The 54331-nt window shown below is 72.3% G+C and carries 54 protein-coding genes and 2 pseudogenes (1 of these 56 running past the window's edge); 21 read left to right on the plus strand and 35 right to left on the minus strand.

What is annotated here, in order from left to right:
• Positions 1 to 11 precede the first annotated feature (11 nt).
• The 8 genes from fxsT to EES42_RS02460 form a co-directional block, all read right to left on the minus strand.
• A complete protein-coding gene (gene fxsT, locus EES42_RS02425; protein WP_124716429.1) occupies positions 12 to 3005 on the minus strand; it encodes an FxSxx-COOH system tetratricopeptide repeat protein in 2994 nt (997 codons plus the stop codon).
• Between the two features lie 90 nt (positions 3006 to 3095).
• Entirely contained in the window at positions 3096 to 4499 is a 1404-nt protein-coding gene (locus EES42_RS02430; protein ID WP_124716430.1) for an aKG-HExxH-type peptide beta-hydroxylase, read from the minus strand.
• Positions 4496 to 5641, minus strand: a complete 1146-nt coding sequence (locus EES42_RS02435; protein WP_124717364.1) for an FxsB family cyclophane-forming radical SAM/SPASM peptide maturase — start codon at positions 5639 to 5641, stop codon at positions 4496 to 4498. Before EES42_RS02435 ends, EES42_RS02430 begins: the two co-directional genes overlap by 4 nt.
• A 249-nt stretch (positions 5642 to 5890) precedes the next feature.
• Positions 5891 to 6100 carry an FxSxx-COOH cyclophane-containing RiPP peptide gene (fxsA, locus tag EES42_RS02440; protein WP_124716431.1) on the minus strand — a complete coding sequence of 70 codons (210 nt, stop codon included), beginning with the start codon at positions 6098 to 6100 and terminating at the stop codon, positions 5891 to 5893.
• Between the two features lie 253 nt (positions 6101 to 6353).
• Positions 6354 to 9833 carry an SAV_2336 N-terminal domain-related protein gene (locus EES42_RS02445; RefSeq protein WP_164495149.1) on the minus strand — a complete coding sequence of 1160 codons (3480 nt, stop codon included), beginning with the start codon at positions 9831 to 9833 and terminating at the stop codon, positions 6354 to 6356.
• Positions 9834 to 9840: 7 nt separating this feature from the next.
• Entirely contained in the window at positions 9841 to 10872 is a 1032-nt protein-coding gene (locus tag EES42_RS02450) for an AAA family ATPase (RefSeq protein ID WP_124716432.1), read from the minus strand.
• A gap of 89 nt (positions 10873 to 10961) precedes the next feature.
• Positions 10962 to 13028: a VMAP-C domain-containing protein gene (locus tag EES42_RS02455; RefSeq protein ID WP_241196208.1), complete on the minus strand. Its 2067-nt coding sequence runs from the start codon at positions 13026 to 13028 to the stop codon at positions 10962 to 10964.
• Positions 13025 to 13570 (minus strand): CU044_2847 family protein, encoded by a 546-nt coding sequence (locus tag EES42_RS02460; protein ID WP_124716433.1) that lies wholly within the window; start codon positions 13568 to 13570, stop codon positions 13025 to 13027. The genes EES42_RS02455 and EES42_RS02460 overlap by 4 nt, the downstream gene beginning before the upstream one ends.
• A gap of 229 nt (positions 13571 to 13799) precedes the next feature.
• Here EES42_RS02460 and EES42_RS02465 point away from each other — a divergent pair, with 229 nt between their 5' ends.
• Positions 13800 to 13982, plus strand: coding sequence for a DUF6104 family protein (locus EES42_RS02465; RefSeq protein ID WP_019075209.1), 183 nt, complete (start codon positions 13800 to 13802; stop codon positions 13980 to 13982).
• Between the two features lie 59 nt (positions 13983 to 14041).
• Here EES42_RS02465 and EES42_RS02470 read toward each other — a convergent pair whose 3' ends face one another.
• A complete protein-coding gene (locus EES42_RS02470) occupies positions 14042 to 14941 on the minus strand; it encodes a hypothetical protein (protein ID WP_124716434.1) in 900 nt (299 codons plus the stop codon).
• Between the two features lie 165 nt (positions 14942 to 15106).
• Here EES42_RS02470 and EES42_RS02475 point away from each other — a divergent pair, with 165 nt between their 5' ends.
• Positions 15107 to 15964 (plus strand): DUF4097 family beta strand repeat-containing protein, encoded by an 858-nt coding sequence (locus tag EES42_RS02475; protein ID WP_124716435.1) that lies wholly within the window; start codon positions 15107 to 15109, stop codon positions 15962 to 15964.
• Between the two features lies 1 nt (position 15965).
• Entirely contained in the window at positions 15966 to 16991 is a 1026-nt protein-coding gene (locus tag EES42_RS02480) for a PadR family transcriptional regulator (RefSeq protein ID WP_124716436.1), read from the plus strand.
• 45 nt (positions 16992 to 17036) lie between these two features.
• On the opposite strand, the gene EES42_RS02485 is transcribed toward EES42_RS02480, so the two are convergent.
• From EES42_RS02485 to EES42_RS02505, 5 genes are all read right to left on the minus strand, one after another.
• Entirely contained in the window at positions 17037 to 17612 is a 576-nt protein-coding gene (locus EES42_RS02485; RefSeq protein ID WP_124716437.1) for a Clp protease N-terminal domain-containing protein, read from the minus strand.
• The gene (locus tag EES42_RS02490) at positions 17612 to 17821 is read right to left on the minus strand and encodes a sigma factor-like helix-turn-helix DNA-binding protein (protein WP_114249297.1); all 210 of its coding nucleotides are present in this window, start codon (positions 17819 to 17821) and stop codon (positions 17612 to 17614) included. The genes EES42_RS02485 and EES42_RS02490 overlap by 1 nt, the downstream gene beginning before the upstream one ends.
• An 81-nt stretch (positions 17822 to 17902) precedes the next feature.
• Positions 17903 to 19315, minus strand: a complete 1413-nt coding sequence (locus tag EES42_RS02495) for a cellulase family glycosylhydrolase (RefSeq protein ID WP_241196209.1) — start codon at positions 19313 to 19315, stop codon at positions 17903 to 17905.
• 32 nt (positions 19316 to 19347) lie between these two features.
• Positions 19348 to 20313, minus strand: a complete 966-nt coding sequence (locus tag EES42_RS02500) for a zinc-binding dehydrogenase (RefSeq protein ID WP_124716438.1) — start codon at positions 20311 to 20313, stop codon at positions 19348 to 19350.
• Between the two features lie 226 nt (positions 20314 to 20539).
• Positions 20540 to 21751 carry an NAD(P)-dependent malic enzyme gene (locus EES42_RS02505; RefSeq protein WP_124716439.1) on the minus strand — a complete coding sequence of 404 codons (1212 nt, stop codon included), beginning with the start codon at positions 21749 to 21751 and terminating at the stop codon, positions 20540 to 20542.
• A gap of 522 nt (positions 21752 to 22273) precedes the next feature.
• On the opposite strand from EES42_RS02505, the gene EES42_RS02510 reads away from it, so the two are divergent.
• The 3 genes from EES42_RS02510 to EES42_RS02520 are packed head-to-tail and all read left to right on the plus strand — an operon-like array spanning position 22274 to position 24965.
• Positions 22274 to 23221: an ABC transporter substrate-binding protein gene (locus tag EES42_RS02510; RefSeq protein ID WP_124716440.1), complete on the plus strand. Its 948-nt coding sequence runs from the start codon at positions 22274 to 22276 to the stop codon at positions 23219 to 23221.
• A 29-nt stretch (positions 23222 to 23250) separates the two neighbouring features.
• Positions 23251 to 24201, plus strand: coding sequence for an amino acid ABC transporter permease (locus EES42_RS02515; RefSeq protein WP_124716441.1), 951 nt, complete (start codon positions 23251 to 23253; stop codon positions 24199 to 24201).
• Positions 24198 to 24965: an amino acid ABC transporter ATP-binding protein gene (locus tag EES42_RS02520; protein WP_124716442.1), complete on the plus strand. Its 768-nt coding sequence runs from the start codon at positions 24198 to 24200 to the stop codon at positions 24963 to 24965. Before EES42_RS02515 ends, EES42_RS02520 begins: the two co-directional genes overlap by 4 nt.
• Positions 24966 to 25037: 72 nt before the next feature.
• Here EES42_RS02520 and EES42_RS02525 read toward each other — a convergent pair whose 3' ends face one another.
• From EES42_RS02525 to EES42_RS02535, 3 genes are all read right to left on the minus strand, one after another.
• Positions 25038 to 25793: a hypothetical protein gene (locus EES42_RS02525; RefSeq protein ID WP_124716443.1), complete on the minus strand. Its 756-nt coding sequence runs from the start codon at positions 25791 to 25793 to the stop codon at positions 25038 to 25040.
• Positions 25790 to 26278, minus strand: a complete 489-nt coding sequence (locus EES42_RS02530) for a SigE family RNA polymerase sigma factor (protein WP_124716444.1) — start codon at positions 26276 to 26278, stop codon at positions 25790 to 25792. Before EES42_RS02530 ends, EES42_RS02525 begins: the two co-directional genes overlap by 4 nt.
• A gap of 147 nt (positions 26279 to 26425) precedes the next feature.
• Positions 26426 to 27187: a class I SAM-dependent methyltransferase gene (locus EES42_RS02535; RefSeq protein ID WP_124716445.1), complete on the minus strand. Its 762-nt coding sequence runs from the start codon at positions 27185 to 27187 to the stop codon at positions 26426 to 26428.
• Between the two features lie 89 nt (positions 27188 to 27276).
• On the opposite strand from EES42_RS02535, the gene EES42_RS02540 reads away from it, so the two are divergent.
• Positions 27277 to 27906 (plus strand): CGNR zinc finger domain-containing protein, encoded by a 630-nt coding sequence (locus EES42_RS02540; RefSeq protein ID WP_124716446.1) that lies wholly within the window; start codon positions 27277 to 27279, stop codon positions 27904 to 27906.
• Here EES42_RS02540 and sodX read toward each other — a convergent pair.
• Positions 27810 to 28268 carry a nickel-type superoxide dismutase maturation protease gene (sodX, locus tag EES42_RS02545; protein ID WP_206433340.1) on the minus strand — a complete coding sequence of 153 codons (459 nt, stop codon included), beginning with the start codon at positions 28266 to 28268 and terminating at the stop codon, positions 27810 to 27812. The two genes, EES42_RS02540 and sodX, sit on opposite strands and share 97 nt — an antisense overlap.
• 180 nt (positions 28269 to 28448) lie before the next feature.
• Between sodX and sodN the strand changes: the two genes are divergently transcribed.
• Entirely contained in the window at positions 28449 to 28844 is a 396-nt protein-coding gene (gene sodN / locus EES42_RS02550) for a superoxide dismutase, Ni (protein WP_124716448.1), read from the plus strand.
• Positions 28845 to 28981: 137 nt separating this feature from the next.
• A complete protein-coding gene (locus EES42_RS02555) occupies positions 28982 to 29236 on the plus strand; it encodes a hypothetical protein (protein WP_206433341.1) in 255 nt (84 codons plus the stop codon).
• 32 nt (positions 29237 to 29268) lie between these two features.
• Here EES42_RS02555 and EES42_RS02560 read toward each other — a convergent pair whose 3' ends face one another.
• Positions 29269 to 29853, minus strand: coding sequence for a helix-turn-helix domain-containing protein (locus EES42_RS02560; protein WP_124716449.1), 585 nt, complete (start codon positions 29851 to 29853; stop codon positions 29269 to 29271).
• 116 nt (positions 29854 to 29969) lie between these two features.
• On the opposite strand from EES42_RS02560, the gene EES42_RS02565 reads away from it, so the two are divergent.
• The 4 genes from EES42_RS02565 to EES42_RS02580 all read left to right on the plus strand — a co-directional run bounded on the left by EES42_RS02565 (position 29970) and on the right by EES42_RS02580 (position 33588).
• Positions 29970 to 30806, plus strand: coding sequence for an EamA family transporter (locus EES42_RS02565; RefSeq protein WP_124716450.1), 837 nt, complete (start codon positions 29970 to 29972; stop codon positions 30804 to 30806).
• A gap of 40 nt (positions 30807 to 30846) precedes the next feature.
• Positions 30847 to 31554: a B3/B4 domain-containing protein gene (locus EES42_RS02570; protein ID WP_124716451.1), complete on the plus strand. Its 708-nt coding sequence runs from the start codon at positions 30847 to 30849 to the stop codon at positions 31552 to 31554.
• Between the two features lie 134 nt (positions 31555 to 31688).
• Positions 31689 to 32570, plus strand: a complete 882-nt coding sequence (locus tag EES42_RS02575) for a 3-hydroxyacyl-CoA dehydrogenase NAD-binding domain-containing protein (protein ID WP_124716452.1) — start codon at positions 31689 to 31691, stop codon at positions 32568 to 32570.
• A 25-nt stretch (positions 32571 to 32595) separates the two neighbouring features.
• A complete protein-coding gene (locus EES42_RS02580) occupies positions 32596 to 33588 on the plus strand; it encodes an SMP-30/gluconolactonase/LRE family protein (RefSeq protein WP_241196210.1) in 993 nt (330 codons plus the stop codon).
• Between the two features lie 65 nt (positions 33589 to 33653).
• Here the strand turns inward: EES42_RS02580 and EES42_RS02585 are convergent.
• The 4 genes and pseudogenes from EES42_RS02585 to EES42_RS02600 form a co-directional block, all read right to left on the minus strand.
• Positions 33654 to 33806 (minus strand): annotated as a pseudogene (locus EES42_RS02585) (LuxR C-terminal-related transcriptional regulator); the annotation flags it as partial.
• Positions 33779 to 34291, minus strand: a complete 513-nt coding sequence (locus tag EES42_RS02590; RefSeq protein ID WP_206433342.1) for a DUF7134 domain-containing protein — start codon at positions 34289 to 34291, stop codon at positions 33779 to 33781. The gene EES42_RS02590 and the pseudogene EES42_RS02585, both read right to left, overlap by 28 nt.
• A gap of 27 nt (positions 34292 to 34318) precedes the next feature.
• Positions 34319 to 34657 (minus strand): hypothetical protein, encoded by a 339-nt coding sequence (locus EES42_RS02595; RefSeq protein WP_241196211.1) that lies wholly within the window; start codon positions 34655 to 34657, stop codon positions 34319 to 34321.
• Complete coding sequence (locus EES42_RS02600) at positions 34654 to 35106, minus strand: hypothetical protein (protein WP_124716453.1); 453 nt, start codon at positions 35104 to 35106, stop codon at positions 34654 to 34656. Before EES42_RS02600 ends, EES42_RS02595 begins: the two co-directional genes overlap by 4 nt.
• 290 nt (positions 35107 to 35396) lie before the next feature.
• Between EES42_RS02600 and EES42_RS02605 the strand changes: the two are divergent.
• A pseudogene (locus EES42_RS02605) lies at positions 35397 to 35849 on the plus strand (VOC family protein); the annotation flags it as partial.
• Positions 35850 to 35854: 5 nt separating this feature from the next.
• Here the strand turns inward: EES42_RS02605 and EES42_RS02610 are convergent.
• A complete protein-coding gene (locus tag EES42_RS02610) occupies positions 35855 to 37339 on the minus strand; it encodes an MFS transporter (protein ID WP_124716454.1) in 1485 nt (494 codons plus the stop codon).
• Between the two features lie 176 nt (positions 37340 to 37515).
• Between EES42_RS02610 and EES42_RS02615 the strand changes: the two genes are divergently transcribed.
• Entirely contained in the window at positions 37516 to 38112 is a 597-nt protein-coding gene (locus EES42_RS02615; protein WP_241196280.1) for a TetR/AcrR family transcriptional regulator, read from the plus strand.
• Between the two features lie 40 nt (positions 38113 to 38152).
• Here EES42_RS02615 and EES42_RS02620 read toward each other — a convergent pair whose 3' ends face one another.
• From EES42_RS02620 to EES42_RS02645, 6 genes are all read right to left on the minus strand, one after another.
• Positions 38153 to 38776: a nucleotidyltransferase domain-containing protein gene (locus EES42_RS02620; protein WP_124716456.1), complete on the minus strand. Its 624-nt coding sequence runs from the start codon at positions 38774 to 38776 to the stop codon at positions 38153 to 38155.
• Positions 38777 to 38826: 50 nt separating this feature from the next.
• The gene (locus EES42_RS02625; RefSeq protein ID WP_124716457.1) at positions 38827 to 39753 is read right to left on the minus strand and encodes an NAD(P)H-binding protein; all 927 of its coding nucleotides are present in this window, start codon (positions 39751 to 39753) and stop codon (positions 38827 to 38829) included.
• Complete coding sequence (locus EES42_RS02630) at positions 39750 to 40109, minus strand: DUF952 domain-containing protein (RefSeq protein WP_124716458.1); 360 nt, start codon at positions 40107 to 40109, stop codon at positions 39750 to 39752. Before EES42_RS02630 ends, EES42_RS02625 begins: the two co-directional genes overlap by 4 nt.
• A 9-nt stretch (positions 40110 to 40118) precedes the next feature.
• Entirely contained in the window at positions 40119 to 41513 is a 1395-nt protein-coding gene (locus EES42_RS02635; RefSeq protein WP_346775342.1) for a choice-of-anchor A family protein, read from the minus strand.
• Positions 41514 to 41630: 117 nt separating this feature from the next.
• The gene (locus EES42_RS02640) at positions 41631 to 42638 is read right to left on the minus strand and encodes an NAD-dependent epimerase/dehydratase family protein (RefSeq protein ID WP_124717372.1); all 1008 of its coding nucleotides are present in this window, start codon (positions 42636 to 42638) and stop codon (positions 41631 to 41633) included.
• An 85-nt stretch (positions 42639 to 42723) separates the two neighbouring features.
• Complete coding sequence (locus EES42_RS02645) at positions 42724 to 43677, minus strand: LysR family transcriptional regulator (RefSeq protein WP_206433343.1); 954 nt, start codon at positions 43675 to 43677, stop codon at positions 42724 to 42726.
• 245 nt (positions 43678 to 43922) lie between these two features.
• On the opposite strand from EES42_RS02645, the gene snpA reads away from it, so the two are divergent.
• Complete coding sequence (snpA, locus tag EES42_RS02650) at positions 43923 to 44603, plus strand: snapalysin (protein ID WP_241196212.1); 681 nt, start codon at positions 43923 to 43925, stop codon at positions 44601 to 44603.
• A 133-nt stretch (positions 44604 to 44736) separates the two neighbouring features.
• On the opposite strand, the gene EES42_RS02655 is transcribed toward snpA, so the two are convergent.
• A complete protein-coding gene (locus EES42_RS02655; RefSeq protein WP_206433344.1) occupies positions 44737 to 45984 on the minus strand; it encodes an MFS transporter in 1248 nt (415 codons plus the stop codon).
• Between the two features lie 87 nt (positions 45985 to 46071).
• On the opposite strand from EES42_RS02655, the gene EES42_RS02660 reads away from it, so the two are divergent.
• On the plus strand, positions 46072 to 46788 hold the full coding sequence (locus EES42_RS02660; RefSeq protein ID WP_124716459.1) for a FadR/GntR family transcriptional regulator: 717 nt from the start codon (positions 46072 to 46074) through the stop codon (positions 46786 to 46788).
• 161 nt (positions 46789 to 46949) lie between these two features.
• On the opposite strand, the gene EES42_RS02665 is transcribed toward EES42_RS02660, so the two are convergent.
• The 3 genes from EES42_RS02665 to EES42_RS02675 all read right to left on the minus strand — a co-directional run bounded on the left by EES42_RS02665 (position 46950) and on the right by EES42_RS02675 (position 50408).
• Positions 46950 to 47624, minus strand: a complete 675-nt coding sequence (locus tag EES42_RS02665) for a DUF6304 family protein (RefSeq protein ID WP_124716460.1) — start codon at positions 47622 to 47624, stop codon at positions 46950 to 46952.
• 159 nt (positions 47625 to 47783) lie between these two features.
• A complete protein-coding gene (locus EES42_RS02670; RefSeq protein WP_124716461.1) occupies positions 47784 to 48911 on the minus strand; it encodes a family 2 encapsulin nanocompartment cargo protein polyprenyl transferase in 1128 nt (375 codons plus the stop codon).
• Between the two features lie 90 nt (positions 48912 to 49001).
• Complete coding sequence (locus EES42_RS02675; RefSeq protein WP_124716462.1) at positions 49002 to 50408, minus strand: family 2B encapsulin nanocompartment shell protein; 1407 nt, start codon at positions 50406 to 50408, stop codon at positions 49002 to 49004.
• Positions 50409 to 50586: 178 nt separating this feature from the next.
• Between EES42_RS02675 and EES42_RS02680 the strand changes: the two genes are divergently transcribed.
• The 4 genes from EES42_RS02680 to EES42_RS02695 all read left to right on the plus strand — a co-directional run bounded on the left by EES42_RS02680 (position 50587) and on the right by EES42_RS02695 (position 54065).
• Positions 50587 to 51036, plus strand: coding sequence for an RrF2 family transcriptional regulator (locus EES42_RS02680; protein WP_124716463.1), 450 nt, complete (start codon positions 50587 to 50589; stop codon positions 51034 to 51036).
• A 99-nt stretch (positions 51037 to 51135) separates the two neighbouring features.
• Positions 51136 to 52332, plus strand: a complete 1197-nt coding sequence (locus EES42_RS02685) for a globin domain-containing protein (RefSeq protein WP_124716464.1) — start codon at positions 51136 to 51138, stop codon at positions 52330 to 52332.
• Positions 52333 to 52523: 191 nt separating this feature from the next.
• Positions 52524 to 53114: an N-acetylmuramoyl-L-alanine amidase gene (locus EES42_RS02690; protein WP_206433345.1), complete on the plus strand. Its 591-nt coding sequence runs from the start codon at positions 52524 to 52526 to the stop codon at positions 53112 to 53114.
• Positions 53115 to 53147: 33 nt separating this feature from the next.
• Complete coding sequence (locus EES42_RS02695; protein WP_124716465.1) at positions 53148 to 54065, plus strand: 1-aminocyclopropane-1-carboxylate deaminase/D-cysteine desulfhydrase; 918 nt, start codon at positions 53148 to 53150, stop codon at positions 54063 to 54065.
• On the opposite strand, the gene EES42_RS02700 is transcribed toward EES42_RS02695, so the two are convergent.
• Positions 54038 to 54331, minus strand: the 3' end of a protein-coding gene (locus EES42_RS02700; protein WP_124716466.1) for a Na+/H+ antiporter. The gene runs 1311 nt beyond the window's last position; only the last 294 of its 1605 coding nucleotides appear in the window; its start codon lies off the right edge, out of view — the gene reads right to left on this strand; it ends in the stop codon at positions 54038 to 54040. The two genes, EES42_RS02695 and EES42_RS02700, sit on opposite strands and share 28 nt — an antisense overlap.

Raw genomic sequence — 54331 nt, forward strand, 5'->3', positions numbered from 1 at the left:
CCGGCAGGCTCTCAGACGATCGGGGGCTCGAAGTCCCAGTACGGGCGGTTGCGCGAGCGGGCCGAGACCGTATGGACGTGCTGGGCGCCGAGGGTGGTCGCCAGGTCGCCCAGTGCCTCGTTCTCGACCTTCTCGGCCCGCTGCCTCTCCCGTACGCCACGCAGGTCCGCCGCGTGGGCGATCCGGGCGGAGAGGGTCAGCGGATGGGTCCGTCCGAGGGTCTCGGTGGCCCTGGTGATGACCGCGTCCGTCAGTGCGGCCGCGGATTCCGGGTCTCCCACCAGGTTGCGCAGCGCCGAGGCGTTGATGGCGCATCCCAGGGTCCAGGGATGGAACTCGCCGACGGCCTGCGTCAACGCGGCGAGGGCCCCTTCCAGGAGGGCGTGTGCCTGGTCCCGCTCGCCCACGTTGCGCAGGATCAGGGCGTGGTTGGCCCGTGTTCCCGCCACGAAGGGGTGCTCCTCGCCGAGCATGTTCAGGTAGCCGTCGACGACCTTCTCGCTTATGGCCCTGGCCTGGTCGATGTCCGCGTGCTCGCGGGCGAAGCAGCTCTGGCCGGCCGCGAACATCATGGTCAGCGGATCGTCCTCGCCCAGCACGCGTTCGCACCGCTCCAGGACCCGGGTGAACAGGGCCGAGGCCTTGGCGCGGTCTCCCGAGCGGTAGTAGCACAGCGCTAGGTTGTATTCGGCCGCCAGGGTCTGCGGGTTGTCGTGGCCCAGGACCCGTCGGTGCACCCCGGCGCTCTGGTTCTGGAGCGACAGCCCGTCGTTGTAGCGGCCGAGCAGGCGCAGGTCGATGGCGTAGCTGGTCTGGGAAGCCAGGGTCCAGTTGTGACGCTGGCCCAGGAACTGCCGACGGGCTTCCAGGGTCCGCTGGTTGAGGTCCAGCGACTCCTGGTACCGGCCGAGGAGCCGCAGCGAAACGGCCAGGTTGTTCTGCGCGTTGAGCGTGCGCGAGTCCTGGTCGCCCAGCAGCTCGCGGTAGGCGGCGAGGACCCAGCCGGACATCTCCAGCGCCTCGTCGTACCGGCCTAGGCCGCGCAGGTCGGCGGCGAGGCCCCCGGCGGCACGCAGGTGCTCCAGGTCCTGTACGCCGCGCTCGGTGCGCAGATGGTCCACGGCGGCGCGTTCGATCGCCTCCGTGCCGGCGTAGTCGCCGACGGCCCGCAGCAGGTTGGCGTAGTGGTAGCTGAGGTCCCAGATCCTGGGGTGGTCCTCGCCGAGGAGTTCCCGCCAGGCCCGCATGGCGCGTTCGCCCAGCTTGATGCCGGCCCGGTACTCCCCCGAGAGGTACATGTAGCGCAGGCAGTTGAGCACCAGGGACTGCACCGCCGGGTCGCTGCTCTGGAGCACATCGGCCCATTTCAGGTGCGGGGTGATCTCGGCGTAGGCGGGCCACAGGCGGGTGTCGGTGGGCCTGCCGGGGTCCGCGGCGGCGAGCGCCCGTCGGACCACGTCGATGAACTCCTTGCGGTCCCGCTCCGTCATGTCGTGGCCGACGATCTGGTGGACCATGCGGTGCATGTAGAGCGATTCGCCGGACGACGCCTCTTCGACGGCCGACTCGTGGGACTCCAGCCGGACCACGGAGTACTGGCGGAGCTGGGCGATCGCCTTGTTCCACAGCAGCGGGTCGTTCAGCAGGCCGGAGACCTGTTCCGGCAGCTCGCCGGCCGGCATCTCCTTCAGCAGCCGTACGGGGATGGAGCCGGGTGCGAAGAAGCTGCACAGGCGGAGCAGGTCGACGGACTCGGGGACGGTGTCCTTGAGCTTGTTCAGCAGTATCGACCAGGCGGTCTGGAAGGCGAGCGGAAAGTCCGCGGAGACCTTGACGACGTCCTGGTCGATGCCGCCCTCCAGGAGTTCGATGTACTCCTCGACCGACAGGTCGGAGTCGTTCAGCCAGCCCGCGGTCTGGTCGAGGAGGAGCGGGAGGTCTTCGAGCGCCTCGGCGAGCCGGTCCGCCTCGGCAGGGTTCAGGCGCGGGGCACGGCGCCGGACGAAGGCGACCGACTCGTCCCTGCTGTAGACGGGTACCTCGACGAGGTTGCTGTTGTGCTCGCCCCACTCCGGGTTGCGCGAGGTGATCAGGACGTGTCCGGGGCCGGTCGGCACCAGGTCCCAGATGTTCTCCGGCTCGTCGGCGCCGTCGAGGACGAGGAGCCAGTGGGAGTGCGGTTCGCCGCGGCGCAGCGCGTCGCGCACCGCGCGCAGCCGCTCGCCGTACTCGACGCCGGTGGACAGGCCCAGTTCGGGGGCGAGTTCGGCGAGCCGCTGACGGTAGAGCGCGCGCCGGTCGGCGGGCACCCACCAGACCACGTCGTACTCGGAGCCGAAGCGGTAGACGTACTCCGCGGCCAGCTGGGTCTTGCCGGCGCCGGACATGCCGTACAGCGCCACGACCCCGGCGCCGGAGCCGGCGTCCTGGAGCGCCTGGTACGTCTTGTTCAGCAGTTCCTCGCGCCCGGTGAACCGGGTGTTGCGCCGCGGCACCCCGCCCCACACCTCGGGGGTGTCGGCCGGGTACCGGGGGCCCGGCCGGTGCTCGACCGGCTCGGGCAGCGGGTCGGTGGGAAGGCCCAGGCGGACGAGGAGGCGCCGCTCGGCCTCGTCGGCGCCGACGTTGGTGAGGTCGGCGGCGCCGAGGGCGGAGGTGGCACCGGGCAGTGCCGAGGTGGTGAGGCAGACCGCGGCGAAGCGGTCCGGGTCGGGGGCGACGACCTCGCGCAGCGCCCGGTTCCACTCGTCGTGGCTGCGCGGGCCGAGCTGGAAGTACCAGTCGCTGAGGATCATCAGGACGCGGCCCCTGGAGAGCGTCAGGTCGCGCAGCGACTCCTCCAGCGGCACCTCCACCGGGGGGTCCCAGCGCTGCTGGACGACCGTCACTCCGCGCCGTTCCAGGCGGTCCCCGATCCAGGTCGCCCAGGCGCGGTTGAATCCGGCGAAACTGATGGTGACGGTTTGCGCCCCGGTTGCTCCAACTTGCCTACGCGTTCCGGGCATTCAACCGTCTCCCTGCCTCGATTCGAGCTTTGTCAACATACACCGGAGCCTGGTCGTTCCGGCGGACAATCCCGGGGTCTGCCACGGCCTTCACGGGCCGTTCCTCTGCTGCCATATCACCTTGGTGGTGGCCACGTACGCCTCCGCGCGCGCGAGGTGCCCCGCAGGAGGCGGACAATGGTCCAGACGGTGGTAGAGCGCGATCATCTCGTTGACGAGCATTCGGCCTTCGCGGGTCAGCGCCGCCGATCCGGCCAGTGCGGGGAGTACGGCGCCGACCTGTTCGCGGCATCGGGCGTGCTCGGCCCAGGCCAGGCCGCGGTGGGTGACGCGTCGCGCGCCGAGGGCGAACCGCTGCCAGTAGTCGGCGAGCGCGAGGTGCGAGTAGGCGCCCTGGAGGAGGCCGTCGAAGGGGCGGGGGTCGCGGCGCCAGGGGGCGAAGTGGCGCGGTTCGGCGTCCTCGTGGTGCAGCGGTACGAGGGCGCAGAGCGCGGACAGCTTGGTGTGCTGGAGTTCGTGGACGAGGGTGGAGGCGAAGTGGGCGGGGGTGGCCGGCCTGCTGCTGAGGACGGCGCCGAACGCTTCCCGCCTGGTGCCGCTGCAGTGTGCCGCGCTGTCGCCCGCGGGCCCGGAACCGGGTGGCGGGCCGAGCGGGACCAGGCAGCGCAGCAGGACCGCCACTTCGGTGAGCCGGTGCTCGCCGCCGATGCGGAGCAGGGGTGCCACCGCGGCCCAGGACTCGGCCCAGGTCTTGCGCGCGTGGTCGTCGACGCGGGTGGCGGTGCTCAGCCCGTGCGGCTGCGGTCCGCGGCCGTCGGTGCGGTACGGATCCACGTCGTCCAGGGGTACGGGGCCGATGCCGTGCTGCACTGCGGGCAGGGCGAGCACCGGCAGCCAGCGCGGGTCGGCCGACCCGGTCGTTCCGTCCGGGTGTGTGCGCGCGACCAGGGGCGGCCCGGCAGACAGGTCGTGCAGCGTCAGTTCGCCGTCGCGGAAGGTGACATCGACCGTTCCGGACGCTTCGTGGGCCGTGCGCAGGGCGCCCAGGGTGGGCAGCGGCAGGAGCCCGTCGTGTGCGGTGAGCCGGGTCGTGAACGGGATTCCGGCACGGATCGCGGCTGCCGCCGCCAGGGCGCTCAAGTGGTGGAGATCTGCCCGGAGTTCGGGGGCGGTGCCGGACCCGGGGCCGGGGCCGGCGAGGCCGCGCAGGCAGCGCTGCGCCCAGGGGCCCACGAGGGGGTGCAGCAGCACGGTGCGTACGGCGGTCCGGTCGGCGCGTTCGGCCTTCTCCAGCAGGGCCCAGTCCTGGCGGAGGCGGTCGAGGGCCCGGGGCGGGCAGACGGTCGTGGGGGCCGCCCCGGCCGCGTCGAGCAGGGCCCGCAGCAGTACGAGCCGGCGGGTGTCCTGATCGCGTACGAGTACGCGCAGGGTGTCGGCGTCGCCCTCGGTGCGGCCGAGTTGACACAGCATGTGGTCCGGGAGTGGGGGGATCATCGGCGTTCTCCTGCGGTTGCGTCGGACAGCCGGGCCGCGACATGGCGTACCAGCCGTTCGAGGTCGGCGCAGTAGACGGACGGGTTGGCGAAGCCGTTCTCTGCGCGGTAGCGGTGTGCGTAGTGGCCGCCGCCGCAGACGGTCAGCAGCGGGCAGGCCCGGCAGGTGGCGGCCAGCGCGTCGGCGCCTGCCCGGCGGGCGGCGACGCCGGGGTGGCGCAGGGCGTCGTCGAAGGTGTGGCGGAAGATGTCGAGGCCGGTGGCGGCGGCGGTGTCGTAGGCGGACTTGAGGGAGTCCACCTGCTCGATCGTCCCGTCGGTCTCGACCACGATCGCGTCGACGGGGTCGAGACCGAGCGATTCGGTGGCGGCGGGCAGGCCCAGCAGCAGGGCGATGCACTCCTCGAAGAGCCGGATCCGGGTCTCCCGCCGTCCGGCGCGCCACCAGCGGTCGAAGACGGTGGTGAGCCAGTCGCCGTACGGGGTCGGGCGGCCGGACGCGGTGCCCGCGCGCGGCAGGCCCGGTGGGGGGTTCGTCCAGTTGCCGTGCGGCAGCAGCAGGTCCAGGGCCGGCGGGCGCAGGGCGAGCAGCGATTCGTACATCTCGACCGGGTCGGTCCGCGGGTCGACGACGGTGAGGATGCCCGCGTAGGCGTCGGGGTGGCGGTCGGCGAGGAGCCGGGCGCCGCGCGAGGCGGCGGGCCAGGAGGGGCGTCCCGCGTGGTCGGTGCGCTGGGTGTTGTGGGCGGCCAGGCCGCCGTCGAGGCTGATGCCGATGCGTATGCCGTGCCGGGCGAGGGTGGCCGTGCGTGCTTCGGTGAGCAGCGTCGCGTTGGTCTGGACGGTGGTGTGTACGGTGCAGCTGGCGGGTGCCAGGGCGCGTACCCGGTCGGCGAAGGCGGCCAGCCGGCCGGCGCCCGCGAGGAGGGGTTCGCCGCCGTGCAGGACGAGGGCCGCCTCGGACAGCCGGTGGGCCGCCGCGTGTTCGGCGATGCGGTGTGCGGTGCGGTCCAGGACGGCGGGTGCGGCGGCGGCCGGGCGGTCGCGCCAGGTGTGGTCGGGGCCCGCGTAGAGGTAGCAGTAGCGGCAGGCGAGATTGCAGCGGCCGTGCACCTTGACGATGAACTGCCCGAAGGCGGGCAGGAGTCGGTGGTCTTCGGGGCACGGGGGCGTTTTCGGCGTCGCCTGTCGAGACACTCCCGCACCCCCGTGCCGTTCGCATCCGCCGGCACGGCCCCCGTCGCCGCCCCGAGGCGAGTATCCCTGGCCTGCGGCGGCGACAAACCCGTGCCCTGTCACGATGTCCTGTTCAACCGGGCCCCCGGACCTGAATCGTGCGGCCACGGCACCCTTCTCCCGGGGCCGGGCCGCGAGCGGGGGCGACGGCGGGCGTCAGAAGGAGTTGTTGAACCCCCACAGCATCTCCCGCGGCTGTTCGACCCGGCCGCGCAGATCCGCGACGACCTCGGCGAGCACCGGATGGTCCAGTGTCCGCAGCGACTCCAGATCGAGCGCCAGCAGGTCCGGCAGCGCGTCCGGTCCGCCGGACGGAACACCCGGCGGAACGCCGTCCGGGATGTCCTTGTGCACCGTCTCGCTCATCACGCCTCCCCGTAACACCCCTCGCGCCCGAGCCGGTGCGCTCGCCCTTGAGCGCCCGGTCGGGCCCGCGTACCTGATGGTCTGTGCGCCGACACGGATCCCGCGTACCGGCCGCCAATGTACGGATGCCCCGCAGGACCCGGGCTACGCCTTGCCGGGCGTGCCGTCCACCGGAGCCGGTCGTACGCCGGTCACACGGTGGCGGCACTCCTCACGCCGTCCGCCTCCCCCTCAGAGGCTGCCGGGTGGTCTCTCAGCGCTCCAGCTCCGCCAGCCGCCCGGCGGTCGACTCGCCCGCGGATCCGCCGCCGTCCGGCAGCTTGCGCCATTCCTGGCGGGCAGCCCGGTATGCCTCGCGGGCCGCCCGGGGGCGTCCCGCTCTCTCGTACGTCATACCCCGCCAGTGGTTGGCCGTGGCCCCCAACTCGACTGCTTGCCAGATCTGTTGCGGGCTGTCCAGCTCCTCTTCCGCCGCGCCCGCCGCCTCCGCCGCGCCGCGGAACGCCTCGGCCGCCTCGTCGAGCCGGGCCGGGCGTCGGAGCACCCGGGCGGCGTCGAGGTGGGAGCGGCCCAGTTCCAGCCAGCAGTTCGCCTCGGTCAGCGGGTCGGCCGCCTCCTGCGCCGCGAGGCCGAAGAGGTGCTCGGCCTCGCGGAGGTCGACCCGGTCCTCGGTGGCGCGGTGCCGGAGCATCAGCGCGCGGCCCAGCATCAGGAGCCGCCCGGCCTGGCGGGTGCTGCCCGCGGGCGTCTCCGTACGGCAGTCGCGCAGCACCCGGATCGCGGCGCCGATGTGCGGGCGGCCGTCCGGCAGCCGGGCCCGGCGCAGCAGGGTGCCGCCCCATTCGGCGAGCAGGTCGGCGTGGGCCCGCGAGTCGCGGGGTACGCCCCGTGCGGCGTGGGCGAACCGGTCGGCGGCGGCCACGAGTTCGTCCGGCTCTCCGGTGTGCTCGTACCGGGCGACGTGGATCCTGCCCGCCCTGATCCGGAGCGTGGCGAGCTGCCGCTGGTCGCGTACGGTCGCCAGGGCCTGCTCGACGAGTGTCGCGGCCTCGTCCGGCTCCTCGCCGGAGCCGAGCAGGGCGTCCACCAGGTCGAGCAGGATGCGTACCTCGGTGCCGAGGGTGTGCCGGCCGCCGCCCTGTTCGAAGGCGGTGCGCAGGGAGCGGGCGGCCTGGCCCGCGTAGACCCGGGACTGTTCGGGGTCGGCGGTGGCACCGGCCAGCTTCAGCAGGGTCCGTCCGTGCGCCAGCGGCAGGGTGGTGGGGCGGTTCTCCTGGTCGGGCCAGACATCGGCGAACGCCTCCAGCATCCCGCACGCGGCCTGGAGCAGGGCGGTGTCGCCGTCGAGCCGCCACTGCGCCTCCAGGGCCCGGACCCGCTCCAGGGTCAGCCGGAGGGCCTCGGCCGGGTCCAGGCCGGGGGCCGAGCAGGCGGCCGTGTACTCGCGGTCGGCGCGGCGCAGCAGCTCCAGTGCGCCGCGCCGGTCACCGCGCCGCCGCCGGTCGTCGGCCGCGGCGTGCAACACCTTGGCCAGTACGGCCCGTTCGCGGACCGCGGCGGGTTGCGCGGCGGCCCTTTCGGCGGCGTACTCGGCCTCGCGGAGCAGTTCGGCGTCGCCCTGGACCTCCCACAGCCGCAGCACGCAGCGGGAGTACTCCGCCCACAGCCCGGGGTCGGTGCCCGGCTGCTCCTCGCGTTCGGCGGCGCCGCGCAGCAGCTGCACGGCGTCGATGAGGTACTGCACCATGCTGTCCGACTCGAACTGCCGCAAGAGGGCGCGGGCGCTCTCCACCGCCGCGTGCGAGGTCTGGACGGGGCCCGGGCGGCCACCGCGTCCGGTCTGCGTCACGAACTGCTCGGGCAGGGGCATGAAACGCTCCAGTACGCGGACCGCGACCTCGGCGAAGGGGTGGGGGACGCGCGACCCGCCGCTTGCGTCGCCCTCCCCGCTCTCACCACCCTCCTCGATCTCCCCGTCGGATGCGCCGTTCTCGGAGGGGCCCACGCCGGAACCGGCCGGTGTCGGCAGGTATCCGCGTGCGCGCGGGCGTTCGCCGAGCTGGGCGAAGGCCAGGGCGGGGAAGTTCGGCCCGCCCTTCCCGAACCGCTGCTCGATGTACTGCGAACAGTGCTTGAGCACGAGCAGTGCCTCGCCGCGGCCCAGCGGGCCGAGCAGCGCCTCCCGGACTCCGGGCACGAATTCGTACCACTGGCCGTCGTGCTCCCCGCCGTCCTCGTCCCTGCCGCGCATCAGCAGTCCGCTGAGCAGCACCTCGGCGAGTTCGGAAGGGCCCGAGTGAGGCAGCATCGTGCGTTGCACCAGCTGCATCACCGGGAGGTGCAGCGGGGCCGCCGCGAGGTAGACGGCCAGTTGCCCGGCGGTCGGTGAGGCCGCCGAGCGGAAGCGGCTGACCAGCTGGAGCGAGGAGAGTCCTTCGCCGGCCCGCTGCGCGGCCGCCGCCGGCTGATCGGCCCGCACCCAGCCGACCGCACCGGAGATCTGCCCCGATCCGGTACCGGAGAGCAGTCTCGCCCAGGCCGCCAACGCTCCTTCCACCGGCGGGAGTACGGGTACGGCGAGGGCGCCGGGGTGCACGGCCGGGCCCATGCCCGGCTGCTCCACCACCTTGAGCACGGCGGCTCCGCCGGGGCCGTCGCCCCGGGACAGCGAACCGTAGGTGACCGGCAGCCTGGTGCGGCTCCACATCCGTTGCGGCAGCGGCTGGAGCACGGCGGCCGGGGCCTGCGCGGCCAGCTGGTGCAGCAGCCGGTGGGCCCGGCCGCTGTGCCAGAGCGGGCCGGCGCAGTCGCTGACCAGGACGGTGACGCGGCGGCCGGTCGGATCGCTCAGCCGGTCCGCGGAGTTCAGCGGCGCCGCGGCCGGGTCGGGACTGCGGCTCACCGCGGCCGCGCCGTCCGGGCCCTGGTGCAGATAGCGCACCTGGACGTCCCGGAATGCTCCCAACTGGCCGAATATCTGCTGGAGTTCACCGAACATCCGGTCCCACACCAGCATCGAGGACGAGGCGTCCATGACGCACTGCAGGACCGCCTCGCCCCGGGACACACCTCGGAACACCGGGATGATCAACCCCCCGGCGCGGGCGCTGAGTTCGGCGGTGGCGGTCTCGTCGAGGGTGTTGCGCAGGGGCGGCGAGGCGGGGTGGTAGCGCTGCAACGGTCGTAGTGCCCGCTGGAGTTCGAGGGGGGCGGGCAGCGCCGGGGCGGCGGGCACGCCGAAGGTGAGCTCGGCCGTACGCCCCCTCCGTGCACCGCCCGTCCCCGTACCGGTCGGGCCGCCGCCGGAGCGGGCACGGGCGGAGGGGCCGGTACGTGATACGGGGTAGAGCGTGATCCGCTGGTCAGGGTCCCCCGGGTCCGCCCTCGGCAGGGGCTCGTCACCCGGCACGTCGCGCGCGGGCTTCACGGCGTCGGGCGCGGGGTCGGGGGCGTCGGGCCGCCCGTCCGGGCGCTCCGGGGGGAGGTGGACGGCCGGAACGTACCCCTGCCCCTCGGCATCCGCCGGTGGCGCGTCCGGGTGGCGGGCCCAGCGGGCCAGCCAGAGCGCGTCGCGCAGCTGCTCGACGTCGGGGTCGAGCCCTGCCTCACGCAGCCGCGCCACGAGGGCGGGGTAGAGCCCCGCGTCGTCGGGGGCGGCTCCGGTACCCGTGCCGCGGCCGTCGCCGTCGTGGTGTTCGCCGTCCGGTCCGTGTCGTGCGCCGGCGCCCGCCATCAGCACATCACCTCGGCCGGTCGAGTCGCTGGATGAGCAGGTCCGCGAGGCGGTCGCGGCCGGCCGGGGCCGCGGCGTCGGTGAGGTAGATCGCGTTCAACAGCTGGTCCGTGGCCAGGAGTTCGCTGCGGGACCGCTCCAGGAAGTGGGCGATGAGGTCGTCCCCGGAGCGCGCCGCCTCGTCGCCGAGATGGGCGCGTACGAAGGTCGCGAGGCGCTGGTGGTCGGGGCGTCCGAGCTCCAGGTGGATGCAGCGGCGCATCAGGGGCGCCGGGAAGTCCCGTTCCCCGTTGCTGGTGAGCACCACGAACGGGAAGGCAGTGCACTGCACCCGGCCGCCCCGCACCGTCACCTTGTTGCCGTCGTCGTCGAGGACCTGCGCCTCTCCGTCGGGCAGCCGGTCGGCGATCCGCTCCAGCTCGGGAATGCCGAACTCGCCCTCCTCCAGCACGTTCAGCAGGTCGTTCGGCAGATCGATGTCGCTCTTGTCCAGCTCGTCGATGAGCAGCACCCGGGGCCGGTCCGAGGGCAGCAGTGCGGTGCCGAGCGGTCCGAGCCGGATGTAGCTGCCCACGTCGTCCGCGGCGCGGGCCCCGTCCGGGTCGGCCGCTGCGCTGTGCGCGGCGATCTGTACGTCCTGGAGCCGGGCGATCGCATCGTAGTGGTACAGGCCGTCCAGCAGCGTCGTCCGGCTCACGATCGGCCAGCGCAGCACCCGGCCGAGCCCCAGCTCGTGGGCGACCGAGTGGGCCAGGGTGCTCTTTCCGGCGCCGGGTGTGCCGGTGACCAGCAGCGGACGCCGCAGATAGAGCGCGGCGTTGATCATTTCGAGCTCCTCGGCGCCCGGCCGGTGGAGTTCGGCGATGTGCCGGTGGCCGCCGAGACGCCGGTCGGCGGAGCCGTCGCCGTCGGGCCCGTCGGGGGCCGGGGCGCCACGGCTCGCGAAGTCGCGCCAGGGCGGCGGCGGGGGCAACTGCCTGATGCCTTCGTGCGGTTCGCCGGCCCCTCGGTAGATGAGCCACTCGCTGGGTTCACTCATAACGTGTTCCTCGTCATCACTCGTCCGGCCAGGGGCAGCAGTCGAACGTGGTTCACCGTAGTCATCCGGGACAACCCTCGTAAGGGGATTCACGGGGCTTGCAACAACGGGTCGGTCGGGGGCGGTTGCGGGTCTCCGTAGACCAGTGCGATGCCGTCCGACCAGAACATGTCGGGGCGGCCCTCACGCACCCCTTTCCTCAGCTCCTGGATCTTCCTCGGAAGCCGGTCGGCCACCACCGCCCCGTCGACCGTGTCGACGACCCGGAGATGGAACTCCGTGCAGGACGCCGGCCGTTCGGCCCTCGGGCGCCGCCACAGGACCACGCCGAACCCGGCGTCGAGCACCCGCGCGAACCCCACGACGCTCTGGGTGTCGTGCCGGCCGCCGTACCTGCAGAGGACCGGGACGGTCTCGTACGGCAGTCCGCGCAGCTTCGCCGTCACCGGCACGGGTACCCGCATTTCGTCGTCGCAGTCGAGGACGGCGGCCCGGGTCGGGCCGCGGCGGAGGCGGTTCCAGCGCGCTTCGTGCTCCAGGTCCGCGTCGTCGGACGGGCCGGGGCCGCTGTCCGCGCACCGCACGACCACCGGCCGCAGGACTCCGAGGGGCAGGCTGTCCGCGGGCAGCTGCCACTTCTCGACCTCCAGGTCGAGCAGCGCCGAGGGCACCACGACCTGGAGGATCGCGGGGTTGTCGGGCTCGTCGCACATCCGGAACGCCTTCCCGAGGGAGGCGCCGAGCCTGGCCGGGAGCTCGTCGGACCTGGTGCCCTGGTAGTTCTCGGTGACGGGCAGATCGACGGCCGAGAGGCGGGCGACGACCCGCCAGTCGTAGTGGTCCGGCTGCCACGCGCGGGGCTCCAGATGGAGCACGACGAATGTGGGGGCCTTCGGTGGCCGGACCGGCTCGTCGGCCGGTTCGGGTGTCCGCAGGTGCTCGGTGCCCGGGGCGTACCTGCCCTGGTTCCGGAGCCTGGCCATCTCGCGGCGGAACGGCCGCCGCAGCCGGTCCTCCGCGGTCTCCCGCACCCAGTCCCACAGGGCGTCCTCGGCGAGCCGGGTGGAGGGCACCACATAGGGGCGTTCGGCGGAGATGGCGCTCATGCAGTAGCGCAGGATGCGCTCCAGCGCCTCGTCGCCCTCGCGTGCGTCGTACAGGACGCCCAGCCCGTCGCGCCAGCCCCGGGGGGCCGGGACGCCGACGGTCCGGTATCCGTACCCGAGGTCGCCGAGGATGTCGAGCAGGCTGCGGGTGCTGACCGGCGGAGGGAGCTTGGCGAGCCGCCCCAGCAGGTCGACGCGCTGCTGCGGGGTGAGCGCCGGGCCCGCCACGGTGCCCAGGTCCCGCTGGACGTCCGCCCAGGTCTCCTCGTCGTCCACGGGGTTGTTGTGCCGGTCGGCGTGGTAGCGGTCATGGGCGTGGAACACGGCTTGGTACGGGTCGTCTGACTCGGCCGTGGCGGCCCGGACCGGCACGGGCAGCGTGCGCAGCCGCTCCACGCCGATCGCCGTACCGCCGTCGGTGTCGGTGGAGCGCGACTTGAGTACGCCGACGACCTCGCCCCGGGCCAGGTCGACCACGGGTCCGCCGGACATGCCCGCGTACAGCTGGCTCGCCTCGATCAGCACCTGTTCGTCGCCGTCGGCCCAGTCGTCGACGGTGCCCACCACCCGGCACTCCCGGCCGAGCCGCTTGAGCGCCCCCGCTCCGCCGGCCGCCCAGCCCGCGAAGTAGTACGCGCCGCGGTTCATGCCCGTGGAGCGCTCGCTGAGGTACACGCAGGGGTGTTCGACGGGCCGGACCAGCTGGATGAGCGCGAGATCGGGGGCCGGCCAGCCGCCCGTGCCGGGCCGTTCCTCGGGCAGGGCCGCCACGACCGTGCCCCCGACCCGGACGGCATCGCCGCCGCGAGCGGTCTTGTAGACCACGTTCACCTGACGCCCCCTCCCCTCCATCGCCACGTGCGCGCACGTGAGGACCCAGCTGGGAGCGATGAAGAAGCCGCTCCCCAGGAAGTCGCCGTCGGATCCTTCAGGGGCATACCCGGGCTCCGGACGATGGATGCGCACCGTCGCGTCCTTCACGAGGCTCATCAGCGCGGATTCCGCCCCGTTCGGCCCCTGCCACGCGCCCCCGCCCGGTGGCTGCGTCACGATCCGCTTCCGTCGTCCGGCGCGGTGCCGCCCGTATGCGCCGGTGCGCCGGTGGATGCCCCGGCGGCCGGATCGGTGGCGGGCCGCACCGCGGGAGCGGAGGGTGCGGGCGGGACGGAGGGAACGGGCGGGACTGACGGAGCGGGCGGGGCCAAGGGTGCGGGATCGGCGGGTGGGTCGAGCGGCGGCCCGCCGCCGTTCCACGTCAGCGTGACCTTGATCGACCCCTTGGCCTCGCCGTCCGCGAGCAGCCCGACGACCTTGCCGGACTTCGCGGTGAGCTCGATGCCGAACTCGACGCTCACCTCGTCGGGCCGCACGGACCGCAGCGGCTCGGCGAGCGAACGCGCCACGCTGGTCACGACCCCTTGCAGGCTCTCGACCCGGGCCTGCACCCGATCGGCGATGTTCCCGGCGCCGATGTCCGTGAACGACGGGCCCGATCCGGGCTGCGCCAGCTCCTCGGCTCCGGAGATCCGCGCCCAGACCTCCGTACCGTCGGGCATCTCAATGCGCGTAATACGGGCGTCGCTGTCACCCATGAAACCCCCCGTTCCCCAACTACCCGCAGGCTAACGGCAGTCCGCGTCCGATGCGAGGTACATGGACGGGTACACGGACCAGGACGCGGGGGTGGCGCCGGCCGGTTCTCGGCGGGATCGCGGGGGTGGTGCGGGCCGGTCCGGACGGGTCTCGGAGCAGCCGGAGCGTACGGTCCGGGGACCCGCTCCCGCCCGTCGGGGGGCTGTCACCAGGCATTAGGCTTGCCGCATGTACTTCACCGACCGCGGTATCGAGGAGCTGGAGAAGCGGCGAGGCGAGGAAGAGGTCACTTTCGAGTGGCTCGCCGAGCAGCTCCGTACGTTCGTCGATCTCAATCCCGACTTCGAGGTGCCGGTCGAGCGCCTCGCGACCTGGCTGGCCCGGCTCGACGACGAGGACGACGACGAATAGTCGCTCGTGCGGTCACTGACGAGCTGCTCTCTTGGTCACTCGCGCAGCCACTCGCTTGGTCACCCGCGTAGCCGCTCGCGCCCGTCCGCCGTTTCCCCGGCGCCCCTGATCCGGTCGTAGGCGAGCCCGAGCGCCCCGTGCGCCACCAGCAGCGCCCCCGCGAGCGCCCATCCGCCGCCGTGGCGCCTGATCCCCCGGAGGACCAGCGGCAGTCCGGCGGCGAGCTGGGCACCGGCCAGCATCCGGGCCCTGGGGCCGCGCATCCAGGGCCCCAGGCGGCTGCTCTCGACCGCGTCGAGTTCGGCCCGCACCGCCCCGCGCCAGCCGGTCCAGGCGACCGGTTCCGCCTCGGGCCGGCCGTCGGCCGCCGCGTACAGCCGGTCGCCGGGCGTGTCCGGGTCCAGGCCGGGCGGCAGGATCAGCCCGATCCGGGTCAGTACGGCGAGCAGCCCGCGCAGCCGGATGCGCGCGTCGGCGTCCGGGTCCGGGCGGGTCAGTTCTTCGAGCGCCTGGACGTCCAGTACGGGGTCGAGGCCGAGGCGCTCGGCGAACGTGCGCATGGCCTCGTCCTCACCGGCCGGGGTGCCGTCCGCGAGCCAGACGTAGCCGACCGGGCGGCGGAAACCGGCGGCGAGCGTGTAGCCGGCCCGGTCGCCGTCCCACCACAGGGCGAGCACGGGCCACGTCGAGCCGACCGCGAGCGCGGTGGCCCAGCCGGACACGACCCGGTCGACCGGCTCCATGACGTCCGCGACACGGAATCCGGGACCGCCGTCGGAACCGGGACCGCCGTCGGAACCGGCCCCCCGCCAGGGCTTTCCCTCGGGTACGAGGACGGACCATACGTCTCCGGCGGGGGCGAGCAGCATCCGCTCGCGCAGCAGGGTGGCCACCGGCCGCACGGCCTCCGGTTCGGCCCGGCACAGCAGCAGCGCCCCCGCGGGAGATGTCGCATTCATGCCTCACACGCTAGGGCAATTTGCCCGCATTCGACGCCCTTTGATCCCCCGACGGCCGCCCGAGGGCATCGCGACGCGCCTTGACTTCGCCGTTCCGCGATATATCGTGTTCCCCAAGAGACGCGATATGTTGCGTCACGCCGTACTCCCCGGGAGGTCAGATCCGTGCCTGCGTCGACATGGGCCATCGCCGAGCCCCAGAAACTGACCTTCGACGCCCCCGTGACGTCGCTCAATGTGCGCATCGTCGGGGGCGCCGTCAATGTCGTCGGCACCGAGGAGCCGACCGCCCGGCTGGAGGTCTCCGGGATCGAGGGTCCGCCGCTGATAGTGACCCTGGAGGACGGCACCCTCACCGTCGCGTACGAGGACCTGCCCTGGCAGGGCTTCCTGAAGTGGTTCGACCGCAAGGGCTGGCATCGCAGCGCGGTCGTCTCGCTCGCCGTGCCGACCGGCGCGGCGGTGGAGGTCGGCGTCGTCGGCGCGGGCGCGGTCGTCTCCGGGATCCGCGGGCGTACGGACGTCCGGGGCGTCACCGGAGACACCACGCTCGTCGGGCTCGCGGGGCCGGTGCTGGCCGAGACGGTCTCCGGCAGCGTGGAGGCCCAGTCGGTCACCGGCGAGCTCCGCTTCCACTCGGTCTCGGGCGATCTGACGGTCGTCGAGGGCGCCGGGGCCTCGGTTCGGGCGGAGTCGGTCAGCGGCAACATGGTGCTCGACCTGGACCCGACCGGGAAGCCCACGGACATCCGGCTGACCACGGTCTCCGGCGAGGTCGCCATCCGGCTGCCGCACCCGGCGGACGCGACGGTCGAGGCCAACACCGCGAGCGGCTCCGTCTCCAACGGGTTCGAGGATCTGCGGGTCAGCGGCCAGTGGGGCACGAAGAAGATCACCGGCACACTCGGCGCCGGGACCGGCAAACTGCGCGCGACGACCGTCTCGGGCTCGATCGCCCTGCTGCGCCGCCCACCGGCCGAGGACGGTACGTACGATGCCGAGCCGACCGGAAAGGTGCTCTGACATGCCCCCCGTATTCGCCCACGGCCGCCTCCGCCTCTATCTGCTGAAACTCCTCGACGAGGCCCCTCGCCACGGATACGAGGTGATCCGGCTCCTGGAGGAGCGCTTCCAGGGGCTGTACGCCCCCTCGGCGGGCACGGTCTACCCCCGCCTGGCCAAGCTGGAGGCCGAGGGCCTGGTCACCCATGCCACCGAGGGCGGCCGCAAGGTCTACTCGATCACCGACGCGGGCCGCGCCGAGCTGGCCGGCCGCACCGGCGAACTGGCCGATCTGGAACTGGAGATCCGGGATTCGGTCGCCGAACTGGCCGCCGAGATACGGGACGACGTGCGCGGCGCCGCCGGCAAGCTGCGCAGCGAGATGCGGGCCGCGGCGCACGAGACCCGGCACACCGGCTCCGGCTCCGGCTCGGGCTCCGGCACCGACTCGGGCTCGGGCTCGGGGCGCAAGGGTGACTGGGAGTCCGCCTTCGGCGACCTCGCGGACTTCGGCGACAAGGAGGCGTGGCGCGCCGCCAAGGAGGAGCTGCGCAAGGCCAAGCAGGAGTGGAAGGAGCAGGCCCGCCGGGCGAAGGACGAGTCCCGCCGCGCCCGTGAGGACGCCCAGCAGGCCCGCCGCCAGGCCAAGGAGGCCCAGGACAGGGCGCGCGAGCAGATGCAGAACGCCGCCCGGCAGGTCCAGGAGCACTTCGCCCGGGGCGACTGGCCCTCGGGCGTACGGGAGGGACTGGCCGAGATCACCGGCCAGCTCGGCGGCCTCGCCAGGACGGGCGCATGGCCCCCGTACGCGAAGCCGGAGCCGGCCGACACCGACGCGGACGCCGACTGGGGCAAGGACATCCCCCGCACCGGCGATCCGGCCCGCGACCTGGACCGGCTGCTCGACCGCTTCCGCGACGACATCCGCGACGCGGCACGGGACAAGGGCGTCACGGAGGACCAGCTGACGGAGGCCCGCCGCCATCTGTCGACGGCGGCGACCCACATCGGGACGCTGCTGCGGAAGGGCGACGACGGGCCGAAGTGACGGGGCGGGGACGGGGCCGGAACCGGAGGCCGGGCCGGACGGGGGTCAGCCCGCCTTCCTGAACCGCTCCCCCTCCCCTTCCTCCCCGCCCCCGTACAGCGCGCGGTTCACCGTCCCGTACGTGGCGCCGTGCGCGGCGAGCACTTCGGCGGCCGCGCCGGGACAGGCGGTGAGTGCCAGGAGAAGGTGTTCGTCGCCGATGAAGCGGTCCCCGCGCCCGGCCGCGATCCGCAGCGACCTGGCCAGGATGCCCTTCGCCCCGCGGCTGAACGGTCGGCGCCGCGCACCGCGCCGCCGGGCCCGGTCGAGCGCGCCCTCGCCGTGCGCCTCCTCGACGCGGGCGACGATCTCGGTCACGTCGATGCCGAGACCGGCGAGCGCCTCGGTGTCCGCCCGGGTCAGCCCACCGTGGCGTCGGACCGTGGCAAGCTCGGCCTCGACAGACGCGCGACGGTCCGCCAGCCCGAGTGAGGTGACGGCGAACGCGGCCCGCCCCTCCTGCCGGTCCAGCAACGCGAGCAGCAGATGCTCCTCGCCGACCGATGCGGCATCGGTCCGTTCGGCATGGGTCACGGCGCCGGTCACGACTTCCCGGGCGTTCCCGGTGAATCGTTCGAACATCACTGCCTCCCGTACTTCTTGTGCACGGCCTGCCTGCTGACGCCCAGTTCGGCCGCGATCTCCTGCCACGACCAGCCCTGCACGCGGGCGCTCCTGACCTGTACGGCTTCGAGCTGCTCCAGCAGCCGGCGCAGCGCGGCGACCGCCCGCAGCCCCACCCGGGGGTCACGGTCACCGGCACGCGCGGCGAGATCCGTCGCTTCAGTCATGATGTCAACGTAGGTTGACGCACCCCGCCTGTCAACCGCGATTGACAGGCGGGGGCATACGACGTGCGCCGTGCGGGCCGTTCAGCCGCGCGCCGCCCCGGTCACCGTCACCGTGACCCGCGCCCCCTTGCGGGCGTGGACGCGCACCTCTCCCCCGTGCCTGCGGACCTCGGCGCGGCCGTCCACCGAGACCCGCCACCGCCCGGCGGCCGGCGGCAGCGAGATCTCCGTGGTGCCGCGGCGGCCCGCCGTGTAGGTGAGCCGGTAGACGCGCGCGTTGTCGTCGTACGTGTCGGAGTGGACGGTTCCGGCGACGGCGGGTGCGTACGGTGTGGCGGTCCGCTCCTTGTTGGCGGCGAAGGCTCCGTTCTCGTCCAGGGCGCAGTAGCCACCGCCGTAGCACCACACCCAGCCCGCCCAGCCCGAGCTGTAACGGCTCAGGGAGGCCATCGCGTCCCGGTAGAAGCGGCCCATCTGCGGGAGCCTGTTGTTCAGCGGGCCCCATTCGCCGACGACGACCGGGATCTTCTGCTGCTTCGGGTACGCGGTGACGGCGGCCTCGTACGACTCGATCCAGCCGGCCGCCGGGTCGTAGTCGGCGCCGGCCTCCATCGCGGTGTTGTAGAAGTGCGGGGCGTAGACGGTGCGGTGGTCCTTGATCGCGCCCAGTCCGGTGGGCACGCCTTCGCCGACGATGGGGGTGGGCTCGACGAACAGCCAGTTGTCGCGGTCGACCGAACGGACCGCGCGGGCCAGCCGGTTGTACATCGGGGTGAGCTGCTGGGCCTCGATACGGCGGGCGGCCGTCGGCAGGTCCTCGCCCTCGCCGAGCTCCCCCATCGGCTCGTTGATCAGGTCGTAGCCGAGGACGGCTGGGTGGTGTCCGAAGCGGCCGGCGACGACCTGCCACATCCGTGCCTGGGCGCGCTGGAGGTCGGCGTCCTCGTAGAGGTGGGTGAAGGCGCGCTGCACGGCGGGCTCGAAGTACTCCGAGAACCAGTCGTCGGGGTGCGGGGTGAAGGGCAGCCCGTCGGTGCGGGTCGCCCAGGCCGGGATGCCCCGGGCGTTGAACGCCGGGCCGAACACGTCCTGGTGGGCGTCGAGCAGCACCTGGATGTCGTACTTCTGCGCCCAGTCCAGGACCCGGTCGATCCGGCGCAGATACTCGGCGCTGTAGTGGCCCCGGACCGGTTCCAGGTCGTCCCAGAAGATGAGCAGCCGGGCGAAGTTGAAGCCCTTGGCGTGCAGATCACGGAAGTGCTTCTCGGTGATGGCGGTCAGTGCCTGGTCACCGCTGTGCGCCTTGTCCGCGACGCTCCATCCGCGCAGGGTGAGCGTGCGGCCCCGGTCGTCGGTGAGCCGGGGTATGCCGGTCCGTTCCGGTGGTGCCGGATGTGCGTCGGCGGCGGGGGCGAGGGCCCCCGCCGCGAGCACGAACGAAGTGACGATCGAGGTGAGTAAGCTGCCCATCCGCATCCGCGTCCTTATTCGCATGGCGCAGATCAGAGCAGCTCACCCTGTACTCCTCAAGAGCAGGTGAGCACAATCTTTCCGAACTGGTCGCCCGCCGCGAGCCGTTCGAACCCCTCGCGGGCCCGGTCCAGCGGCAGCACCTCGTCGATGACGGGGCGTACGCCGGTGGTCGCGCAGAAGGCGAGCAGGTCCTCCAGCTCGTCCTTGGAGCCCATGGTCGAGCCGACCACCTTCAGCTCCAGGAAGAAGATCCGGGTCAGCTCGGCGTGCGAGGGCCGGTCGCCGCTGGTCGCGCCGGAGATGACGAGCGTGCCGCCGGGGCGCAGCGACTTCACGGAGTGGGACCAGGTGGCCGCGCCGACCGTCTCGATGACCGCGTCGACGCGCTGCGGCAGCCGTGCGCCCGGCTCGAACGCCTCGATGGCACCGAGCTCGACGGCGCGCTTGCGCTTGGCCTCGTCGCGGCTGGTGGCGAAGATCCGCAGCCCGGCCGCCCGGCCGAGCACGATCGCGGCGGTGGCGACGCCGCCGCCCGCCCCCTGGACGAGGACCGAGTCGCCGGGGCGCACCCCGGCGTTGGTGAAGAGCATCCGGTACGCGGTGAGCCAGGCGGTCGGCAGACAGGCGGCCTGCTCGAAGGTGAGTTCCTTCGGCTTGGGCAGCACGTTCCAGCTGGGGACGGTGACCTGCTCGGCGAAGGTGCCCTGGTAGCGCTCGGTGAGGATGGAGCGGGGTTCCTCCGGGCCGACGCCGTGGCCGGTCTGGCCGATGACGGAGTGCAGGACGACCTCGTTGCCGTCCTGGTCGGTCCCGGCCGCGTCACAACCGAGGATCATCGGCAGCTTGTCCTCGGCGAGGCCGACGCCGCGCAGGGACCAGAGGTCGTGATGGTTGAGGGAGGCTGCCCGGACGTTGACGGTGGTCCAGCCGGGTCGCGCCTCGGGGGCGGGGCGCTCGCCCAGATCGAGGCCGTTGAGGGGCTGGTCGCGGTCGATGCGGGATGCGTAGGCGGCGAACATGGCCCCGACGATAGGCCGGGCACGGGCCGGACGTAACCGGCCACGGGTGTGACGCGCACCGCGCGGGTGGGCAGGCGCACCCGCGCATTCAAGCCCCTCCGGCGTTCGAGGAGCGGGGTTCCGGGGGCGGCGCCCCCGGTTACGGGAAGGGGCGGGGTGGAGAACAAGCCCGCCGCAGGCGCACCCCGCACCCGGGAACCCGTACCCCCACCCACGCCCCACCGGCTCAGCGCCGGGCCACACCCTCCGCCCGCGCGGCGGCCGCCACCGCGGCGGTGACCGCCGGGGCCACCCGCTCGTCGAACGGCGACGGGATCACGTAGTCCGCCGCGAGCTCCTCGCCCACGACATCGGCCAGCGCGTTCGCCGCGGCGATCTTCATGCCCTCGGTGATCCGGGAGGCCCGGACCTGGAGGGCGCCAGCGAAGATGCCGGGGAAGGCCAGCACGTTGTTGATCTGGTTCGGGTAGTCGGACCGCCCGGTCGCCACGACGGACGCGTACTTGTGCGCGATGTCGGGGTGGACCTCGGGGTTCGGGTTCGCCATGGCGAAGACGAACGCGCCGGGTGCCATCGAGGCGACGGCGGCCTCGGGGACCGTACCGCCGGAGACGCCGATGAAGACGTCGGCGCCCGCCAGCGCGCGCTCCAGCGGGCCGGAGATCCCGGCCCGGTTGGTGAGCTCGGCCAGCTCGCGCTTGACCTCGGTGAGGTCCTCGCGGTCCCGGCTCACAATGCCCTTGCGGTCGGCCACGGCGACATCGCCGAGCCCCGCCTCCAGCAGGAACTTCGCGATGGCGACGCCCGCGGCGCCGGCGCCGGAGATGACGGCGCGCAGGTCGCCGAGTTCGCGGCCGGAGAGCTTCGCGGCGTTCCGCAGGGCCGCGAGCGTCACGACGGCGGTGCCGTGCTGGTCGTCGTGGAAGACCGGGATGTCGAGCCGCTCCTGGAGCTTGCGCTCGATCTCGAAGCAGCGCGGCGCCGAGATGTCCTCCAGGTTCACGCCCCCGAAGGACGGCGCGAGCCGGACGACGGTCTCGACGATCTCGTCCGCGTCGGTGGTCGCGAGCGCGATCGGGACCGCGTCGACGCCGCCGAACTGCTTGAAGAGGATCGCCTTGCCCTCCATCACCGGGAGGGAGGCCTCGGGTCCGATGTCACCGAGGCCGAGGACCGCGGTGCCGTCCGTCACGACGGCGACGACCTGCGACTTCCAGGTGTAGTCGTGGACCAGCTCGGGATTCTCCGCGATGGCGCTGCACACCTTGGCGACGCCGGGCGTGTACGCGAGGGACAGGTCGTCCTTGTCGCGGATGGGAACGGTGGCCTGCACGGCCATCTTCCCCCCGCGGTGGAGCGCGAAGGCCGGATCGAACGGCTCATCGGTGGTGCTGTCAGTGGTGCTGTCGCTGCGAGGATTGACGATCTCCGCTGCCATGGTGTTGACCCCTTAAGTCTTCATCGTTTGAGGGTGGCCACTCCTGGTTGAGGAGGGGTGGGCGGGCACCGCGTACGCTCCCTGCGCCGGCGGTTGGCCCGCACCGGCAGGGGGAAATACATACGCGCGGGCGCGCCGCACACGCGCCCTGAGCCCCGGATGAGGGGTGTAAAGGTCTTTCTTACCGGACGAACCGCTTCATGGACGAGTCCATATCGGTTCGGTGACGTGACTCATAGTCGAATATCTGGACAAGTCCGCCAAGCGACGAAAGCGTCCACCAGTCGAGACGCGCCGCAGATCTTCCGGCGTGATGATGGAACTCCCACAGATGGTCCGGCCCCGCGTACCGGCCTCGTGAGGTTCGGGGATCGCCCGTTATCCGATTTTGACATGATCAGCGACCAGATTTAGCCAGTCCGAATGGCAAGATGCCCTAATCCCTCAGGGGGGCGACATCCGAAGTCGTGTGTCCATACCGCCTGGCAACACCACCCCTCACCTGCCGGAGGCAACCCGATCATGACCGCAAGCTCCACTCGTCGCACGGCCGCGAAGTCCAGGATCGCAGCGGTTTGCGCCATCGCGGTCGCCGGCACGATGCTGCTGGCCGCCTGCGGCGACCAGACCAAGAACGGTCCGAGGAACTCGGCGTCGGCCCAGGCCCCGCTCGCCGGCCTCCTGCCCAAGGAAATCAAGGACAAGGGCGTCATCAAGGTCGGTTCGGACATCGCGTACCCGCCGGTCGAGTTCAAGGACAAGTCCGGCAAGACGGTCGGCATCGACCCCGACATCGGCGCCGCGCTCGGCAAGCAGCTCGGCGTGACCTTCCAGTTCCAGAACGGCACGTTCGACACGCTGATCACCGGTCTGCGCTCCAAGCGCTACGACCTGGCGATGTCCTCGATGACCGACACCAAGGACCGCCAGCAGGGCATCGACTCCGAGACGAAGAAGAAGGTCGGCGAGGGCGTCGACTTCGTCGACTACTTCAGCGCCGGCGTCTCGATCTACACCCGGAAGGGCGACGACCAGGGAATCTCGTCCTGGGCGGATCTCTGCGGCAAGAAGATCGCCGTCCAGCGCGGCACCGTCTCGCACGACCTCGCCAAGACCGAGTCGAAGAAGTGCCCGGCCGGCAAGTCGATCGCGATCGAGACCTTCGACAACGACCTGGAGGCCCAGACCCGGCTGCGCAGCGGTGGCGCCGACGCCGGCTCCTCCGACTTCCCGGTGGCCGCGTACGCGGTGAAGACCTCGGGCGGCGGCAAGGACTTCCAGATCGTCGGCGAACAGGTCGAGGCCGCCCCGTACGGCATCGCCGTCGCCAAGGGCAACGACCAGCTGACCAAGGCCGTTCAGGCGGCCCTGAACGCGATCATCAAGAACGGCGAGTACGGCAAGATCATCTCCAAGTGGGGCGTGGAGGCCGGCGCGGTCACCGAAGCCGAGCTGAACGGCGGATCCTGAGCAGGCACCGGCGCTGAAAGGTTCTTCCTGTGACTGACATCGAGAAGACGGGCCCGGCCGACCAGCCGCCCATACCTCGCACCCCATCGTCCGGACCCGAGGCGATCCGGGCCATTCCGGTCCGGCACTACGGCCGGTACGTCTCGGCCGTCATCGCCATCGCGGCACTCGTCGCGATCGTCTACGCCTTCAGCCAGGGCAAGATCAACTGGGGTGCGGTCCCGGACTACTTCTTCGACGACCGCATCCTCAAGGGCGTCACCCAGACGCTGCTGCTGACCGCACTGTCCATGGTCATCGGCATCGTCGGCGGTGTCCTGCTGGCCGTGATGCGGCTGTCGAAGAACCCGGTGACCTCGTCGATCGCCTGGTTCTACATCTGGTTCTTCCGCGGCACCCCGGTCCTGGTCCAGCTGTTCGTCTGGTTCAACCTGGGCCTGGTATTCGAGTACATCAACCTGATGCCGATCTACAAGGACTACTGGTCGAGCTTCATGACGCCGCTGCTGACGGCGCTGCTCGGCCTGGGTCTGAACGAGGCCGCCTACATGGCCGAGATCTGCCGTGCGGGTCTGCTCTCGGTCGACGAGGGCCAGACGGAGGCGTCGCACGCGCTGGGCATGAGCCACGGCAAGACCCTGCGCCGCGTCGTGATCCCGCAGGCGATGCGGGTGATCGTGCCGCCGACGGGCAACGAAGTGATCAACATGCTCAAGACCACGTCGCTGGTGGCGGCCGTGCAGTTCTACGAGCTGTTCAAGTACGCCCAGGACATCGGGCAGGGATCCGGTGCCCCGGTCGAGATGTACTTCCTGGCCGCGGCCTGGTACTTGATCATGACCTCGGTGCTGAGCGTCGGCCAGTACTACCTGGAGCGGTACTACGCGCGCGGTTCGAGCCGCAGCCTGCCGCCCACCCCGTTCCAGAAGGTCAGGGCCAACCTCCTGTCCCTCGGCCGCCCGAAGGGAGGCATGGCATGACCGCCACCGCCATGGTGAAGGCCGAGGGCGTACACAAGTCCTTCGGCGCCGCGCACATCCTCAAGGGCATCGACCTGGAGGTCGCCCCGCAGGAGGTCTTCTGTCTGATCGGCCCGTCCGGTTCCGGCAAGTCGACGTTCCTGAGGTGCATCAACCACCTGGAGCAGATCAACGCCGGCCGGCTGTACGTCGACGGCGAGCTGGTGGGCTACCGCCAGAAGGGCGACAAGCTCTACGAGCTCAAGGACAGCGAAGTCGCACGCAAGCGCCGGGACATCGGCATGGTCTTCCAGCGCTTCAACCTCTTCCCGCACATGACGGCGATCGAGAACGTCATGGAGGCCCCCGTCCAGGTCAGGCGCGAGTCCAAGGCCGTGGCGAGGGCCCGGGCCGAACGGCTGCTGGACCGGGTCGGCCTCGGCGACAAGGCGAAGAACTACCCCTCCCAGCTCTCCGGCGGCCAGCAGCAGCGGGTGGCCATCGCCCGCGCCCTGGCCATGGAGCCGAAGCTGATGCTCTTCGACGAGCCGACGTCGGCGCTCGACCCGGAGCTGGTGGGCGACGTCCTGGACGTCATGCGCGGCCTCGCGGAGGACGGCATGACGATGATCGTGGTGACCCACGAGATGGGCTTCGCCCGTGAGGTCGGCGACGCGCTGGTCTTCATGGACGACGGCGTGGTGGTCGAGTCGGGCCACCCGCGCGACGTGCTGACCAACCCGCAGCACGACCGGACGAAGTCGTTCCTTTCGAAGGTCCTGTAGCGGCGCGGAGGGAGGGCGGTACGGAGGACACCTCCGTACCGCCCTCCCTCTCTTCCCTCTCCCCTGCTTCTTCTACTTCTTCGGCAGCAGCTCCGGGCTGAGCAGCAGCTCCCGCAGCTGGGCGCGGGTGAGCGGCGGCGTCTTCATGAGCGGCCCCTGTGCCCGCTCGCCCTTGAAGCCGGTGCTGTCACGGACGGACAGCACCCCACCGTCCTCGAAGGTGACCCGGCCGGTCAGCTCCTTCCCCCACTGCGGCGTGACCCCGTAGTCCATCGGGTCGCTCCAGGTCGTCAGCACCCGCCCGCCCGGCAGCTGCTCGTTCACGCAGTCCGCCAGATCCGGCTGCCCCTGGGCGGGCTCGCACGGATTGTCGGCCGGGCCCGCCGAGCCGGGGTTCCCGGTGTCCATGTAGCCGATGACGAGGTAGCCGACGCCGCCGTCCTTGCGTACGGAGAAGTGCCCGTCCAGCGGTCCCTCCAGGTGAGGCAGCTCCCGCTCGGAGGTGTCGCCGTCACGGATGACGGACAACGAGACCTGATCGATCTCCCCGACGTCCTTGGGCAGCACCTTCGCCAGCTGCTTCGCCCGGCCGCCGTTCCCGACGAGCTCGACCGGGGCCGCCACCGCGGTCTCCTGTGTGTCCCCCTTCGGGGCCAGGTTCGGCACCGCGACGGCTCCGCCGGCGACCAGGGCGGCCGCCGCGACCGAGACGGTGACCCTCCGGCGCATGCGCACCCGGGCGGCCCCGGCGTACACCGCCCGGGTCGAGATCTCCGGCTGCCCCGCGTCCTCCGCGGCCCGCCCCAGCAGCTCACGCACGTCGTTCATACCAATTCCTCCGCCATCTCGGCGCGCAGTGCCGCCAGCCCCCGAGCCGCGTGGCTCTTCACCGTGTTCTCCCGCATCCCGAGCGTTTCGGCCGTGGCCTCCACGCTCAGGTCCTCCCAGTAGCGCAGCACCAGCACGGCCCGCTGCCTGGGCGTGAGCCGGGCGAGTGCCGCCCGTACCGCCAGGCCGGTCTCCGTGTCGGGCACGTGGTCCGCCCGGTCGGGCAGTTCCCCGTACGACTGCTCCCGCCGCCAGAACCGGCGGCGGGCCGCGATGAACGTGTTGACCAGCGTCTTGCGCGCGTACGCCTCGATGTTGTCGAGCCGCCCGTGCCGCCGCCCGCCGAGCACTACTTTGACCAGGGTCGTCTGGACCAGGTCCTCGGCCTCGTGCCGGTCGCCGCAGAGCAGATACGCGCTGCGGAACAGCGCGGTACGTCTGCCCTCGACGAAGGCGTGCAGCGCGGCATCGTCGTCGATCCGCATCGTCGGCGCCCCTCTCCGGGTCCGCGGGTGCGGACCGTCTCGCCCTTCCAGTGCGGTGGGGTGCACGGCGGGTTGCAGCAACGCCGGGAAATAAATCATGGGCGGTACGGCCGCCGGCCGTACCGCCCATGCCTCCCCTTCGTGCCGCTACTTCACGGCGAGCACCAGGGTGTCCGAGGGCGACGCCCAGACGGTGCGCGCCTCCCCGAATCCCGCCTCCCGCAGGGTGTCGATGTGCCACCCCACCGGGGGCATGTCGCCGTCCGCGTGCTCGCCGTAGATCTCGTACCGCTCCGCGGTCGGCCCGGCGAGCACCGGGTTCTTGGCGGCCAGCGCCCACCAGTCGGCCCAGTCGACCGCGCCGGCGGCCTTGGCGCGGTCCATGGCGGCGTGCCGGTGGGCGCGTTCGGCGGCGTTGATCCGGGGCGTCGCGGTGTCGATCATGTGGTCCGCGTTCATGAACACCCCGCCGTCCCGGACGAGCCCGCCGATGTGCCCGTAGAGCGCGGTGAGGGGTTCGGTGTGCAGCCAGTGCAGGGCGGTGGCGGTGAGGACGGCGTCGTACGAGTCGTACGGCAACCGCCCGGCCCATTCAGGGTCCTTGAGGTCGGCGGTGACAAAGGTGACGCGTTCGTCGCCGTCGAAGTAGCCGCGCGCGATGGCGAGCAGCGCCGGGTCGAGATCCACACCGGTACTGGTCGCTTCCGGGAACCGCTTGAGCAGCCGGTCCGTAATACTTCCCGTACCGCATGCGAGATCGAGCACCCTCGGCCGCGGCCCCACCAGGGCCTCGACCATGTCCAGCATCACCCGGAACCGCTCCTCGCGGTCGGGCATGTACCACTCCTGCTGCCGGTCCCAGCTCTCCTGCCAGGCCCGCCAGTCCGTACCTGTCGATGTCTCAGCCACCAGGAACCTCCATGTAATACCCTGGACCCGAAAAGGCCCATTACATCGTTCGCCGCAACGACCATAGACCGACGCCGTAAGGACTACAAGTGGAACTGGCCTATTACTCGGACTACGCCGTGCGTCTGGTCAACACCGAGGAGCCGGCCCGCAACAAGGACTCCCTCACCTCCGTGGAGGCGGTCCGCGAACTGTTCGGCGCCAACGGCCAGGCGGCCCGGCGGGCGACCGACGCGGACGTGACCCGCTTCAGGTCGGTGCGGGCACGGCTGCGCTCGGTCTTCGAGGCGGCCGACGGCGGGGACGAGACACTCGCCGTCGACCTGCTCAACTCACTGCTGCTGGAGTTCCCGGTCAGCCCGCAGATCTCCGGCCACGAGACCCGGGACGAGGACGGGAAGCCGGACTGGCACATGCACCTGGCCGACCATCCGTCGAACGCGACGGCCGGGTACGCCGCCATCGCGGCGATGGGCCTCGCCTTCCACCTCACCTCGTACGGGGTCGACCGGCTCGGCCTGTGCGAGGCGGCACCGTGCCGCAACGCCTATCTCGACACCTCGACCAACCGGTCCCGCCGCTACTGCTCGGACCGCTGCGCGACCCGCGCCAATGTGGCCGCCTACCGGGCCCGCAAGCGTCTGGAGACGGAACGGGCGGCCGACACCGGCCGCAGCGCGGAGACCGCCCAGGTCACCACACCCCGCACGGACCGCTGACCCTTCTTCAGCGGCCGATAGCGCGCCCGGACCCTGGCCAGTACGAACTCCTCGGGCACCGTCCCGTAGTCCGTGCTGTCCCCGCCCGCGAAGGTGTTGTCGGCCAGCACCCACCAGCCGCCCCGGCGGCGTTCGGCGGCCCGCTTGACCACCAGCAGGTCCTGCTGGAACGGATGCCGCAGAATCACCACGTCCCCGGGGCGCACCGCCGCCCCGTACTGCACCAGCAGCCAGTCCCCGTGATGGAGCGTGGGCACCATCGACGGCCCGGTCACCTCCACCACCTGGAACGGCACACGCGCCGACAGCCCTCGCCCGGGCTGCTCCTGCGTCAGCTCAGGCACCTCCGGCACCTCCCGCATCTCTCCGGCACCTCCCCGATCCGTCCAGTACACCGTCCCGTACAGCGTTACGTACATTCGGCCACTGGTCCCATCCTCGCCCTGGACTTTTGGCCTAAGCCCATGGGGGCACCCACGAAAACACGTCTCTCACGGAGTAATGTCCCACCTGAGAAGACGATCACGAGGAAGGACAGCTCAATGCTTTCCCGCCTGTTTGCCCCCAAGGTGAAGGTCAGCGCCCACTGCGACCTGCCCTGCGGCGTGTACGACCCGGCCCAGGCCCGCATCGAGGCGGAGTCCGTCAAGGCCGTCCAGGAGAAGTACCAGGCCAACGAGGACCCGCACTTCCGGGCCCGCGCGGTGGTCATCAAGGAGCAGCGCGCCGAGCTCGCCAAGCACCACGTCTCGGTGCTGTGGAGCGACTACTTCAAGCCCCCGCACTTCGAGAAGTACCCGGAGCTGCACCAGCTGGTCAACGACACCCTCAAGGCGCTGTCGGCCGCGAAGGCCTCCACGGACCCGGCGACGGGCCAGAAGGCGCTGGACTACATCGCCCAGATCGACAAGATCTTCTGGGAGACGAAGAAGGCCTGACCTCCGGTCACGCTTGCTTGACCGGCGCTCGTTCCGACCGCCCGGTCTCCCCACCCGCACCCGGCCCGCAGGCCGCCGAACCCGGCGTCCGTGGCGGTCCGGGTGCGGTCTTTTCTGCGGGGAGGGGACGCCGTCGGGTGCCGGCGGCACTGGTCGACCACCTGCGGACGGGCTCGGACACCGAACGGGCGGGGGCCGTGCGGGCCTGGTACTGGACCGGCCTGCCGCTCCGTGCAGACCGGTCTCCGGCGTACGCGCCGAGCGGGAGTCGTGATCCCGCCCCGGACGAGTCCCGGGACGTGGTGGATTCACGGCTGGAGGAATCGATGCGGGTCTTCGCCGGCCGGCACATCCGCCGCTGGGCCGCCGTCGCGGAGCCGCACGGCGCTTGAGCCGGCTGCCGCATTGCGTTGCGTGCGTTTGATCAGGGTGCGGAATTGGGGCCCGGCGGCAGGTGGACCGTCATGATCAGATGGCAGGTCCCGGTTCCGGAGCCTCGGTACGTGTGGGCCGAGTCGCCGTCGAAAGTGGCGGTCTGTCCGGCCTCGACGGGGTGTTCCGTGCCGTCGACGACCAGGGTCATCCGGCCGGAGGTGACGCTGATGGTCTCGGTGACCCCGGCCTGGTGGGGGTGGCTGGGGTATTCCTCGCCCGGTTCCAGTCGCCAGCGCCAGATCTCCACCGGGGCCGGGCCCGAGGTCGTGAGCATGAGACGGGCCTCGCCGCCCTGCGGCCCGGTCCACAGGGGTGCGACGGTTTCGGCGGTCACGACGCGGACGCGGCCCTCGGGCGGGCCCTGCATCAGGGCGGAGACCGAGATGCCGAGGGTGTCGGCCAGCCGGACCAGGGTGGCGAGGTTGGGGTTGCCCTGGGCTCTCTCCAGCGCCACCAGCGCCCCCTTGCTGACCTGGGCGCGCCGGCCGAGCTCGTCCAGGGACAGGCCCGCGCGGGTGCGGGCCGCCCTGACGTTGTGGGCGACCGTCCGCAGGGCTGCGGCCGTCTCGGCCATCTGTTCTCCGTCCTCGCCACGGCGCCACCGGAATGGGCCGTAGGGTCGATTGGTTGACACCGACCGGTCGATCCGTTGTACGGTTCGGTCGTTCTAATGATGGTAAGGGATGTGCCGTGCTCGCTCTGCTTCTGGCTCTGGGCAGCTCACTCGCGTACGGGTGCGCCGACTTCCTCGGCGGTCTCGGTGCCCGCAAGGCCCATGTTCTGCGTACCGTGATGATCGCCGCCCCGGCCTCGCTCGCGGTCGAGCTGCTGCTGTGGCCGGTGCTCGGCGCCTCGTTCAGTGCCGGCGCCCTCGGCTGGGGTGCGGCGTCGGGGGTCGTCTCCGCCGCCGCGTTCGCGCTGCTCTACCGCACCCTGGCGATCGGCCCGATGAACGTGCTCTCGCCGGTGACCGCGCTGGTCTCCGCCGCGCTGCCCGTCGGCGTGGGCCTGCTCCAGGGCGAGCACCTGGGGGCCGCCGGGCTGGTGGGCCTGCCGCTCGCGCTGTTCGCGGTGGTGCTGGTCAGTGCCGGGCACGGCGCCGGGTCCGCGCGCCCGTCCCGTACCGCGCTGCTGCTGGCCCTCGGCGCGGGCGCCGCCATAGCCCTCCAGCTGATCTTCCTGCACCAGGCGCCCTCCGACAGCGGTGTGGCTCCGCTGGTCATCGGCCGGGCGGTCTCCTCCACCGTCACCCTGGCCGCCGCCGGGCTGCTGTACCGCAAGCTCGGCTCCGAGCGGCCCGCCTACGCGATGTCGGCCGCCGCGGGCGTCCTGGACTCGCTGGCGAACCTGATGTTCCTGCTCGCCGCCCGCAGCGGGGACCTGACCGTCGTCGCCGTGATAACCGCCCTCTACCCGGCCGGCACGGTCCTGCTCGCCCGCGGCGTGCTCGCCGAGCGCATCCACCGCGGCCAGCTCGTCGGCCTGGGCACCGCCGCCGTCGCCGTCGGCCTCCTCGCCCTGACCTGATCCCGACGCACCCTCGTACCGAGAAACGGAAACACCGCTCATGCCCGCCTTCCGCATCGCCCCCGCCGTCACGGACGCCTTCCCCGACACCCTCATCGCCCTGGTCACCGCCACCGGCCTGCGCGGCCGCGAGCCCTGGCCCGAGACCGCCGCCGCCCTGGCGGACCTGGAGCAGCGGCTCGCCGGCGGTGCCTGGCAGCCCGCCGACGAGACCGACCCGCGCATCGAGGCGTGGCACACCGCCTACCGCTCCTTCGGCACCAATCCGCGCCGCATCCGGCCCAGCGTCGACGCGCTCGGCCGCCGCTTCGCGAAGCGGGGCACCCTGCCGCGTATCAACCCGGCCGTCGACTCCTACAACGCCGTCTCCGTCCGGCACGGCCTGCCCGCCGGGGCCTTCGACCTGGACCGCGTCGACGGTGATGTCGACATCCGGTACGCGGACGGCGGCGAGGAGTTCACCCCGCTCGGCGAGCCCGGCACCGTCGAGAACCCCAAGCCCGGCGAGATCGTCTACGCGGACACCACCGGCGTGCTGACCCGGCACTGGAACCACCGCGACGCCCACCGCACCCGGGTCACCGAGGACTCCGACCGCGTCGTCTTCGTACTCGAAACCCTCCGCGCCGACCACGACGGCGACCTCGTCAGGGGCGCGGCGGAGGAGCTGCGGGGGCTGCTCGGTCCGCATGCCGAACGCACCGCCGTGCGGTACCTCGGTCCGGCGGATCCCAAGGCCGACATCTGAGACCGGGCCGCTCCCGGAGCGCGCGGAGGACGGCAGGTCCGCCGCCGTCGGTACGAGTTGCCGAGGGGATCCGCCCGGGTTGTCATGGAGGGCGACCCTGAAATCTCGTTCAAGCGGCTCGTCGGGAGTTCCGCATGGCTGTCGTGACGATCGTGGGCGCCGGCGTGATCGGTGTCTCCTGGGCCCGGTTGTTCGGCGCGGCAGGCTGGGAGGTGCGGGTGAGCGACCCTCGGCCGGATCTCCAGGATCTCGTGGCCGAGCAGCTCGTCGGGCTTCCGGTCACCGCGACCGACGATCTGGCCGCTGCCGCCTCCGGCACGGACTTCGTGCAGGAGGCCGGGCCGGAACGGATTCCGGTCAAGGAGCAGATGTTCGCCACGCTCGCGGCCAGCACCCGCGACGACGTGGTGCTGGCCTCCTCCTCGTCCTCGTTGCTGCCGTCCGTGATCGCCGAGGGCAACCCGGCGGCGGACCGGATCGTGATCGGCCACCCGTTCAATCCGCCCGAGCTGATGCCGCTGGTGGAAGTGGTGCCCGGACCGCGGACGTCGACCGGGACGGTCGACCGTGCGGTGGAGGTCTACCGCAGCCTGGGCAAGCTGCCGATCACGCTGAAGAAGGAGGTGCCGGGCTTCGTCGGCAACCGCCTCCAGAAGGCCTTCAACGATCAGGCCACCTACCTCGTGCAGCAGGGCGTGATCGATCCGGAGGATCTCGACGACCTGGTCAGGGCGTCGCTCGGCCTGCGGTGGGCCACCATCGGACCGTTCGAGAGCAATGTCCTCGGCGGCGGTCCGGCGGGGATGCGGCACCTCGTCGAGCACGTCGGGGCGGCGATGACCTTCGAGATGGGCGAGCCGGACCGGTCCGAGATGGGCACGGTCATCGACTCGGTCGAACGGGCCTACGGCACCGGGGACGAGAGCTACCGGCGCCTCGTCGAGACACGGGACCGGCGCACCCGGGCGATCCTGGAGCCGCTGGGCTGGCAGGAGCCCCCGGGCGGCACCGCGTGAAGGGGTCTGCTGGTCCGTCCGTGTCGTGACGGTCGCCACCGAGGACCCCTGGGAGAAGGGGAAGGCCATGTGGCAGGAGTTGCTGGCGCTGCGGATCGCTCCCGGGAAGGTGCTGCGGGTGAGCGTTCCGGACGGCCGGGTGGACACCCTCGTCGAGGCTGCGGGGCCCGCCCCGGACGGCGTCGTGGTCGATTCCGGAACGGTCTACTGGACCACCATGGGCGTACCGGTCATCGACCCCTCCGCAGGCTCGGGGGAGGCGAGCAGTGACTTCTCCCGCCGCAACGGCGGTGTCCACGCGGTGAACCTCGACGGGAGCGGGCAGCGCGACGTCCTGCCCGACGGCTCGATCACCACCGGCAAGCAACTGACCTCCGACGGCGCCGGACTCCTGTACTGGGGCGACCGCGAGGGCTGTCGCGTCAGCCGGGCCCGGGTGGACGGGACCGGTCTGACCGATCTGATCGTGAACACTCCCGACGACGGCCAGACGCAGGAGTGCGTCGGTGTGGCGGTGGACCCCGTGCGGGGGCATCTGTACTGGACGCAGAAGGGCCCGGCGAAGGGTGGCGTGGGCCGGATCCTCCGGGCCGGGATCGAGATCCCGGACGGCGGGAGCGCCGGGCGGCGTCCGGACGTCGAGGAGCTCTGGACGGGGCTGCCCGAGCCGATCGATCTGCACATCGACGGCGACTGGCTGTACTGGACGGACCGGGGCACGCCGCCCGCGGGAAACACCCTCAACCGTGCTCCCCTCCCCGGTCCCGGCCGGGCCGGAACACCGCCCGAGATCCTCGCCGGCGGGTTCGCGGAGGCGATCGGGCTCGCCGTGGACGGCGAGGCGGGCATCGCCTACGTCTCCGACCTGGGCGGGCACATCCGAGCCGTCCCCCTGCCCGGCGGCCCCGCCGACGGTGGGGCGGAGCGGGAGATCGTGTCCCTGCCGTTCCCCCTCACCGGACTCTGCGGAATCGGCGAAGTCGGTGGAGTCGGTGGAGTCGGTGGAGTCGGTTCCTGACGTCACGCGTCGTGTGTCACGCGTCGCATGTCACGCGTCGCATGTCACGCGTCGCATGTCACGCGTTACGCGTTACGCCTACGTGCGTCGACCAGCCCGGTCTCGTAGGCGACGATGACGAGTTGGGCGCGGTCGCGCGCCCGGAGCTTGGCGAGCAGCCTGCCGATGTGTGTCTTGACCGTGGCCTGGCTCAGATGGAGGTGCTGCGCGATCTCCGTAACAAGCGGCCCGCGCCCCAGGAACCGCCGATCACCAGCACCACCAGCCCGGCCACTCCCACGGCCCCCCACGGGTCGTCGGCCGGGGTGACCACCGCTTCGCCGAGGTAGACGGCGCCGCCCGCCACCGTCAGCGCGACGACCAGCGCGGGTACGGAGCGCCGGGCGGGTTCGGCGAGGCCGACCAGGTAGGCGCCGAACCCGGCCGCCGCGTACGGCTCCCGGACGATGTCCAGGAGCGAGGCGGTGGCCAGCGCGGCGAGGACGACCGCCAGCACGAGGAGCGGGCGGCGACGGCGTACAGCAACGGGCAGACCCACCGCTGCGGCGATCAGGTACCCCGTCCAGAGCGGCCCGGTGTAGTGCGCCTGGCCGTCGCCGGAGCCCATCCGTACGAAGCCGGCATAGACGGCGGTCAGCGACAACGCCACGGCGAGATCGACGAGTTGGAGTTGCAGACGGCAGTGGCCGGCCGTGGGGGGCATGGTCCGACGGTATCCGTACCGGCGCACTCAGCCGGCCTGCCCGATCAGCACCATGGACACGATCGTCACCGCCGTCAGCCCGGCCCAGCGCAGCGCCACCGCCCGGCCGGGCCGCGGCGCCGCGCGCAGCAGGCCGAGCCCGGACGGCACCAGGGCGACGCACAGCCCGGCCAGGGCCACCAGCGACATCGGCGTGGTGCCCTTGAGAACGCCCAGGGGCAGCGCCGCCGTCAGGCCGAGGGCGACCGCCCGCACCGGCCCGAGCACTCGGGTGCGCCACGCGCCGAGCGCGAGTACGACCCAGCCCGCGAGTACGGCGAGGTTCAGTGCGGCGAAGACATGGAAGGCGCCGTAGCCGGCGGTCACGGCCTCGGTGGCGACATCGGCGCCACGGGACCGCACCAGCTGGAAGGCCGGTGGTCCACCCCCGCGTGGAAGGTACGGGCGAACAGCCCGAGGACGGCCAGGACTCCGCCCCACAGCCCCCATCCCGGGCTGCGGATCCCGATCCGGGTGGCGAGCACGGCCACGGCGGGCCAGAGCAGCACGCTCCCGGCGGCGAACAGCCCGTACGCCGTGGCCATCAGCGTGGGGTGCCGTTCGTACGCGGCGAGTTGGTCGGGGTAGAAGAAGTGGAAGCGGACGCGCAGCAGCGCTCCGGCCAGCATCAGGACCGGGCCGAGCACCATGGCGGTACCGCCGGCCCAGCGTCCGGTGAATCCGGCCGCACCCATCGGCTCCACCGGCAGCAGGGCGCGCAGCCGGGCGTCGATGGCGGTTGCCGGGGTGCCCGTGGGGGCCGTTCGGTTCGTCATGCCCCGACGATGCCGCCGCTCCCTGGGTGGGGGCATCGGACCAGGGCCCGGACCTCGGGGTCGGACCTGAGTATGACCCGCGCGCCCGCCACGCCGTTCAACCGTTTAGATGTGGAGCGCAGCCGTGTCGCCGAGGCGATTTCGAGCCATCCACAGGGACCATATGAAGTCGGCCGACACCTGCCCCCCTTGGGTTACCTCCAGTACAGCGATGAGTCTTCGGGATGGGGTCGGTCGGTATGGGTGGACCTGCGCAGGCGACGGGGCTGCGTACACGAGGGGAGACAGCGATGACCACCGAGGGCTTCACCACATGTCTGTGGTTCGACGGACAGGCAGAGGAGGCGGCGGAGTACTACGTCTCGGTCTTCAAGAACTCCCGCCTCGGCGGGATCGCCCGCTACAACGAGGCGGGGCCGGGGCCCGCCGGATCCGTGATGACGGTCGAGTTCGAGCTGAACGGCCAGAAGTTCGTCGGGCTGAACGGCGGTCCGGAGTTCACGTTCGACGAGGCCGTCTCGTTCCAGATCCGCTGTGCGGACCAGGCCGAGGTGGACTACTACTGGGGTGCTCTCACCGACGGGGGTGAGGAGGGGCCCTGCGGCTGGGTGAAGGACAGGTACGGCCTCTCCTGGCAGGTCGTGCCCGAGGTGCTGCTGTCGTTGGTCACCGATCCGGACGGGGCGAAGGCCGCCAGGACCACGCGGGCGATGCTGACCATGAAGAAGCTGGACATCGCCGCTTCCCCTCACCGCCGTGCTTCGCTCCTCGTCCGCCGCGGCCCGAGGAAGGCGCCCGCGAGCAGCGCCCCGGCCAGGACCAGCGCCGAGTTGACCAGGATCGCGACCGAGACCCCCGAGAGCACGCCCTCGGGTCCGGTGTCGCCGAGTGCGGACATCCGGGCGGTGGCGACGGCGCTCATGACCGGGATCCCCATGGTGATGCCGACCTGCTGGGTCATGGTGGCGAGGCCGGTGGCCAGGCCCTGTTCCTCGTCGGGGAGGCCGGAGGTCGCGGTGACCATGAAGCCGACGATCATCAGCATGTTGCCGATGCCGCCGACGAAGGTGGCCACCAGCAGGAGCGCGATCCACTCCCCCGACGTTCCGAGCGCCACCAGGGACAGGGTGGCGACGGCCTGGACGACCCCGCCGGTGACGATGGTCCTGCGGTTCCCGAACCGGCCGACGGCACGGCCGCCGAGGGTGCCGCCGATCACGGTGCCGATGCCGAGGACGCCGAAGGCGAGACCGGTGGCGAGCGGTGAGTAGCCGAGGACTTCCTGCAGGTAGAGGGTGAGCAGGAAGACCAGCGAGGTCTCGGTGACGAAGGCGATCAGACCTGCGGTGTTGCCCCAGATGACGCTGCGCCGCTTCAGGATGCGTACGGGGACCAGCGGTGCCGCGGCCCGCTTCTCGACCGCCAGGAAGGCGACGAGGAGCACGATCCCGGCGAGGAGCGACGCCAGGGTGGTGGGCCCGGTCCAGCCGGACTCGCCGGCCTGCGTCAGCCCGTAGACGAGGAGGAGCAGACCGCCGGTGACGGTCACGGCTCCGGGGATGTCGAGCCGGGGGCGTGCGGCGGGCCGCGAGTCGGTGATCACGGCCGGGGCGAGGGAGACCACCAGGGCGGCCACCGGCACGTTGACGAAGAACGCCCAGCGCCAGGAGAGCAGATCGGTGAGCAGCCCGCCGAGGATGGCCCCGGCGGTGAATCCGGCGGACATCAGTGCCCCGTTGAGCCCCAGGGCGCGTTCCCGCAGGGGGCCCTCCTTGAAGGCGGTGGTCAGCAGCGCGAGCCCGGCCGGGGTGACGGCCGCCGTCGCGAGCCCTTGCAACACCCTTGCCACCAGCAGCACTTCGGGCGAGGTGGCGAGACCGCCGAGGGCGGAGGAGAGGCCGAGGACGACCATGCCGGCGAGGAACAGCCGCTTGCGTCCGACGAGATCCGCGATACGGCCGAAGAGCAGTGTGAAGCCGGCGGCGGCGAGCGCGAACGCGGTGGCGATCCACTGGAGACGGGAGACGGAGAAGCCGAGCCCCTCGCCGACGACCGGCAGTGCGACGTTCAGAATCGAGAAGTCCACGGCGATCATGAACTGGGCGCCGAGGAGGAGGGTCAGGACAAGTTTCTGCCGCCCGGTCATACGGATTCCGGACGGGGAGGCGGCGGGAGCGGTGGCGGCGATGTCGGCCGTGCCGGTCGGAGCCGGGGCCTGACTGGGTGCGGACATGATGGGGTTCCTCCACGGAGAGGTTCTAACGGGACCGTGGTTCCGTTAAGGTGGAGTCACCGTAGCAGAGGAAGGGTTACTAATGGAACTGGAGACCCGTTATGGCTTCTGAGGGTGTGGGACGCCCCAGCTCGGAGCCCGGCCGTGTGGAGTCCAGCAGCGTGGAGCCCGGCCGTGTGGAGCCCGGCAGCGTGCGGCCCGGTGGCCGTACCGCCCGGGTCCGTGAATCGGTCCTGCGGGCGGCGGGCGACGCCCTGGCCGAGCACGGCTTCGACCGGCTGGACCTCGCCGATGTCGCGCGCCGCGCGGAGGTCGGCAAGACGACCGTCTACCGGCGCTGGTCCACCCCCACCGGCCTGATCGCGGACCTGCTCGACGACATGGCCGAACAGTCCTCGCCCCGTACCGCAACGGGCTCGCTGACCGAGGACCTCAGGGCCAACGCCCGGCTGGTCGCCACGACCCTCTCCGACCCGCGGCAGGGCGCGCTCTTCAGGTCCGTGATCGCCGCGGCGACCTGCGATCCGCGCACCGCCGAGGCGCTGCACCGGTTCTACGCGATCCGCATCAAGGAGTGGTCCGGCTGCGTCACCGAGGCCGTCGAGCGGGGCGAACTGCCCGCGGGCACCGACGCCGACGAGGTGATCCGTGCCGTGTCGGCGCCGCTCTACTACCGGCTGCTGGCCAGCGGCGACCCGCTCGACGAGGCAGCTGCGGACCGGGCCGCCGGGGCCGCCGAGGCGGCGGCACGCGCGGGCGCATACGTGAACTGACGCGCCAACCGCCCGCCCCCGCACGGCGGTTCGCGCCCCGTCAGCCCGCCGGACGGGCGCGCAGGCGGACCGCCCACGGGTGCCCGGCGTCCTCGGCCAGGGCGACGGCCCCGGCCAGCCAGGCGCGCTGGTCCGCGTCGAGGACCGGCAGCGCCTCGGCGAAGTCCTGCTCGTCCTTGGGGCGCGGGGCCCCCGCCTTGTACAGGAGCTGCGCCTCGGGGCAGAGGTACGGGACGCCGTCCCCGGTGAGGCGGCCGAGCCGGTCCAGCGGAAGGCGGACGCGGGGATCGCGGCGGAACACCCAGTCGTCGCCCTCCGTGTCGTCGAGCATGAGCTGGATGCGCCAGGGCTCGGCGGGGCCGGGGCGGCACCAGATGTCGTGCACGTGCGGTGGCAGGACCTCGCCGCGGAGCCAGGGGCGCAGGGTGCCCGGCGGGTCCGCGGCCCACCACTCCCAGCCCGCCAGGATTCGCTGGGCGGCGAGCTGGTCGCGGCGGAGCAGCAGTACGTCGATGTCGGCGTGGTCCCGGAAGGGATGGCCCACGGCGAACTCGACGGCGTATCCCCCGGCGATCCACCAGGGGACACGCAGCGGCGCGAAGAGGCGGGCGGCCTCGTCCGGCGGGGGCGGATCCCAGGGGCCCCACGGAGTTTCCGTACGCATGGCCGGAGATCCTTTCCCCTCCGCGGCCTCGCCCGCCATGGAGCGGGCGGTCAGTCCGTCGTCAGCAGATGCCGGTAGCAGTCCGGATGTTCCCGCAGGAACGTGGCCAGACTCGTCGCCGGATGCCCGGTGAGGTCCGGTACGGCGTCCGAGACCGTGGCCATCTCGCCGGTGGCGATGGCCTCGTACGACGTCACCCAGCCCGCCACCTCCCAGTCCTCGGCACCGTACTGGGCCCGGGAGGCGTAGGCCTCCTCCCGGGTCTCCGCCACGTAGCCGATGGTCCGGCCGGTGACCCGGCTGAGCTCCTCGGCGGCCTCGGCGAGAGTGAACGCCTCGGGGCCCGTGAGGTCGTAGGTGATCCCGTCGTAGCGGGTGTCGGCGCTCTCGGTGTCGGCCAGCAGGACGGCGACCGCGGCGTCCGCGATGTCGTCGTGCGCCACCGCCGCCACCCGGCCGTCGCCGCCGGGGCCGCGCAGCACCCCGTCGGCACCGGTCATCGCCGGGATCCCGGCCAGGTACAGGCTGTCGCGCAGGAACGTGTACCGGACATCGGCGGCACGGATGTGCGCCTCGGTGTGCCAGTGGTCCCGGGCGAAGGTGAATGTGGCGTCCGGCGCGGCGCCCAGGAACGAGACGTACACGATGCGTTCGACGCCCACGGCGACCGCCGCGTCCACGGCCGTCGTGTGCTCACGCACCCGGTACGGGCTCTCGTGCGCCGAGACGAGGAACAGCGTGTGCGCCCCGGCCAGGGCGCGGCGCATCGCCTCGCCGTCGCCGTACGGGGCCGGCGGCGCGGCGACGGCGCCGGGCAGTTCGGGCAGCCGGGACGGGTCGCGCCCGAGGAGCCGCACGGGCACGCCGGCCCGCGTCAGGCGCTGCGCGACCCGGCCGCCGACGGCGCCGCTCGCGCCGGTGACGGCGACGATGGGGGCGTCCGGGTTCTCCGGGCCGGTGGGGGGTGGGTTGTTCATGCGGAATCGCCTTCCTTGCGCAGCCAGGGGCGCACTTCCACGACCGCGTCCACCGGGACGGGGCCGTAGATGTGCGGGAACTCCTCGCCGCCGGGCGCGAGGGACTCGTACCGTACGGGCACCGGGAGCCGGTCGGGATCGATGACGAGGACCACGAGTTCCTGGTCGCCGGTCCCGGCCCCGCTCCCGGCGCCGTACAGCATCTCGGCCACGCCGGGGAGCTGGTGGGGCAGCGAGCAGTGGATGAAGCCCTCTTCGTGCAGGGTGCGGCCGCGGGTGGACATCTCGTACGTCCCGATCCCACGGGCCGCCTCCCACAGGGGGCCTTCGGTGAGGTGCAGCAGCAGTTCGGCCATGGGCCAAAACTAGCCGCGTCGGCGGGCCCTCCGGGCCATCAGCGTGGCCGCCGCTCCGACCACGAGCAGAGTGGCGGCGATACCGCCGAGAATCCACTCACCGCCGCGCACGCCCGTGTGCGGGAGTTCCCCTCCGGGATGGGGCCTGTCCGGCCAGGTGCGGGTCGGTGTGGGCTTCGGTCCCGGTGAGTGGGTCGGAGTGCGGGTGGGGGTCGGGGTGGGCGTGGGAGTGTCTGTGGGCGTCGGGGTCGGCGTGTCCGTGTCCGTCGGGGTGGGAGTGTCCGTGGGCGTGGGCGTGGGAGTGTCCGTGGGCGTCGGGGTCGGCGTGGGCGTCGGCTCCTCGCCGCAGGCCGGCAGGTCACCGTCGAAGGGGTATGCGTGCAGCTCCTGGCCGCCCGACTGGCCCGCCGAGGTGTGGGTCAGCGAACCGGCCGTGTAGAAACGGCCGTTGGTACCACTCATGTCCAAGGTGGCGGTACTGGACTGCTGACCGATCAGCACGCTGCCCTGGAACTGCCCGGTGCCGTGCAGCCCGACCTCGGTGGCGTCGGGGAAGTTCCACAGCAGGTGCTCGCGGAGTCCGGCCTGCGGCAGCGAACCCATCAGCGTGCTGATGTCACGGCTGCCCCCGTAGACGTTGACGAGCACCGTCGCGCCGTCCGGGATCGCATGGAACGTGATGTCCTGCTGCCCGCCCTGGGCCGAGACCAGATCGGCGTCCACGGCGAACACCTGGAGCGGCGAGGTGCCGTCACCGGTGAAGACGGTGCCGAAACCGGAGTTGACCACGGTGCCCGTTGTGGGGCGGCGGTGGTCCCGGTCGTCGTCGTACGCGTAGCAGTGGCTGGCCGCGGTCAGCTCGTCGCGCAGCGCCGTGTACGGGCCGGTCGCGTCCGGGTCGCGGAGCGGGGCCGGGATCACCGTTCCGTCCACGGTCCGGGCGTACTTGACGACACCGTGGTTCGCCCCCTCCTCGGCGAGCAGCCGCTGCCCGTTCGCGACGGTCAGGGGCCCGCCCACGGTCAGGTAGTCGGAGCCGTCGGGGGGCGGCACCCGCGAACCCACGCCCGCCACACCGACGTTGTAGATCTGCGAGGCGCCCTCGCGCTTGTTCATGTCGAACCGCCCGAGGGTGACGATCTTCCCCTCGGCCTCGGCGGCGGCCTCCCGGACCAGGAAGTCGCCGCCGACGAAGACATTGATGTTGCTGTCGTGATGAGTCACCGGCCCGTTGTTCGGATCGGGCCAGGTCGTCGGGCAGTCGCTGCCCAGACACGGGCCGAGCCCGCCGGGCAGTGGTTCGGCGAGAGCGGCGGACGCCATCGTGCCCACCATTGCCGCGGCGGCCGTCATCGCCACCGCCGCCCGGATACCGTTTCCGCGCCTACGCGCATGTGTTGCCATAGAGGGCAATATGCAGCTTTGCCTACCAAATGACATGAATGCCACGCCCGGACCACCCCGATGGCCCCGAATACGCGGGGCGGCACCGGGCAGCGCGCCGGCGGCCCTGGCGGAGCGTCAGGCCTCTTCCGCCAGCAGCTCCGCCTCCTTTGCCGGATCCAGACCGACCGCGGGCCGGTCCGGCCGCCGCGGGGCCACCCCGCCCAGCTCCTCCAGCCACTTCCAGGTGTCGGCGACGGTCTCCTCGACCGGGCGGCAGCGCAGCCCGGTCGCGTACGCCCGGCTGACGTCGCCCCCGTGAATCGCTTCGTACAGCTCGCCCGGCGGCAGCCAGACCGGCAGATCGGTCCATGGCTCCACGCCGGCCGCGAGGATCTTCTCCGCAGGTGTCCAGCGCAGTTCGGCGTCGGAGCCGGTGGCGCGCACACAGGCGTCCAGCAGTTGCCCCATGGTGGCGTGGCCCGCCTGGCTGACCAGGTCGTACGGCCCGTGCAGAGCGCTGTCGGCGGCGTCCAGCAGCCAGTTCGCGAGGTCGCGGGCGTCGATGTACTGAAGCGCCACGTCCGGTGTGCCCGGGGCCAGTACGGGTCCGCCGCGGGCGATCCGCCCCAGCCACCAGGGCAGCCTGCCGATGTTCTCCCAGGGGCCCAGGATCAGCCCGGCGCGGGCGAACAGGGCCCGGTCGCCGAAGGCGTCGAGCGCGGCCAGTTCGCCGCCGCGCTTGGCCAGCGGGTACGAGACGTCCCCGCCCGCGTCGGGCGAGGCACCGGCCACCAGCCGGCCCTCCTCCGCGAGACCCGCCGGGGCCGAGTGGTCGTACACGGAGCGGCTGGAGACGTACGCGTACCGGGCGGCCCGGTCCGCCAGCAGACGGGCCGCGTCGCGCACGGCCGAGGGGGCGCCGCTCCAGGTGTCCACCACCAGGTCCCAGGCGTACCCGCCGCCCGGGACCTCACCGGAGCCGGCCAGCGCGGCGAGACCGTCCTCGGTGGTGCGGTCGCCGAGGAGCTCCGCCACACCCGGCGGAGGCGCGTGCCGGCCGCGGTGGAACACCGTGACCTCCCAGCCCCGCGCCAGCGCCGCCTCGGTGACCGCGCGCCCCACGAACTCCGTACCGCCCAGCATCAGAAGCCTCATGCGCCCGACTCTGCCCGCCGGGCGGCCCGCTGGGAACCGGTCCTCGCTCTCGGCGGAATCGGGAACCGGGCCTTCAGGGGGTGCGGGCGAGCGGACTGCGGTTGCGCAGCAGCCACTGGTGGTACCCGGCCGCGCGCCGGGCCGCCTCCCGGTAGGCCGCCTCCAGCTCCTCGTACACCGTCGCCGTGTCGGCGCCCGGCCGGGACACCAGCAGCAGCCGTACGGCGAGGGGGTCGTCGCGCAGCGGGCGGATCGCCATGTCGTCGCGCGGCCCGGAGGTGGGCTGGCAGGGGGCGACCGCCTCGCCGAGCACGACGAGGGAGGCGGCGGTGAGGTAGTCGCCGTGCAGGACGGTCGGCGCGAGCCCGGCCTCGCCGAACACCCGGCGCAGCCCGTCCCATTCGCCGTCCACCGTGGGGTCGACCATCCACCGGTCGCCGGCCAGATCGGCCAGGTCGACAACGGGCCGGGCGGCGGCCGGATGATCCCTGGCCATGGAGATGAACTGCGGTTCGCGGTCCAGGAGTACGCGCTTTTCCAGGCCGTCCGGGACGGCCAGCGGGCAGCCCTCGACCTCGTGGACGAAGGCGACGTCGAGCCCGCCCGTAGCGATGTCGCGCAGCAGGGCGCGGGCCGAGACGTCGACCCGCAGCGAGATGTCGGTGCCGGGCAGCCGGAGCCGCAGCCTGCGCAGCCAGCCGCCGATGACCCGGCTCGCGGTGCAGCCGATGCGCAGCCGCGGCCCGGAGGCCCGGACCGCGTCGGCCTCCGCCTTCGCGTCGCTGACCAGGGCGGTCATTCCGTCGACCAGGGGGCGGGCCCGGCCGAGGACGGCGCGGCCGAGCAACGTCGGTCGACAGCCGGTCCGTTCGCGGCTGAAGAGTTCGGCGCCCAGGGTGTTCTCGATCCGGCGCAGCTGGGTGGTCAGCGAGGGCTGGCTCACGCCCAGTCGACGGGCGGCTTGGTGCAGGCTGCCCGTGTCCGCGATGGCGCACAGCGCCCTGAGGTGCCTCACCTCAAGCTCCATACGGTCGAGCGTAGGGCGGCGGGCGACTGTCGCACCAGACTCCCCAATCGCATCAAAGTCCGTTAATTCACCTGGAGTTGACGGATGATTCGGCGGCAGTACCGGGGGTGGCGATAGGGCGGTGTTATCGCCGGTTGACATCATCCGCCGCGGCTCCCGCTCCCCGACACTCTCTGCGTACCGCACCCGTCCGAGTCCGATCATCGGACGGGTTCATCGGACCGGTTACCGGTAGGAGACCCCCCATGAGACACCCCAGGACCGTCATGTCGGCCGTGGTCGGCCTCGGCTTCGGCCTCGCGGCCGCGCTCGGCACGGCCCCCGCGATCGCCGCCTCCTCGGCCCCCGCCGCAGCACCCGCCAGCACCGCTTCCGAGGCGCGGGCGGGGTACACCGCCTACGCCGGCTCGCACGAGAACGCCGCCGCGAACAAGGCGTTCTTCGAGGCGGTCGCCAAGTCCGTGGCGAAGAAGCGGGCGGCCAACCCCGGCGCCCAGTCGGTCACCATCGTCTACAGCACGGCCAACGCGCCGAGCTTCCGCACCCAGATAGCCAACAGCGCGCAGATCTGGAACAGCTCCGTCTCCACCGTCCGGCTGCAGGAGGGCTCGAACGCCGACTTCACCTACTACGAGGGCAATGACTCCAGGGGCTCGTACGCGAGCACCGACGGACACGGCAACGGGTACATCTTCCTGGACTACGCGCAGAACCAGCAGTACGACTCGACCCGCGTCACCACGCACGAGACCGGGCATGTGCTCGGCCTTCCGGACCACTACTCCGGCCCGTGCAGCGAGCTGATGTCGGGCGGCGGCCCCGGCCCGTCCTGCACCAACCCGTACCCCGACGCGAACGAGCGCAGCCAGGTCAACTACCTGTGGCAGTTCGGCTTCGCGGCCAAGTTCACGCACAGCGCCTCCTGACCCCGTAGGTCCGGACGCACCGCACCGAAGGGGCCACCTCGTAGGACGGGGCGGCCCCTTCGGGTCGGCCTGCGCGCCTTCGGGTCTACGGGGCGGCCTGCGCGCCTTCGGGTCGGCCTGCGGGCCTTCGGGTCTACGGGGCGGCCTGCGGGCCTTCGGGTTCGGTGCGGGTCAGGGTCAGGCGCAGTCCGACGAACAGCTGGAGTGCGGCGAGCGCGAGCAGTACGGCCAGGGGAAGCACCCAGCCGCCGGTGGCCGAGCGCAGCAGCCCGATGCCCAAGGGGCCCACCGAGGCGAGGAGATAGCCGGTGCTCTGCGAGAAGGTCGACAGCGCCGCGGTCTCCTGCGCACTCCGGCCGCTCGCCCCGATGATGGCCAGGACCAGCGGAAACGCTCCCAGCCCGAAACCGGTCAGCACGGCCCAGAGGACGGGCAGCGCCAACGGGGCGCAGAGCAGGCCGAGATATCCGGCCGCCAGCGCGACGCCGACCAGGACGAACGCCGACCGCAGCCGCGCCGCCGTCCTGGTGAGCGGCATCAGGACGAAGGTCGAGGGGACGCCCACGATCAGCGCCAGCCCCAGCATGACCCCGGCCCGGTCGGGGCTCATCCCGTGGTCGGACAGGACCGTGGGCAGCCAGCCGATGACCGCGTAGCTGTTGAGGGACTGCAGGGCGAAGAACGCGGTCACCAGCAGCCCGAAGCGGGTGCGCCCGGCGCTCCACGCCGAGACCGCGCCGCGGTCCGCACGCCACGCCGCGGCCCGCCAGGAGCCCGGCCGCAGCGCCCATACGGCCAGGGCGAGCACGGCGGGCAGGGCCCAGGCCGCCAGCCCCGCCGAGGCTCCCCCCGCCAGGTCTGCGACGGGGACCGCCGCGGCCGCCGCGACGGCCGAGCCGAGCGCCATCGTGGTGGTGTACACCCCGGTCATCAGGGCGACCCGGGCGGGGAAGTGCGCCTTGACCACCGCCGGCAGCAGGACGTTGCACAGAGCCAGCCCCGCCGCACCCAGCAGGGTGCCGGCCAGCAACGCCCCGGTCCGGGGCACCGCGCGCACGGCCAGGCCCGCGGACAGCACCGCCAGCGCCAGCAGGACGGCACGCTCGGTGCCCACGCGCCGGGCCAGCATGGCACTGGTCGCGCCGACCGCCGCGAAGCACAGCGTGGGCAGCGCCGGGACCAGGGACGCGACGAGCGGCCCGAATCCCAGCTCGGCCCGGAGCTGTTCCAGCAGCGCGGACGTACTGCTGATGCCGAGCCGCAGATTGAGGGCGATCAGGACGACGCCGACGGCGGTCAGCCAGGTCGTGGCGGCCCGGGACATCGGCCGGGCGGAGGCCGGACGGGGGGCGGTGTTCGGGGGGCGGCGGGTGAGCAGCATGGAAGAAACATAAAACGTCTGACCTTTAACGTCCAACCTTTAAAGGTACGATTGCCTCCCCACAACACACCACAGGAAGGACCATCCGTGGCTCTCCCCTCCGTCCGCCGCTCGGTGCTGGTCGACGACGTCATCCAGCGGCTGCGCGACGAGATCACCTCGGGAAGATGGCCGGTGGGGGCCCGCATCCCGACCGAGACGGCGCTCATCGAAGAGCTCGGGATCGCCCGCGGGACGCTCCGCGAGGCCACTCGCGCACTCATCCACGCGGGGCTTCTGCAGGCCCGGCAGGGCGACGGCACCTATGTGCGCGCCACCAGCGAGCTGTCCGGCGCCATCCAGCGCCTCGGCAGCGAGCTGGACGAGGTCCTGGAGGTCCGCCAAGGGCTGGACGCCCAGGCCGCCCGGCTGGCCGCCGCCCGCATCACCCCCGAAGGGCTGGACGGTCTCGACGCGCTGCTCACCCGGCGCGCCACCGCCTGGCGGCAGCGCGACCGGGAGGCGTGGATCGAGGCCGATCACGGCTTCCACCAGGCGGTCGCCGCCGGTGGCGGCAACAGCCTGCTGAACGACCTCTACGCCGCCCTCGGTCCGGCCCTGCGCCGTTCCATGGCGGCCCACTGGGAGGACCACGGCTTCGACGGCGCGGACCCCCGGGGACACGAGGACCTCCTCGACGCACTGCGCGCCGGTGACGCCGGCCGCGCGGCCCTCAGCGCCACTTCCAACATCGGCGCAACCGGCGACTGGCACGCCACCACGCCGCCCTCCCGGCCCGGGACTTCCCTGCCGGAACCGGGCTGAGCGGGGACGGGGCCCGGGCGGGGACGCCCGGGCCTGCTCCCGGTGCGGGGACGCCCAGGCCTGCTCCCGGTGCGGGGACGCCCAGGCCTGCTCCCGGTGCGGGGACGCCCGGGCCTGCTCCTCGGGCAGGCGGCTCGGGCGTGTTCCCCGGGCAGGGTGGCTCAGGCGTGTTCCAGCGGGAAGGCGCCTCGGTGTCCGGTGCCCGCGCCGGTGTCCGGGCGGGGCTCGTACTCGCGGCAGCTCCAGATCTCCTGGACGAATCCGGTGCGCCGGTCCCACAGCTCCCGGACGTCGCCCTCACCGGCCGCCCCTCGGTAGGCGTCCTTGGCGCCCCGGAAGCAGGCGAGGCCGCCGGACAGTCCGCGCACCGTGGCCGGGGCCGGGAAGTAGTCCGAGAAGGCGCAGGCGATGCAGGTCTGGAGACGTACGCCGGGCGGCAGGGCCCGCTGGATGGTGGCGAGCGCGGACGCGAAGTCGCTCTCGGCGCGGTGGGACGCGTAGGCCGCGCCGCCGAACTGCAGCTCCAGGCTGAGATGCGAATCAGGCCGGCGCAACGACAACAGGCAGCTGAGCGTGGCCTGATGGACGGCTCCGTCCCAGAGGACCGGGAGCGGCAGGTCCCACTCCAGGACGCAGTCGCTCAGCGCGCCGTCCACCAGGGCGAACCGGTCGTCGGCCGGTGGTGTGCCGACGGCCGGGGTGAGGCCGTCGAAGCTCGCACCCTCGAAGTCGATACCCCTTGTCCGGAGGCGTAGTTGTTGTCCGTCGGTGGTGAGGACGACGGCGTCGGAACCCTGTCGGTCCCGGTACCACCCTGCCCATGACTCATCTGTCATGGGCACGGACTGTAGCCCGTGCCCCTGACAGTCGCCCGGTCGCCCTCCGTTTCCTGTCACGGGCCTTGTGACCTCGGCACCTCGTTCCGTTCTCCCAGTTGCGTTCTCCTCGTTCCGTTTCCCTCCTCCGCCCCCTTCACCGTTCGCGGTTCTCCGTGGTCAGTGGGTGCGCCGGGTGACGAACTCCGCCAGGGTCAGGAGGTCGCCCGCCCGGCCCAGGTCGGGGACCGCCCGGGACAGGTGGTTGACGGCGCGGGCCATCCGGTCGGCCGCGCAGATCTGCGCCCAGTCCCGGCCGCCGGACCGTTCGACCGCGTCGGCGGCCCGGCTGACCTCGCCCGGGGTGTTCATCGATCCCCGGTAGAGCGTGGCGAGTTCGGCCGCGGCCGGGGTGCCGGAGGTCAGCGCGGCGACCACGGGCAGGGACTTCTTGTGGGCGACGAGATCCGCCCCCACCGGCTTCCCGGTCCGTACCGGGTCTCCCCAGATGCCGATCAGGTCGTCGATGAGCTGGAAGGCGAGGCCCGCCTCCCGGCCGAAGCCGTCCATCCCGCGGACCGCCCGCTCCTCCGCGCCCGCGTACAGCGCCCCCAGCGCGCAGGCGCAGCCGAGCAGTGCGCCGGTCTTGGCGGTGGCCATGGTCAGGCACTCGTCGAGCGTGACCTCCTCCGGGCCCCGGTCCTCGAAGGCGCAGTCGGCCTGCTGGCCCGCGCACAGCTCGATGACGCAGGTGGAGAGCCGCGCCGAGGCCCGGGCCGAGGCGGGGTCCGGGTCCTCGGCGAGCAGCCGCTGGGCGAGGGCGAGCATGGCGTCGCCCGCGATGACCGCGTCGGGGATGCCGAAGACCGCCCAGGCCGTGGGCCGGTGACGACGGGTCCGGTCCTCGTCGATGACGTCGTCGTGCAGCAGCGTGAAGTTGTGCGCCAGCTCCACGGCGACGGCCGCCCGCACCGCCCGTACCGGATCGCCGTCCAGCGCTCGGGCGGCGGCGAGGACCAGGGCGGGCCGGATCGCCTTGCCGGCCGGCCCCGAGGACGGGGTGCCGTCGGCCTCCTGCCAGCCGAAGTGGTACATCGCGACGCGGCGGATCGACCCCGGCAAGGACTCGACGGCGGCGCGCAGTTGAGGATCGACGAGGGCCCGGGTCGCTTCGAGGAGGACCTCGGCCTCCTGGCCCTGCGCCGCAGGAGGAGGCGGGCCGTCGGCGCCCGCTGCCGCGGGGGCGGCCGGGGCGTCGTCGCCCGGGGGCCGGGGTGTGGGTGGTTGGGGTGCGTGGTGGGTCTTCACTGGGGCGTCCTCCCGAGGCCGCCCCGGGCACGGCTGCCCGGTGGCGGAGGTTGACGGGGCCCGGACATCGTCGTCCGGGCCCCCGAGGGGCTACCGCCAGCGGCTGACCTCGACGTTTTCCAGTACGCCCAGGGCGTCCGGCACGAGGATCGCCGCGGAGTAGTAGGCCGTCACCAGGTAGGAGATGATCGCCTGCTCGTCGATCCCCATGAAGCGGACCGAGAGGCTGGGCTCGATCTCGTCGGGGATGCCGGTCTGCTGGAGTCCGATGACGCCCTGCTCGGCCTCACCCGTCCTCATGCAGATGATCGACGTGGTCCGCGCGTCGGTGACCGGGATCTTGTTGCACGGGAAGATCGGCACCCCGCGCCAGGCCGGCACATGGTGTCCGCCGATGTCGACGCTCTCCGGCACCAGACCGCGCTTGTTGCACTCGCGGCCGAACGCGGCGATGGCCCTCGGGTGGGCGAGGAAGAGCTTCGAACCGCGGCGGCGCGAGAGCAGTTCGTCCATGTCGTCGGGGCTGGGCGCACCGTCGTGCGGCTGGATGCGCTGCCCGTAGTCGCAGTTGTTGAGCAGCCCGAACTCGCGGTGGTTGATCAGCTCGTGCTCCTGGCGCTCGCGCAGCGCCTCGACCGTGAGCCGCAACTGCTGCTCGGTCTGGTTCATCGGCTGGTTGTAGAGGTCGGCGACCCGGCTGTGGACCTTCAGCACGGTCTGGGCGACGCTCAGTTCGTACTCGCGGGGCGCCGCGTCGTAGTCCACGTACGTGTGCGGGACGACGGCCTCGCCGACATGGCCGGCGGAGAGGTCGATCGCGGCCTCGCCGTACTTGTTGGTGCGCTGGTGCGGGATTTCGAGCAGCCCGGCGAGGTGTTCGCGGAGCGAGTCCGCGCGGTCGGCCAGGTTCAGCACATCGGCCCGGCTCAGCGTCAGCACCGTACAGGCGGTGACGGCACGGGCGGTGTACTCCCAGGCGGCCTCGCCGTCGACCAGTGCCTGGTCCCCGAAGTAGGCCCCGTCGGCGTGGACCCCGAGCACCGTCTCGTCCCCGTAGGGGCCGGTGCCGATCTTCTCGACCTTTCCGTGCGCCAGCAGGTAGACGCTGTCCGCCGCGTCCCCCGCCGCGGCCAGCACCTGTCCCGCCGCGACCTCGCGCTGCTCGCACCGCCGGGCGAGCTCGCCCAGCACTTCCTCGTCGCCGAAGTCCCGCAGGGCGGGGAGCTCACCGAGCTCGGCGGGAATGACCGCGACCCGGTCACCGGTCTGCACGAAGGTCACCCTGCCGTCCCCGACCGAGTAGCTCAGTCGGCGGTTCACCCGGTAGGTACCACCTTGCACCTGCACCCACGGCAGCATCTTCAGCAGCCACCGCGAGGTGATCTCCTGCATCTGCGGGGCGGACTTGGTGGTCGTCGCGAGGTTCCGCGCCGCTGCCGTCCCCAGACTCTGCTGCGGCGGCAACGACGCGTTCTGAACCTCTTCACCAACGGACATCTGTCGTCCTCTCGATTCTTCGGCTGACCTGCGTGAAGAAGCCTTTCAGCACGGAGAGCGGTCGCGCCATTACACAAAAGAGTGTGATTAATTGGCTTTGGGCTGGGCACAACGCTCAGCGATTTTCCCGTCACCCCTTAAGTTGCATCTCCGATGCAACTTATCTACGGTGATTGTCATGCGGCTGACGAGATTCACCGACGTGGCGCTGCGCGTACTGATGCGCCTCGCCGTCGTGGAGAACGAGGATCCGCCGACCACCCGGGAGGTGGCGGCCACCATGCAGGTGCCGTACACCCACGCCGCGAAGGTCGTCGCCAAGCTCCAGCACCTCGGGCTCATCGAGGCGCGACGGGGGCGCGGCGGCGGGCTCAGCCTCACCGGAGCGGGCCGCTCCGCCTCGATCGGCGGGCTCGTCCGGGAGCTCGAAGGCCCCGGCGACGTGGTCGACTGCGAGGGCGCCGCCCCGTGCCCCCTGCGTTCGGCCTGCCGGCTGCGCGGCGCACTGCGCCGCGCGGAGGAGGCCTTCTACGCCTCGCTCGATCCGCTCACCGTCACCGAACTCGTCGCGTCCCCCACCGGACCGCTGCTGATCGGCATCAGCAGCGGCCGCCCGGACACCGGCTGAGCCACCGCACACCACGCGACGCACCACGGGCCCACCGCCCGGTTTCGCGCTGCCCAAAAATACGAATCTGAAATACCAATTCAACCGCAAGGAGTCCCGATGCTCTCCGAGACGTCGACCGCCACCGTCCGCGCCACCCTCCCCGCCGTGGGCGCGGCCGTCGGGGACATCGCCGATCTCTTCTACCGCAAGCTCTTCGACGCCCACCCCGAGCTGCTGCGCGACCTCTTCAACCGCGGCAACCAGGCGTCCGGCGCCCAGCGGCAGGCCCTCGCGGGCTCCATCGCCGCCTTCGCCACCCAGCTGATCGAGCACCCGGACACCCGCCCCGACGTGATGCTCGGCCGGATCGCCCACAAGCACGCCTCGCTCGGCGTCACTCCCGCCCAGTACGAGATCGTGCACACCCATCTCTTCGCCGCCATCGCCGAGGTGCTCGGCGACGCGGTCACCCCGGAGGTCGCCGCCGCCTGGGACGAGGTCTACTGGCTGATGGCGGGCGCCCTGATCTCGATCGAGCAGCGGCTGTACGCGCAGCAGGGTGTCGTCGCCGGTGACGTGTGGCGCGAGTGGGAGGTGGTCACCCGGATCGAGGAGACCGCCGACGTCGCCACCTTCCAGCTCCGCCCGGCCGACGGCGCGCCCGCGCCCGCCTTCCGGTCCGGCCAGTACGTCTCCGTACAGGTGGAACTCCCCGACGGGGCCCGCCAGATACGCCAGTACAGCCTCTCCCGCGCCCCCGGCTCGCGGCTCCGCTCGATCACCGTCAAGCGGGTTCGGGGCGGCGGCTCGCCCGACGGCGAGGTCTCGCGCCATCTGCACACCGAGGTGGAGGCCGGCGACCATGTGCGCGTCTCCGCCCCGTACGGCGACCTCGTGCTCGACTCCGCCGACGCACCCCTGCTGCTCGCCTCCGCGGGCATCGGCTGCACCCCGATGCTCTCGATGCTGGAAGACCTCGCGGCGACCGGCCACCGCGCCCCGGTCACCGTCGTGCACGGCGACCGCTCCCCCGCCACCCACGCGATGCGCACCGACCACGCCCTGCTCACCGGCAAACTCCCCGACGCCGCCGCCCACTTCTGGTACGAGGACCCCGAGCCCGGCCACCCCGCCGAGCGCACCGGCCGGGTCGACCTGAGCGGCCTCGCCGTCGCCCCCGGCACCCACGCCTACCTCTGCGGACCGCTGCCCTTCATGCGCGCCGTACGCACCCAGCTGCTGGCCAAGGGCGTCCCGGCGACCGACATCCACTACGAGGTGTTCGGCCCCGACATGTGGCTGGCGCAGGACTGAACCGACACGCGGCCGGCACAGGACTGAACCGACACGCGGCCGGCGCAGGACTGGATCCGGCCCGCTGCTCGCGGATCTGACCGGTTCGGATCGCACACGGTCCGAACAGCCACCGAAGGCATGGCCCGGAGAGCGGCATTCCGGTACAAGCGGATCAAGGCCCGTTCCCCCCACGTACGAAGGAGACGGCCATGTCCTCACCCATGTCAGCGAGCAGGTTCCTGGAAGTCCTGATGAACGAAGGGCTCACCGTCGTCCAGGTCGGCGACTGGCGTACCCACAACCGCGACCACAAGGGCCCCTGGGGCCCCGTCAACGGCGTGATGATCCACCACACGGTCACCAGCGGCACCGCGGCCACCGTACGCATCTGCCGCGACGGCTACCCGGATCTGCCCGGCCCGCTCTGCCACGGCGTGATCGCCAAGGACGGCCGGGTCCACCTGGTCGGCCACGGCCGCACCAACCACGCCGGACTCGGCGACGAGGACGTACTGCGCGCCGTCGTCGCCGAGAAGCGCCTGCCGGGCGACAACGAGGCCGACACCGACGGGAACAGGCACTTCTACGGCTTCGAGTGCGAGAACCTCGGCGACGGCAAGGACCCCTGGCCCGACGCCCAGCTCGAAGCCATCGAGAAGGCCGCCGCCGCGATCTGCCGCCACCACGGCTGGAACTCCCGCTCGGTGATCGGCCACAAGGAGTGGCAGCCGGGCAAGATCGACCCGCGCGGCTTCACCATGGACTCGATGCGGGACCGCATCCACGACCGCCTCAAGTGACCGGCGCCCGTCCGGTACGGCGACAATTGCGCCATGCCCTGCGAAGCATTCGACCTCTCCCGGCTGCGGCCGGTGCTCCCCTCGCCCCTGCAGCCGGTGGAGGACGAGCGCTTCGCCCGCCATGGCGTCCGGCTGCTGCTCAAGCGTGACGATCTGATCCACCCGGATCTGCCGGGCAACAAATGGCGCAAGCTCTCCCTCAACCTGCGGGATGCCGCCGGGCGCACCGTGCTGACCTTCGGCGGTGCCTACTCCAACCATCTGCGGGCCACCGCCGCCGCCGGGCGGCTGCTCGGCTTTCCCACCGTCGGGGTGGTGCGGGGGGAGGAGCTGGCCGGCCGGCCGTTGAACCCCTCGCTCGCACAGTGCGCCGCCGACGGGATGACCCTGCACTTCGTGGACCGTACGACCTACCGCGCGAAGGGCGATCCGGAGGTCCTGGCGGGGCTGCGACGCGTCTTCGGGGAGTGCTGTGTCATCCCGGAGGGCGGCAGCAACGCCCTGGCCGCACAGGGGTGCGCGGAGCTGGGGCGCGAGCTGCGCGGCCGGGCCGACGCGGTCGCGGTGGCCTGCGGCACCGGAGGCACCCTCGCCGGCCTCGCGGCCGGGCTGGCGCCGGGGCAGCGCGCCCTCGGCGTTCCGGTGCTGCGCGGCGGCTTCCTGGGGGACGCGGTACGGGGGCTCCAGGAGGAGGCCTTCGGCGGTCCGGCCGGGGCATGGTCGCTGGACGAGCGCTTCCACTTCGGCGGCTACGCCCGTACGACCCCGGCGCTGCACGCCTTCGCCGACGACTTCGAGCAGCGGCACGGCCTGCCCGTCGAGCGGCTCTACGTCGCCAAGCTGCTGTACGCGCTCACCGAACTGGCCGGGGAGGGCGCGTTCGCTCCGGGAACCGCGGTCGCGGCGGTCGTGACGGGCAGCCCTCAGGGGGCGTCCGACTCCTCCCGGTAGGCGGCCGCCTCCTCCAGGTCGAGCCGTCTGAGCAGCGTCCGCAGCATCTCGTCGTCGATCCGCCGCTCGTCCCGCAGCGTCACGAAGACCTCCCGCTCGGCGTCGATCATCTCCCTGGCCAGGCGCCGGTAGGTGTCGTCCGCCGACTCCCCGGTCACCGGATTGGCCGCGCCCAGCCGCTCCCAGACGGCGTTGCGGCGGCGTTCCAGAACGGTGCGCAGCCGGTCGGCGAGGGGGCCCGGCAGCTGGTTGCGCCGGTCGGCCAG

The organism is Streptomyces sp. ADI95-17, assembly GCF_003846175.1.
Taxonomy (GTDB): Bacteria; Actinomycetota; Actinomycetes; order Streptomycetales; family Streptomycetaceae; genus Streptomyces; species Streptomyces sanglieri.

What these genes read in the sequence shown, in the direction of transcription:
- fxsT (WP_124716429.1), bottom strand. Translation starts at nt 3,005, where the DNA reads ATGCCCGGAACGCGTAGGCAAGTTGGAGCAACCGGGGCGCAAACCGTC.
- EES42_RS02430 (WP_124716430.1), bottom strand. Translation starts at nt 4,499, where the DNA reads ATGATCCCCCCACTCCCGGACCACATGCTGTGTCAACTCGGCCGCACC.
- fxsA (WP_124716431.1), bottom strand. Translation starts at nt 6,100, where the DNA reads ATGAGCGAGACGGTGCACAAGGACATCCCGGACGGCGTTCCGCCGGGT.
- EES42_RS02445 (WP_164495149.1), bottom strand. Translation starts at nt 9,833, where the DNA reads ATGGCGGGCGCCGGCGCACGACACGGACCGGACGGCGAACACCACGAC.
- EES42_RS02450 (WP_124716432.1), bottom strand. Translation starts at nt 10,872, where the DNA reads ATGAGTGAACCCAGCGAGTGGCTCATCTACCGAGGGGCCGGCGAACCG.
- EES42_RS02460 (WP_124716433.1), bottom strand. Translation starts at nt 13,570, where the DNA reads ATGGGTGACAGCGACGCCCGTATTACGCGCATTGAGATGCCCGACGGT.
- EES42_RS02465 (WP_019075209.1), top strand. Translation starts at nt 13,800, where the DNA reads ATGTACTTCACCGACCGCGGTATCGAGGAGCTGGAGAAGCGGCGAGGC.
- EES42_RS02470 (WP_124716434.1), bottom strand. Translation starts at nt 14,941, where the DNA reads ATGAATGCGACATCTCCCGCGGGGGCGCTGCTGCTGTGCCGGGCCGAA.
- EES42_RS02480 (WP_124716436.1), top strand. Translation starts at nt 15,966, where the DNA reads ATGCCCCCCGTATTCGCCCACGGCCGCCTCCGCCTCTATCTGCTGAAA.
- EES42_RS02485 (WP_124716437.1), bottom strand. Translation starts at nt 17,612, where the DNA reads ATGTTCGAACGATTCACCGGGAACGCCCGGGAAGTCGTGACCGGCGCC.
- EES42_RS02490 (WP_114249297.1), bottom strand. Translation starts at nt 17,821, where the DNA reads ATGACTGAAGCGACGGATCTCGCCGCGCGTGCCGGTGACCGTGACCCC.
- EES42_RS02495 (WP_241196209.1), bottom strand. Translation starts at nt 19,315, where the DNA reads ATGCGAATAAGGACGCGGATGCGGATGGGCAGCTTACTCACCTCGATC.
- EES42_RS02500 (WP_124716438.1), bottom strand. Translation starts at nt 20,313, where the DNA reads ATGTTCGCCGCCTACGCATCCCGCATCGACCGCGACCAGCCCCTCAAC.
- EES42_RS02505 (WP_124716439.1), bottom strand. Translation starts at nt 21,751, where the DNA reads ATGGCAGCGGAGATCGTCAATCCTCGCAGCGACAGCACCACTGACAGC.
- EES42_RS02510 (WP_124716440.1), top strand. Translation starts at nt 22,274, where the DNA reads ATGACCGCAAGCTCCACTCGTCGCACGGCCGCGAAGTCCAGGATCGCA.
- EES42_RS02520 (WP_124716442.1), top strand. Translation starts at nt 24,198, where the DNA reads ATGACCGCCACCGCCATGGTGAAGGCCGAGGGCGTACACAAGTCCTTC.
- EES42_RS02525 (WP_124716443.1), bottom strand. Translation starts at nt 25,793, where the DNA reads ATGAACGACGTGCGTGAGCTGCTGGGGCGGGCCGCGGAGGACGCGGGG.
- EES42_RS02530 (WP_124716444.1), bottom strand. Translation starts at nt 26,278, where the DNA reads ATGCGGATCGACGACGATGCCGCGCTGCACGCCTTCGTCGAGGGCAGA.
- sodX (WP_206433340.1), bottom strand. Translation starts at nt 28,268, where the DNA reads ATGCGGGAGGTGCCGGAGGTGCCTGAGCTGACGCAGGAGCAGCCCGGG.
- sodN (WP_124716448.1), top strand. Translation starts at nt 28,449, where the DNA reads ATGCTTTCCCGCCTGTTTGCCCCCAAGGTGAAGGTCAGCGCCCACTGC.
- EES42_RS02560 (WP_124716449.1), bottom strand. Translation starts at nt 29,853, where the DNA reads ATGGCCGAGACGGCCGCAGCCCTGCGGACGGTCGCCCACAACGTCAGG.
- EES42_RS02570 (WP_124716451.1), top strand. Translation starts at nt 30,847, where the DNA reads ATGCCCGCCTTCCGCATCGCCCCCGCCGTCACGGACGCCTTCCCCGAC.
- EES42_RS02575 (WP_124716452.1), top strand. Translation starts at nt 31,689, where the DNA reads ATGGCTGTCGTGACGATCGTGGGCGCCGGCGTGATCGGTGTCTCCTGG.
- EES42_RS02590 (WP_206433342.1), bottom strand. Translation starts at nt 34,291, where the DNA reads ATGCCCCCCACGGCCGGCCACTGCCGTCTGCAACTCCAACTCGTCGAT.
- EES42_RS02600 (WP_124716453.1), bottom strand. Translation starts at nt 35,106, where the DNA reads ATGACGAACCGAACGGCCCCCACGGGCACCCCGGCAACCGCCATCGAC.
- EES42_RS02610 (WP_124716454.1), bottom strand. Translation starts at nt 37,339, where the DNA reads ATGTCCGCACCCAGTCAGGCCCCGGCTCCGACCGGCACGGCCGACATC.
- EES42_RS02620 (WP_124716456.1), bottom strand. Translation starts at nt 38,776, where the DNA reads ATGCGTACGGAAACTCCGTGGGGCCCCTGGGATCCGCCCCCGCCGGAC.
- EES42_RS02625 (WP_124716457.1), bottom strand. Translation starts at nt 39,753, where the DNA reads ATGAACAACCCACCCCCCACCGGCCCGGAGAACCCGGACGCCCCCATC.
- EES42_RS02630 (WP_124716458.1), bottom strand. Translation starts at nt 40,109, where the DNA reads ATGGCCGAACTGCTGCTGCACCTCACCGAAGGCCCCCTGTGGGAGGCG.
- EES42_RS02635 (WP_346775342.1), bottom strand. Translation starts at nt 41,513, where the DNA reads ATGGCAACACATGCGCGTAGGCGCGGAAACGGTATCCGGGCGGCGGTG.
- EES42_RS02640 (WP_124717372.1), bottom strand. Translation starts at nt 42,638, where the DNA reads ATGCTGGGCGGTACGGAGTTCGTGGGGCGCGCGGTCACCGAGGCGGCG.
- EES42_RS02645 (WP_206433343.1), bottom strand. Translation starts at nt 43,677, where the DNA reads ATGGAGCTTGAGGTGAGGCACCTCAGGGCGCTGTGCGCCATCGCGGAC.
- snpA (WP_241196212.1), top strand. Translation starts at nt 43,923, where the DNA reads ATGAGACACCCCAGGACCGTCATGTCGGCCGTGGTCGGCCTCGGCTTC.
- EES42_RS02655 (WP_206433344.1), bottom strand. Translation starts at nt 45,984, where the DNA reads ATGCTGCTCACCCGCCGCCCCCCGAACACCGCCCCCCGTCCGGCCTCC.
- EES42_RS02665 (WP_124716460.1), bottom strand. Translation starts at nt 47,624, where the DNA reads ATGACAGATGAGTCATGGGCAGGGTGGTACCGGGACCGACAGGGTTCC.
- EES42_RS02675 (WP_124716462.1), bottom strand. Translation starts at nt 50,408, where the DNA reads ATGTCCGTTGGTGAAGAGGTTCAGAACGCGTCGTTGCCGCCGCAGCAG.
- EES42_RS02680 (WP_124716463.1), top strand. Translation starts at nt 50,587, where the DNA reads ATGCGGCTGACGAGATTCACCGACGTGGCGCTGCGCGTACTGATGCGC.
- EES42_RS02685 (WP_124716464.1), top strand. Translation starts at nt 51,136, where the DNA reads ATGCTCTCCGAGACGTCGACCGCCACCGTCCGCGCCACCCTCCCCGCC.
- EES42_RS02690 (WP_206433345.1), top strand. Translation starts at nt 52,524, where the DNA reads ATGTCCTCACCCATGTCAGCGAGCAGGTTCCTGGAAGTCCTGATGAAC.
- EES42_RS02695 (WP_124716465.1), top strand. Translation starts at nt 53,148, where the DNA reads ATGCCCTGCGAAGCATTCGACCTCTCCCGGCTGCGGCCGGTGCTCCCC.